This is a genomic window from Stenotrophomonas sp. STM01 (assembly GCF_014852135.1).
Lineage (GTDB): Bacteria > Pseudomonadota > Gammaproteobacteria > Xanthomonadales > Xanthomonadaceae > Stenotrophomonas > Stenotrophomonas capsici.
Window position 1 is genome coordinate 1989105 of record NZ_JACVBA010000001.1, and the last position, 57671, is coordinate 2046775.

Annotated in this window: 44 protein-coding genes (2 of these 44 cut by a window edge); 15 read left to right on the plus strand and 29 right to left on the minus strand. The window is 68.3% G+C overall.

The annotated features are described in order from the left end of the window. The 17 genes from IB227_RS09225 to IB227_RS09305 all read right to left on the minus strand — a co-directional run. A protein-coding gene (locus IB227_RS09225) for an AAA family ATPase (RefSeq protein ID WP_192287095.1) crosses the window boundary here: on the minus strand, positions 1-356 show its start. 1201 nt of this gene lie to the left of the window's left edge; the window shows 356 of its 1557 coding nt (coding positions 1-356); it begins with the start codon at positions 354-356; its stop codon lies off the left edge, out of view. Between the two features lie 2 nt (positions 357-358). After that, the gene (locus tag IB227_RS09230) at positions 359-892 is read right to left on the minus strand and encodes a hypothetical protein (RefSeq protein ID WP_192287096.1); all 534 of its coding nucleotides are present in this window, start codon (positions 890-892) and stop codon (positions 359-361) included. A 202-nt stretch (positions 893-1094) separates the two neighbouring features. Continuing rightward, complete coding sequence (locus IB227_RS09235; protein ID WP_192287097.1) at positions 1095-2804, minus strand: hypothetical protein; 1710 nt, start codon at positions 2802-2804, stop codon at positions 1095-1097. Next, entirely contained in the window at positions 2804-3289 is a 486-nt protein-coding gene (locus IB227_RS09240) for a hypothetical protein (RefSeq protein WP_192287098.1), read from the minus strand. Before IB227_RS09240 ends, IB227_RS09235 begins: the two co-directional genes overlap by 1 nt. Before the next feature lie 107 nt (positions 3290-3396). Then, entirely contained in the window at positions 3397-6567 is a 3171-nt protein-coding gene (locus IB227_RS09245) for a CusA/CzcA family heavy metal efflux RND transporter (RefSeq protein WP_192287099.1), read from the minus strand. 32 nt (positions 6568-6599) lie between these two features. After that, positions 6600-7574, minus strand: coding sequence for an efflux RND transporter periplasmic adaptor subunit (locus IB227_RS09250; protein ID WP_192287100.1), 975 nt, complete (start codon positions 7572-7574; stop codon positions 6600-6602). Further along, positions 7571-8851, minus strand: a complete 1281-nt coding sequence (locus tag IB227_RS09255; protein ID WP_192287101.1) for a TolC family protein — start codon at positions 8849-8851, stop codon at positions 7571-7573. Before IB227_RS09255 ends, IB227_RS09250 begins: the two co-directional genes overlap by 4 nt. A gap of 55 nt (positions 8852-8906) precedes the next feature. Next, positions 8907-9290 (minus strand): hypothetical protein, encoded by a 384-nt coding sequence (locus tag IB227_RS09260; protein WP_192287102.1) that lies wholly within the window; start codon positions 9288-9290, stop codon positions 8907-8909. A 141-nt stretch (positions 9291-9431) separates the two neighbouring features. Next, positions 9432-11216: a DUF885 family protein gene (locus IB227_RS09265; protein WP_192287103.1), complete on the minus strand. Its 1785-nt coding sequence runs from the start codon at positions 11214-11216 to the stop codon at positions 9432-9434. 106 nt (positions 11217-11322) lie between these two features. Continuing rightward, positions 11323-11664: a lipid-A-disaccharide synthase N-terminal domain-containing protein gene (locus tag IB227_RS09270; protein ID WP_132866104.1), complete on the minus strand. Its 342-nt coding sequence runs from the start codon at positions 11662-11664 to the stop codon at positions 11323-11325. Next, positions 11661-12383, minus strand: coding sequence for a glycosyltransferase family 2 protein (locus IB227_RS09275; protein WP_192287104.1), 723 nt, complete (start codon positions 12381-12383; stop codon positions 11661-11663). Before IB227_RS09275 ends, IB227_RS09270 begins: the two co-directional genes overlap by 4 nt. Before the next feature lie 73 nt (positions 12384-12456). Then, on the minus strand, positions 12457-13422 hold the full coding sequence (locus IB227_RS09280) for an NAD-dependent epimerase/dehydratase family protein (RefSeq protein WP_192287105.1): 966 nt from the start codon (positions 13420-13422) through the stop codon (positions 12457-12459). Positions 13423-13555: 133 nt separating this feature from the next. After that, the gene (locus tag IB227_RS09285) at positions 13556-13864 is read right to left on the minus strand and encodes a helix-hairpin-helix domain-containing protein (RefSeq protein ID WP_132863885.1); all 309 of its coding nucleotides are present in this window, start codon (positions 13862-13864) and stop codon (positions 13556-13558) included. Between the two features lie 37 nt (positions 13865-13901). Further along, positions 13902-14816 carry a ParB/RepB/Spo0J family partition protein gene (locus IB227_RS09290; protein WP_132863887.1) on the minus strand — a complete coding sequence of 305 codons (915 nt, stop codon included), beginning with the start codon at positions 14814-14816 and terminating at the stop codon, positions 13902-13904. Continuing rightward, on the minus strand, positions 14816-15613 hold the full coding sequence (locus IB227_RS09295; protein ID WP_132863889.1) for a ParA family protein: 798 nt from the start codon (positions 15611-15613) through the stop codon (positions 14816-14818). The genes IB227_RS09290 and IB227_RS09295 overlap by 1 nt, the downstream gene beginning before the upstream one ends. 196 nt (positions 15614-15809) lie before the next feature. Beyond that, the gene (gene rsmG / locus IB227_RS09300; RefSeq protein ID WP_192287106.1) at positions 15810-16448 is read right to left on the minus strand and encodes a 16S rRNA (guanine(527)-N(7))-methyltransferase RsmG; all 639 of its coding nucleotides are present in this window, start codon (positions 16446-16448) and stop codon (positions 15810-15812) included. 306 nt (positions 16449-16754) lie between these two features. After that, on the minus strand, positions 16755-17333 hold the full coding sequence (locus tag IB227_RS09305; protein ID WP_318639532.1) for a 4'-phosphopantetheinyl transferase superfamily protein: 579 nt from the start codon (positions 17331-17333) through the stop codon (positions 16755-16757). A gap of 114 nt (positions 17334-17447) precedes the next feature. On the opposite strand from IB227_RS09305, the gene IB227_RS09310 reads away from it, so the two are divergent. Further along, a complete protein-coding gene (locus IB227_RS09310) occupies positions 17448-17702 on the plus strand; it encodes a GlsB/YeaQ/YmgE family stress response membrane protein (protein ID WP_192287108.1) in 255 nt (84 codons plus the stop codon). Between the two features lie 57 nt (positions 17703-17759). On the opposite strand, the gene xth is transcribed toward IB227_RS09310, so the two are convergent. Then, the gene (xth, locus tag IB227_RS09315) at positions 17760-18533 is read right to left on the minus strand and encodes an exodeoxyribonuclease III (protein ID WP_192287109.1); all 774 of its coding nucleotides are present in this window, start codon (positions 18531-18533) and stop codon (positions 17760-17762) included. A gap of 386 nt (positions 18534-18919) precedes the next feature. Between xth and IB227_RS09320 the strand changes: the two genes are divergently transcribed. The 11 genes from IB227_RS09320 to IB227_RS09370 all read left to right on the plus strand — a co-directional run bounded on the left by IB227_RS09320 (position 18920) and on the right by IB227_RS09370 (position 37044). Beyond that, positions 18920-19771 carry a CoA ester lyase gene (locus tag IB227_RS09320; RefSeq protein WP_192287110.1) on the plus strand — a complete coding sequence of 284 codons (852 nt, stop codon included), beginning with the start codon at positions 18920-18922 and terminating at the stop codon, positions 19769-19771. Positions 19772-19831: 60 nt separating this feature from the next. Further along, complete coding sequence (locus IB227_RS09325) at positions 19832-22252, plus strand: sodium:solute symporter (protein ID WP_192287111.1); 2421 nt, start codon at positions 19832-19834, stop codon at positions 22250-22252. Between the two features lie 91 nt (positions 22253-22343). Then, entirely contained in the window at positions 22344-23216 is an 873-nt protein-coding gene (locus tag IB227_RS09330; protein WP_132863914.1) for a LysR family transcriptional regulator, read from the plus strand. 405 nt (positions 23217-23621) lie between these two features. Then, positions 23622-25811 carry a TonB-dependent receptor gene (locus IB227_RS09335; RefSeq protein ID WP_192287112.1) on the plus strand — a complete coding sequence of 730 codons (2190 nt, stop codon included), beginning with the start codon at positions 23622-23624 and terminating at the stop codon, positions 25809-25811. Positions 25812-26126: 315 nt separating this feature from the next. Then, positions 26127-28391, plus strand: coding sequence for a TonB-dependent receptor (locus IB227_RS09340; protein ID WP_192287113.1), 2265 nt, complete (start codon positions 26127-26129; stop codon positions 28389-28391). 20 nt (positions 28392-28411) lie between these two features. Next, positions 28412-29668: a serine hydrolase domain-containing protein gene (locus tag IB227_RS09345; protein WP_192287114.1), complete on the plus strand. Its 1257-nt coding sequence runs from the start codon at positions 28412-28414 to the stop codon at positions 29666-29668. Continuing rightward, positions 29665-30606 (plus strand): ribokinase, encoded by a 942-nt coding sequence (locus IB227_RS09350; RefSeq protein ID WP_192287115.1) that lies wholly within the window; start codon positions 29665-29667, stop codon positions 30604-30606. The genes IB227_RS09345 and IB227_RS09350 overlap by 4 nt, the downstream gene beginning before the upstream one ends. A 36-nt stretch (positions 30607-30642) precedes the next feature. Continuing rightward, on the plus strand, positions 30643-32832 hold the full coding sequence (locus tag IB227_RS09355) for a formylglycine-generating enzyme family protein (RefSeq protein ID WP_192287116.1): 2190 nt from the start codon (positions 30643-30645) through the stop codon (positions 32830-32832). Then, positions 32829-34685 carry a beta-L-arabinofuranosidase domain-containing protein gene (locus IB227_RS09360; protein WP_192287117.1) on the plus strand — a complete coding sequence of 619 codons (1857 nt, stop codon included), beginning with the start codon at positions 32829-32831 and terminating at the stop codon, positions 34683-34685. Before IB227_RS09355 ends, IB227_RS09360 begins: the two co-directional genes overlap by 4 nt. A gap of 188 nt (positions 34686-34873) precedes the next feature. Further along, entirely contained in the window at positions 34874-36067 is a 1194-nt protein-coding gene (locus IB227_RS09365) for a CoA transferase (RefSeq protein ID WP_192287118.1), read from the plus strand. A 14-nt stretch (positions 36068-36081) separates the two neighbouring features. Next, positions 36082-37044 carry a transaldolase gene (locus IB227_RS09370; protein ID WP_192287119.1) on the plus strand — a complete coding sequence of 321 codons (963 nt, stop codon included), beginning with the start codon at positions 36082-36084 and terminating at the stop codon, positions 37042-37044. A 600-nt stretch (positions 37045-37644) separates the two neighbouring features. On the opposite strand, the gene IB227_RS09375 is transcribed toward IB227_RS09370, so the two are convergent. Continuing rightward, positions 37645-39060 carry a coniferyl aldehyde dehydrogenase gene (locus IB227_RS09375; RefSeq protein WP_165931148.1) on the minus strand — a complete coding sequence of 472 codons (1416 nt, stop codon included), beginning with the start codon at positions 39058-39060 and terminating at the stop codon, positions 37645-37647. 185 nt (positions 39061-39245) lie between these two features. Here IB227_RS09375 and IB227_RS09380 point away from each other — a divergent pair, with 185 nt between their 5' ends. Beyond that, the gene (locus IB227_RS09380; RefSeq protein WP_192287120.1) at positions 39246-42029 is read left to right on the plus strand and encodes a TonB-dependent receptor; all 2784 of its coding nucleotides are present in this window, start codon (positions 39246-39248) and stop codon (positions 42027-42029) included. A 450-nt stretch (positions 42030-42479) separates the two neighbouring features. Here IB227_RS09380 and IB227_RS09385 read toward each other — a convergent pair whose 3' ends face one another. Genes IB227_RS09385 through IB227_RS09420 form a run of 8 tightly spaced genes read right to left on the minus strand, consistent with a single transcriptional unit; the run spans position 42480 to position 52142 of the window. After that, positions 42480-44819, minus strand: a complete 2340-nt coding sequence (locus tag IB227_RS09385; RefSeq protein WP_192287121.1) for a DPP IV N-terminal domain-containing protein — start codon at positions 44817-44819, stop codon at positions 42480-42482. A 25-nt stretch (positions 44820-44844) separates the two neighbouring features. Continuing rightward, positions 44845-46047 carry a Xaa-Pro peptidase family protein gene (locus tag IB227_RS09390; RefSeq protein ID WP_192287122.1) on the minus strand — a complete coding sequence of 401 codons (1203 nt, stop codon included), beginning with the start codon at positions 46045-46047 and terminating at the stop codon, positions 44845-44847. Continuing rightward, the gene (locus IB227_RS09395) at positions 46044-47636 is read right to left on the minus strand and encodes an aldehyde dehydrogenase family protein (protein WP_192287123.1); all 1593 of its coding nucleotides are present in this window, start codon (positions 47634-47636) and stop codon (positions 46044-46046) included. Before IB227_RS09395 ends, IB227_RS09390 begins: the two co-directional genes overlap by 4 nt. A 1-nt stretch (position 47637) precedes the next feature. Beyond that, positions 47638-48543 carry a dihydrodipicolinate synthase family protein gene (locus IB227_RS09400; RefSeq protein WP_192287124.1) on the minus strand — a complete coding sequence of 302 codons (906 nt, stop codon included), beginning with the start codon at positions 48541-48543 and terminating at the stop codon, positions 47638-47640. Next, positions 48543-49847, minus strand: a complete 1305-nt coding sequence (locus IB227_RS09405; protein ID WP_192287125.1) for an FAD/NAD(P)-binding oxidoreductase — start codon at positions 49845-49847, stop codon at positions 48543-48545. Before IB227_RS09405 ends, IB227_RS09400 begins: the two co-directional genes overlap by 1 nt. Continuing rightward, a complete protein-coding gene (locus IB227_RS09410) occupies positions 49844-50086 on the minus strand; it encodes a (2Fe-2S)-binding protein (RefSeq protein ID WP_132863943.1) in 243 nt (80 codons plus the stop codon). Before IB227_RS09410 ends, IB227_RS09405 begins: the two co-directional genes overlap by 4 nt. Continuing rightward, a complete protein-coding gene (locus IB227_RS09415) occupies positions 50083-51225 on the minus strand; it encodes an FAD-dependent oxidoreductase (protein WP_225591777.1) in 1143 nt (380 codons plus the stop codon). Before IB227_RS09415 ends, IB227_RS09410 begins: the two co-directional genes overlap by 4 nt. Further along, complete coding sequence (locus IB227_RS09420; RefSeq protein WP_192287127.1) at positions 51198-52142, minus strand: proline racemase family protein; 945 nt, start codon at positions 52140-52142, stop codon at positions 51198-51200. The genes IB227_RS09415 and IB227_RS09420 overlap by 28 nt, the downstream gene beginning before the upstream one ends. A 149-nt stretch (positions 52143-52291) precedes the next feature. Here IB227_RS09420 and IB227_RS09425 point away from each other — a divergent pair, with 149 nt between their 5' ends. Then, positions 52292-53059 (plus strand): AraC family transcriptional regulator, encoded by a 768-nt coding sequence (locus IB227_RS09425; protein WP_192287128.1) that lies wholly within the window; start codon positions 52292-52294, stop codon positions 53057-53059. A 235-nt stretch (positions 53060-53294) separates the two neighbouring features. Next, on the plus strand, positions 53295-54371 hold the full coding sequence (locus IB227_RS09430; protein ID WP_192287129.1) for a helix-turn-helix transcriptional regulator: 1077 nt from the start codon (positions 53295-53297) through the stop codon (positions 54369-54371). A gap of 13 nt (positions 54372-54384) precedes the next feature. Here the strand turns inward: IB227_RS09430 and bla are convergent, their stop codons facing one another. Together bla and IB227_RS09440 are read right to left on the minus strand one after the other, a co-directional pair. Further along, positions 54385-55413, minus strand: a complete 1029-nt coding sequence (gene bla, locus IB227_RS09435) for a class A beta-lactamase (RefSeq protein WP_192287130.1) — start codon at positions 55411-55413, stop codon at positions 54385-54387. A gap of 71 nt (positions 55414-55484) precedes the next feature. Further along, positions 55485-57671: the 3' portion of a TonB-dependent receptor gene (locus IB227_RS09440; RefSeq protein ID WP_192287131.1), read on the minus strand. Its footprint extends 534 nt past the window's final position; the window shows 2187 of its 2721 coding nt (coding positions 535-2721); the start codon falls outside the window, past its right edge; its stop codon occupies positions 55485-55487.

Here is a 57671-nt window from a genome sequence, read left to right on the forward strand (position 1 = left end):
CCGTGGTCGGCCGCCAACATCACCACGTCGATCAGCTGACGTGACGAAGCGGTGTCATCCTCAAGGTCCGAGACCTCGGTGAGCACGAAACTCAGGTTCTGCCGTTGGGTCATCTGCTGGCTGGCGAAGTCCACCGCGCCAATGACCGAACGATCCTCGTTCACCACGCGACCACTGGCCAACTCGCGCGTTCCCTGGGACAAGGTATGCACGAAGAACGGCGCATTGAGGCTACCGGCAACTTCGCGCAGGATGTCCAGAACACGGGCGCGCTCCGTGCTGCGGATCGATATGAACGGAACCCGGGCCTTGAGGTAGCGCGTCAGTGTTGCCTTGAATTCGCTTGCGTCGGTCATCGTCAAACCAGGAATGAGCGCCGTTTGGATGGCACTGATGAAGGAGGAGGTTCTCCGGCAGCGGGAACCGGCATGGGCATTGCAGCCTGGAAATGACGCAGGTCCTGCTGGCGCAGCGTTCGCAGCAGCGCATCCGAGCGTTGGCTGCGCGCACCATCCTCCAGGGACTGTTGCATTGCTTGCGCCGCTTTCTGCAGCAATGCCTGCAGATGACTGCGCAACACTTCCGGCAGCACCTCCAGGCTTGCCAGCCAGTGGAGCACGGTCAGTTGGCGCCGTGCATCCAGCAGCGCACGCACGACGTCAACCTCATCGCGACAGTACTTGAAACTGCGATCGAGGCGGGAGCCCAGCGCCTTCAGGCGCTGGTCGAATACCTCATTGATGCGCTCGCTGAACAACGTCGCCACACCCGGCGTCCAGTCCAATTGCCCCTGGCGCATGGCATGCAGCACCGACTCGTCGTCGCCGCCCTGGGCAAAGCGCTCCAGGGCGCTGCTCCAGTCTGCATAGACACGCGGGATAACCACGACCATGACTCAGCGTCGACGGCGGACGAAGCCATTGCCGGGAAGCAGGTCCCAACTTGGCAGAGCGCCGGCCAATGCTTCTGAAACCACTTGGGCAGATGCAACCTCGCCGCTTTCAGGTGACGACGGCGCTGCTGGCCCCACCGTCTGGACAGGCAACGGCGGTGGCATCGGCGAATCAATCAATTGACGTGTCATGCGTGCCTCCTCAGGCAGTTACCAGTACCCGACGGGCGGCATCGTGGCCGCCCAAAGCGAACTGGTCGGGGCTTGCCGACTCCAGCAAAGCAATCAGCGATTCGGACTGGGCGTCACGTCGGTCGAGCTCGCGCCGGACTTCCACCACCTCGGCCAGGCACGCCTTCAGCACCTGCAGCGACTGCACGCGTGCCTGGTCGAACTGGCTGCGCAGCTTGGCGCGCACGCCATCGAGGTTCTTGTAACTGACCCCGACCCACAGCAGCAGACCCGCACCCATTGCCATGGCGACCAGCGAACCGAATCCGGCCACGATCAGCAGGATCGCCAAAGCCAGGCCCAACCAATGCAACACGCCCAGCTTCACTTTCGCCAAGGCCGCCTGCAGTTGCGCTTCCAGATGCCCACCCAGCGATGCCTCCAGCTCACGCTGGTTCGCACCATCGCGGGTGATGCCGGTCCAGCCACTGATATTGATCGTGATATCGCCCGGCACATGCGCACGGATCTGCCCCGTCAGGTCCTGGTGCGCATCGAGGATCCAGCTACGCGACAATGCCGTGGCAAAACGCTGCGTGGCCCGCGATGCATGGCTCGTCTCCGGATGCATCGCCGAGTTGGTCAGCAGCTGGGTGAAGCTGACCTGCTCATCCAGCGTCTGCTGGAGGTCGTAGCGCTTCTGTGCGGCCGGGCGGTCACCACCTTCGGAGATGATCAACCGGCACATTTCCTCCTCGCGGCGCAGCGGGAGCTCCTCATCGTCGAAATGCGAAGTCAGCTTTTCGAGCAGGCGGTCCACATCCGCAGCCAGACTAGCCGTCGCCCTGGCTGGCCCCGCGAAAACACCCTCGAAGTGATCGGTGACCACCGCATGCAGCCCGCAGCCGTTGAGGGCATCCTGCAAGGCCGGCCACGTCGGGCTATGCCTGCCCAGGTTGGTGAAGCGCGCACTGTCGTCCCCGTTTGGCATCTTCGACCGCAACGCATCGACCCACTGCGCCCGCTGCTCCTCGACAAAACCCGCACGCTGGGATAACTCGTCGATCCAGCCAGCAGTGCGCTTGAGGCACCCTTGCGCCGTCTCCAGCCCGAACACGCCGCCGGCGATGGCATCGATCAACACGACGGTCTGGCGATCCAGGAGCATCGGATTCTGCTGCGCCATGTAGCGATCCATCCACTGCTGCGCAGCAGCAATACGGCCAGCGCGACGACACACCAGTGCAAACAGCAGGCTGGTCTTCTCGTCATCGCGGCGCAATGCTTCAGCCAGCCCGCGCTCTGCCAGGTCGCGGTTGTCGCTCAACCAGGCCGCCAATGCCACCAGCGCCGGCGCCAGCCAATAGCCCGGCGCAGCCAGCATCAACTGCTCGGTCGCGGCATTGATCGTGTCACGACGCACCAGCCGTACATCCGCGGCCTGCAGGATACCGGTCGTCTGGCGACGAACATCCGCATGATGACCGAACCGCGATTCCAGCTCCTGGCGCACCTTGACATGGCGGGTCTCGGCCAGGCCCAGCTCCTTGGCCCTGGTATCGGCGATGACAAAGGCATCAAACGCCTGTTGCAGCTTTTCCAGCTTTTCGCGGGTGTCCTCGACATTGGACTGCACATAGCCGACCTGATCGCTCAACGCGCCAAGATCGTTGTTGATCGCACGCAGGTTGCTGGTGATGGCGGACAGGTCCGCCAGGTGGATGATGCGCTCTCCGCTCATTACGCCCCCTCGATGATTGCCGTTTTGCCGGACCCAGTGACCGCCACCATGCGCGTGGCATATACCTCGATGCAGGCATAGGAGCGATGCAGTGCAAGCGCTCGCGCCCGCTCAAGCGTCAACGGCAGGGGCTGGCCGATCTTGTAGTGGTCAATGATCAACCCGTCCAGCGCCAGGGTATGGACCTCATAGGGTTGGCCCAGATAGCAACGCGAAACGATGCCGATCAATTGCTCGCCATCAACCAGCTCGCCCAGCTCGGCCTCAATCGCTGCCTTCAGGGCATCCAGTGCTTTCCGATCATGCACGTGAACACCGGCATCCAGCCCTGCCACGGCCTGCAGGTAAGTCGATGAGCGCGGCTGCCGGAGACGCTGCAACCGCGCTTCGGGCGATTGCAGCGTCGTGAGGGCGGCGCGGGAGCGGTCCACCACCGGGGTCACCGACACGGTGGTCTCCGTACCGGTCAAAAGCGTTCGAACCATCTCCCTGTCCTTGTCATGCCCCTACAAACCGTAGCCGCAACGGTACCAGCTCGGCCGACCTCGTCCAAGATCAACCCGGCGTGTAGGGATATTCCTTACATGCCTGTTCAAGCGGCAGTCCTGCGATGCAGCCAGCGGTACAGCACCGGCAGCAACAGCAGGGTCAGCAGCGTCGAGGAGACGATGCCACCGATCACCACCGTGGCCAGCGGGCGCTGCACTTCCGAGCCGGCGCCGACGTTGAACGCCATCGGCACGAAGCCCAGCGAGGCGACCAGCGCGGTCATCAGCACCGGACGCAGGCGGCCCAGCGCGCCTTCGCGCACCGCCACGTCCAGCGAACGGCCCTGTTCGCGCAGGTGGCGCACGAAGCTGATCATCACCAGTCCGTTAAGGACCGCCACGCCGGACAGGGCGATGAACCCGATGCCGGCCGAGATCGACAACGGAATGCCGCGCAGCGCCAGGGCCAGCACGCCGCCGGTCAGTGCCAACGGCACGCCGCTGAACACGATGGCCGCGTCCTTGCCCGAGCCGAATGCCCAGAACAGCAGCGCGAAGATCAGCACCAGCGTCACCGGCACCACCACCGCCAGGCGCTGGCTGGCCGAGATCAGCTGCTCGAAGCTGCCCCCGTATTCCACCCAGTAGCCGGCCGGCACCTTCACCTGCGCATCCACCGCCGCCTGCAGGTCGGCGACGAAGCTGCCCAGGTCACGGTCGCGCACGTTGGCGGTGACCACGATGCGGCGCTTGCCGTTGTCGCGATTGATCTGGTTCGGCCCCTCGCTGCTCTCGATGCGGGCCAGCTCACGCAACGGCACGGTGCGCGCGTCACCGCTGCGCCAGCCACCGGCGCGACTGGACTCATCGGCGCTGTCCTGCGCCAACGCCGGTTCCAGCGACACCGGCAGGTCGGCCAGCGCAGCCGGGTCCTGGCGCAGGGCCTCGGGCAAGCGCACGACGATGTCGAAGCGGCGGTCACCCTCGAACAACTGCCCCGCCACGCGCCCGCCCACCGCGGTGGACACGGTGGCCTGCAGTTGGCCCGGGTTGAGCCCGTAGCCAGCCAGCGCGCTGCGATCGGGCGTGACCGTCAGCAACGGCAGGCCACTGGTCTCCTCCAATCGCACGTCCGCTGCGCCCGGCACCTTCCCGGCGACCTCGGCGATGCGCTGGCCGACCTGCGCCAGGGTTTCCATGTCGTCACCGAACAGCATCACCGCCACGTCGGCACGCACGCCGGAGATCAGCTCGTTCATGCGCATCTGGATCGGCTGGGTGAACTCGTAGTTGTTGCCCGGCAGTTCCTCCACCGCGGCTTCGAGTTCGGCCAACAGCTGCACGCGCGGCTTGCGTGGGTCCGGCCACTGCTTGCGCGGCTTCATCATGATGAAGGTATCGGCTACCGACGGCGGCATCGGGTCGGAGGCCACCTCCGGCGTACCGATCTTGGAGAACACCTTGTCCACCTCGGTGAACTGCAGCAGGCGCATTTCCACCTGCTTCTGCATGTTCACCGACTGGGTCAGGCTGGTGCCGGGAATGCGCATGGCATGCATCGCCACGTCACCTTCGTCCAGGTTGGGCACGAACTCGCTGCCCAGCCGGGTGGCCAGCAGGCCGCACAGCACCACCAGCAACGCCGCACCACCGACGATCCAGCGCCCGCGCCGCAGCACCGCGTCCAGCAACGGCTCGTAACGGCGCCGCAGCCAGGCCATGAGGCGGTTTTCCTTCTCCTCCACGCGGCCGCCCAGAAACAGCGCGATCGCGGCGGGCACGAAGGTCAGGGCCAGCAGCATCGCGCCGGTCAGGGCCAGCACCACGGTGATCGCCATCGGGTGGAACATTTTCCCCTCCACGCCGGTGAGCGCGAAGATCGGCAGGTACACCGCGGTGATGATGCCCAGGCCGAACAGGCTGGGGCGGATCACCTCGGCGGTGGCGCTGGCGGTCTCGGCGAAGCGCTCCTCCAGCGTCATCGCCCGGCCCAGGGCATGCGCGCGTTCGCCGAAGCGACGCAGGCAGTTCTCGATGATGATCACCGCGCCGTCGACGATCAGGCCGAAGTCCAGCGCCCCCAGGCTCATCAGGTTGGCCGACACGCCGCCGCGCGCCATGCCGGTCAGCGTGAACAGCATCGACAGCGGGATCACCGCCGCGGTGATCAGCGCCGCGCGGAAGTTGCCGAGCAGCAGGAACAGCACCACGATCACCAGCAGCGCGCCTTCCAGCAGGTTCTTGGCCACGGTCTGGATGGTGCGGTCCACCAGCGCGGTGCGGTCATAGCTGGCGGTGACGGTGACGCCTTCGGGCAGGCTGCGTTGTGCCTGTTCCAGCTTGGCGGCGGCGGCCTGCGCCACCTCGCGGCTGTTGGCCCCGACCAGCATCACCACGGTGCCCATCACCACCTCGTGGCCGTTCTGGGTGGCCGCGCCGCTGCGCAGCTCCGGGCCCTCGGCGACCTCGGCCACGTCGTGCACGTGGATCGGCACGCCTTCGCGGCGGGCCAGCACGATGTTGCCGATCTCCTCCACGCCGCTCACCTGCCCGGGCACGCGTACCAGGAACTGCTGGCCGTTGCGCTCGATGTAGCCGGCGCCGACGTTCTGGTTGTTGCCCTCCACCGCTTCGGCGACGTCGTCGAGGGTGAAGCCCAACGCGCGCAGCTTGGCCGGGTCCGGAGTGATGTGGATCTGCCGCTGGTAGCCACCGATGGTGTTGACCTCGGTGACGCCCGGCACATTGCGCAGCTGTGGGCGCACCACCCAGTCCTGCAGCGTGCGCAGGTCGGTGGCGGTGTACGCGGTGCCGTCCGGCTTGCGCGCCTCGGGATCGGCGTCGATGGTGTACATGAAGATCTCGCCCAGGCCGGTGGCGATCGGCCCCAGCTGCGGATCCAGCCCTTCAGGCAGCTGTGATTTCACCTGCTGCAGGCGTTCGGCCACCTGCTGACGGGCGAAGTACAGGTCGGTGCCATCCTTGAACACCACCGTCACCTGCGACAGGCCGTAACGCGACAGTGAACGCACCTGCTCGAGTTTCGGCAGGCCGGCCATCACCGTTTCCACCGGATAGGTGATGCGCTGTTCGGCCTCCAGCGGTGAGTAGCCTTCGGCTGCGGTGTTGATCTGCACCTGGACGTTGGTGATGTCGGGCGTGGCGTCGATCGGCAGGCGGGTGAAGCTCCAGCTGCCGATGGCGATCAGGGCCAGGGTCAGCAACATCATCAACCAGCGGTGCGCGATGGCCGCGCGAATGATGCGCTCAAGCATGGCGCGGCCCTCCGTGGATGCGTTGGCGGCAATCAATGTTCATGCGACGCCCCCGCCTTGCCGATATCGGCCTTGACCACGTAACTCTGCTCGACCACGACCTGCTCGCCGGCGCGCAGGCCATCCTTGACCTCGACCTTGGCGGCATCCCGCGCGCCCAGCGTCACCTCGCGCGCGGTGTAGGTCTCGCCCTCGCGCACGAACACCACGTCGTGCCCATCCATGCTCTGCAGCGCCGACAGCGGCACCACGACGGCGGCCGGCTGCATCGCCACCACGATGCGTGCCTTCACCGCCGCGCCCGGGCGCCACAAGCCGTCCTCGTTGCGCACGATCGCGCGTGCCACCGTACTCTGGCTGGCGGTGGCGGTGCCCGGCAGCACGCGTTCGAGCGTGGTGGCCTGGCTGACGCCATCGGTCATGCGGGTGACGGTGACCGGCACGCCGGCGGTGATGTGCTGGGTGTCGGCACCGAAGATGTGCAGGTCCACCCACAACTCGGACAGGTCGCCGATCTCGAACAGCGGCGTGCCCTCGCCCGCCACCGCGCCGACCTGCGCCTGCCGCGACAGCACCACGCCGCTGATCGGCGCACTGACGCCGTAGGTGGTCAGGCTCAGGTTGCTGTCGATGCTGGCCAGCGCCTGGCCGGCGCTGACGCGGTCACCCACGTTGGCCCGCAGCGCGCGGATCGGGCCGGGAAAGCGCGCCATCACCTGCGCCACGCGGCCATCGACCGGCGTGAGCAGGCCCTGCACCTCATGCTCGTCGGCGATGGTGCCGGACTGCGCCGGTGCGCTGACGATGCCGGCCTGCTGTGCCATCGCCGCCTTGATGGTGGTGCGTTCGGCTTCTTCCTCGCCTTCCTCATGGGCGTGGCCGGCTTCGTCGTGGCCGGCCTCTTGCGCGGTGGCGGACGCCGCTGCCTCGGGCTTGCCGCCGCAGGCACTCAACGACAGCACCAACAGCACCAGTGCGGCGGTGGAAATCAACGGGGTGCGGCTCATCGTGCGTTCTCCGGGGCAACGGTGGCGTCATCGGCGAGCATCGACTGGCCGGTGAGACGCTGGATTTCAATCAGGGCAGTCTGTGCGGCGATGGCCGAATCGAGCTGGCGCTGGCGCGCCTCGATGCGCATGGCCTGCAACTGCGCCCATTCCATGTAGCTGGCCGCGCCGGCACGCCAGGCCTGTTCGGCGGCACGTTCGGCCTTCTGCAGCTGCGGCAGCACGTCGCGCTGCAGGCGTTCCACCTCCAGCCGTGCACCGGCATAACGGCCATGTGCTTCGGCCAGCGTGGCGTACAGCTGTTGCAGGCGCGCTTTGCGCTCATAAGGCAGCAGCGCGAGGTTGGCCTCGGCTTCGCGGATTTCCGGCGCGGCGCGGCGGGCGCTGCCGAGCGGGATGCTGAAACCCCCGACCAGCGACGTGGCGCTGTCGGCGCGGCTGTTGCGCACCCCGACCTGCCAGTTCCAGTCCGGGCGCGCGGCAGTGCGTGCCAGCTGCAGCTGGGCATCGCGGACGCGCTCCTCGCCCAGCAATTCGGCCAGCTCCGGTGCACGCTGCAGTTCATCGGCCAGCAGGTCGAAGTCACGTGCCGCCGGCAGGCGCAGGGCATTGCCACTGACCGACGCGAAACCCGCCTGGCGTGCGCCCCACAAGGCGGCCAGGGCCAGGCGCGCCGAGGCGGCCTCCTGGGTGGCGCGGTCGCGGTCCAGCTCGGCCTGCGCCAGCATCGCCTGCGCGGTGAACAGCACCGATTCCGGTGATGCACCGGCCTGCAGCCGCACGCGCGCGGCATTCACCGCACGACGGCGCTGCTCGATGTCGGTCAGGGCGATGTCCAGCGCGGACTGCGCGCGCGCCACGTCGAGGTAGCGACGGGCGGTTTCTGCCAGCAGATCCAGCCGCGCGGTGGCACGCTGCGGGGCCAGGGCGTCGAGGTTGGACTGCGCCAGCAGGCGGCGCGCGTCGAGCTTGCCGCCGCGCTCCAGCACGCCGGACAGGCTGACGGTGGTTTCCAGCCCCTTCAGGCCGCGGTTGTCGCCGCTGCCGAGCAGGTTCTCGACATCGACGCCGAACTGCAGCGGCGGGCGCAGCGAAGCGGCGTCCCGGCGTGCTTCCAGCACGGGACGTTGTGCATCGACCAGTTGCAGGTCGGGGTGGTCAACGGCGACGCGGGCGATGGCCGCGTCCAGGCTCAACGGAACAGCAGACGCCGGTGCCTGCGCGTACACGCGCGGCACCAGCGCAAAGGCGGCTATCGCCGCCAGGCGCATCCACATGGGGAATCTCCAGATAGCAGTTGCAGACGTGGGAGCCGGCCAATGGGCCGGGACGTCAGGCGGCTATCGGGGGACGGAACAGGCTCTCGGTCGGCTGCGAGGCGCACTGCGGCACCTGCGCCAGCGGTGCGGACTGCACCGGCGGGAACGACAGCGACCACGCCGGCGCGAGGGTCGGCAGCACGCCGCCATGGCCGTGGCAGTCCACGCAGTGCACCAGGGCATGCAACAGCGCGTTGGCGGCATCCTCGGCATCGGGCGCCTTGGCCAGCGCCGCGTCGTCGTGTTCATGCACGTCGGCGCCGATATCGGCATGCGACAGCATGTGGATGTCGGTCAATGCCGAGGCCAGCGAGGTACCGAACACGCCAAAACCCACCAGCGCCAGCATCAGCAGGCGCAGCAGGAACAGGCGGCGGTGGCGCAGGGACTGCAGCATCGGCGCAGCCTACCGGTGGTGGGGGCCGTTACACAATCGCAGGGGGCAAAAGCTGCCCTCATCCGGCGCTGCGCGCCACCTTCTCCCGCTTGCGGGAGAAGGTGGCGCGCAGCGCCGGATGAGGGCGCCTTTGCTTCGGCCTTACTTGGCGTTCTTGCGTTGCTCAATATAGGCACGCACCTGCTGCTCCAGCACCGGCAGCGGCACCGAACCCAGGCGCAGGATGGTGTCGTGGAAGCCCTTGACGTCGAAGCGGCTGCCCAGCGCCTGCTCGGCCTCGGCACGCAGACGCACGATGGTGATCTCGCCCAGCTTGTAGCTCAATGCCTGCGCCGGCCAGGAGATGTAGCGGTCGACCTCGGTGGTCACCTCATGCTCGCTCAGCGCGGTGTGGTCACGCAGGTAGGCGATGGCGTGCTCGCGGGTCCAGCCGTAGTGATGCACGCCGGTGTCGATCACCAGCCGGCAGGCACGCCACATCTCGTAGGTAAGCCGACCGAAGTCCTCGTACGGGGTCTGGTAGATGCCCATCTCCACGCCGAGCTTCTCGGTATACAGGCCCCAGCCCTCGCCGTAGGCGGAGATGTAGTTGTTGCGACGGAACTCCGGCAGGTCGGTCTGCTCGGCGGCCAATGCGCCCTGCAGCGCGTGGCCCGGGTCGGACTCATGCAGGGTCAACGCCGGCAGGTTGTACAGCGGGCGTGCCGGCAGGTTGTAGGTGTTGAGCCAGTAGGTGCCCATGCCGCCGCGGCCGGCGGTCCAGAACGGGGCGATGTCCGGCGGCACCGGCACGATGGTGAAGCGCGCGCGCGGCAGCGTCATGTAGCGGCCGATCACGCCGTCCACGCGCTTGGAGATCCACGCCGCGCGCCACAGCAGTTCGTCCGGGGTCTTGGCGTAGAACTGCGGGTCGGTACGCAGGAACTGGAGGAAATCGGCGAAGCGGGTGTCCGGGCTTTTGCCGGTGAAGCCGACCTTGTCGATGATGGCGTTCATCTCGCCCTGGATGCGCTTCACCTCGGCCAGGCCCTGCGCATGGATCTCCTGCGGGCTCATGTCCAGCGTGGTGTACTCGCGGATCTGCTGGCGGTAGAACTCCTTGCCGCCGGGCATCTTCTCGGCGGCAAGGGTGGTGCGCGACTGCGGCACGTACTCTTCGCGGAAGAAGGTCAACAGCTTGCCGAACGCCGGTACCACGCTGCCGCTGATGGCCTGCCGGGCATCGGCCTGCAGGCTGGCCTGCTCGGCGGCGGGGATGCTGGACGGCATCTTCTGCAACGGTTCGTACAGCGGCGACTGGGTCGGGTCCTTCAGCCCGGCCACGGTCGAGATCGACACGTCGCGGCCTTCAAGCACCGCGCGCGGCACGCTGAAGCCGCGCGCCAGGCCGGCGCGCATGTTGACCATCTGCTGGTCGAAGTAGCGCGGCACGTCGTTCAGGCGCGCGATGTAGGCGCGGTACTCGGCGGCGGTCTTCATCTCGCGCCGGGCCATGAAGCTCAGGTTCGACCAGAACGAGGAGTCCGAGTTGAACGGCATCTCGTAGGTGCCCTGGCGCACTTCGTCGGCCAGGTTCTCCACCTGGTACCTGTAGATGGCGTAGTTGACCTGGTTCTCGGCCGAGAGCGTGGCCGGGTCGATGCCCTCCAGCTGCTTGAGCACCTCGTCCCACACCTTGAGCCGGGCCTGCTGGGCCTGCGCGCCGACATCGGGCAGGGTGGTGGCGTCGGCCGGGGCGTCACCGTCCTCGCTGGCCTCGCCGCCGCCGGTCTGCCGCCAGGCCCATTCCTTCTCGTAGATCGCCTGGAACCGGGCATCGGCCGCCTGCGTCGCCAGCGTGGACGGCGCGGCAGGCTGGGCGGCAAGGGCAGGCACGGCGCTCAGGCCGAGGGCAAGCAGGAGGGCGGCGGTCAGCGGTGATTTCACGATCAGGATTCCCCGGATGAAGACAGTTCACCCCCGATCATCGCATTGAAGCCGCCGCCCGACCTAGACCGATTCAGGCGGCAAAAGCGCCGGAATCGCGCCGCCGTCAGTGCCCTGCCTTGTCCCGTTTCCAGCCGCGGTGCTTGATGTCCAGGCGCAGGCTGTACAGCGCGGTGAAGGCCGGGAACAGGTTCTGGATGACGCCGACCGCGTCCTGCTTGGCCGAGAACACGAAGTAGCTCAGCGTCATCAGGCTGCCCAGCACGCTCATGTACCAGAACAGGCGCGGGATCACCGGCTTGCCGGCGCGCCGCGAGGCGACGAACTGCACCAGCCAGCGTCCGCCGAACATCAACGCGCCGGTCAGGCCGATGAGCTTCCACGGCGACATGTGCACGCCGGTCCACTCCAGCCAGACCAGCGGCTGGTTCATGAAATCCATGCTCAGAGCTCCTCCACCGCCGTGCGTTTGGAGCGGGTGATCAGCCATGCCACGCCGCGCAGGTCACGGATGCCGACCATGGCACGGCCGAAGTTGTTGTACTTGGACACGCCCGCGGTGCGATGGCGGTGGTTGACCGGCACGCTCACGGTCTTCCAGCCGGCGCGCTGCATCAGCGCCGGCAGGTAGCGGTGCATGTGGTCGAAGTACGGCAGGTCGAGGAAGGCATCGCGGTCGAACAGCTTGATGCCGCAGCCGGTGTCGGGGGTGTCGTCGCGCAGCATGCGCGCGCGGATGGCATTGGCCCACTTGCTGGCCCAGCGCTTGGAGCCGCTGTCCTGGCGGTTGACCCGCCAGCCGGCGAACAGCTTGACCCCGCCCTCGGCGGTATCGCGCGCGGCCAGCAGCCTGGGGATGTCGGCCGGGTCGTTCTGGCCGTCGCCGTCGAGGGTGGCGATCCACGGCGCGCGCGCCGCCTTGACCCCGGTCCGCACCGCGGTGCTCTGGCCGCTCTGCTGCACGTGGTGCAGCACCCGCAGCTCGGGGTTGGCGGCCTTCAGCGCCTGCAGCACCTGCAGGCTGTCGTCCCTGGAGTTGTCGTCTACGTAGACGATCTCGAAGGGCACCTTGCCGCGCAGCGCAGCGGTGATTTCGTTGACCAGCGGGGCGACGTTGTCGCGCTCGTTGAAGACGGGGACGACCACCGAGAGGGCAGGCTGGTTCATGACGCGATCCGTTGGCAATGCGTATTCAGGAAGACCGCGCATTTTCCCGCTTCCGTATTAGCGGGAGATGAAATCAGGCGCGCGGTCCGAAGTAGGTGCGGCACCACTCCACCACCGGTGGCAGGCCCACTTCAATCGGGGTGGCCGGCTCGTAGCCGAAGGCCGCCCTGGCCCGCGCGGTATCGGCCATGGTCTGGACCATGTCGCCGGGCTGCATGGGCTTGTAGACCTTGTTGGCCGGCCGGCCGGCGGCCGAGGCGATCACGTCGATGAAGTGCTCCAGCTCCACCGGTGTGTGGTTGCCGAGGTTGAACACCTGATGCGGCGTGGCCTCGGCACTGGGATGCGACAGCGCCCCGAGGATACCGGTGACGATGTCGGAAACATGTGTGAAGTCGCGGCGCATGTGGCCATCATTGAACACCTCGATGCTGCGCCCGGCCAGCACCGCGCGCGAGAACAGCAGCGGCGCCATGTCCGGCCGGCCCCACGGGCCATACACGGTGAAGAAGCGCAGCCCGGTGGCGCGCAGGCCATACAGCTGGGCGTAGGTGTAGGCCATCAGCTCGTTGGCGGCCTTGGTGGCGGCGTACAGCGAGCGCGGCTGGTCCACGCGCTGGTCCTCGGAGAACGGCGGCGTGGCCGAATTGCCGTAGACCGAGCTGCTGGAGGCGTACACCAGGTGCTGCACGCCGCGGTGGCGGCACAGCTCCAGCAGGTTGACGAAGCCGACCAGGTTGCTCTGCACGTAGGCGTGCGGGTTTTCCAGCGAATACCGCACGCCGGCCTGCGCGGCCAGGTGGATCACCCGGGTCGGCTGCACTTCATCGAACAATGCGGCCAGGCCGTCACGGTCGGTGATGTCCAGCGCGCGGAGGTCCACCTGCGGGCACAGCGCGGCCACCCGGTCGCGCTTGATCTGCGGGTCGTAGTAGTCGTTGTAGTTGTCCAGCCCCACCACCCGCTCGCCACGGACGGACAGCGCCTGGCAGGTGTAGGCACCAATGAAGCCGGCCGCGCCGGTCACGAGAAGGGTCATCAGAACTATCCAGACGTAATGACGGCATTTTCGCCGCCAACGATACAGATTTCACCGGTCTGTCCTGTCCGGGGAGCATCACGCCGTGCCGCGCTGTCATCGGCCCGGTCCCACGCGGGGGCCGGTGGCCACCTCACCACAGGGTCAGCGGTGCTTCCCTGGCCAGGGTTTCCTTGCGTTCCTTGCTGTAGGCCCACCAGGGCTGCGGGGAATCCCCCGCCATGAAGCGCACGATGGACAGGAACACATCGATCACGCAGGGGTCGTGCACCACGCCGGTCTTCAGGCACAGCTGGGCATACATGTCGTAGGGATCACGCCCGCGCAGGTGCGCCGGGACACGGATTCCAATCAGACGGAGATCTTTCTCACAGGCCGGCCCGACATTCGGCAGGTCGGTCAGACGCAACAGATGATTGCGGTCGACCTTGGTGGGGTTCATTGCCTTGCGTTCACCTCAGGGGGATGAAGGGTGGCCGTCAGCCCTGCTGACGGCGACGCAACCGCTCGAGCACGCCTTCCAGCGTGTCCAGGTCGGTGTAATGGATGACCAGCTTGCCCTTGCCACCACGGCCGTGGGCGATCGCCACCTTGGTGCCCAGCGATTCGGACAGCTCGGTTTCCAGCGAGGCGATGTCGGCCTGCGGCGCGGTCGGCGACGGCTTGGCCTTGCGTGCGCCCGGCACCTTGCCGGCGGCGAACTGCTGGGCGCGGTGCTCGACCTCGCGCACCGACCAGCCCTGCTCGGCAGCTTCCTCGGCCAGCTTGGTGGCCAGTTCCGGCGCCAGCGTGAGCAGCGCGCGGGCATGGCCCATTTCCAGGCGACGGGTTTCCAGCAGCACGCGCACGCCGATGGGCAGGTCGATCAGGCGCAGCAGGTTGGACACCGAGGCGCGTGAGCGGCCGACGGCCTGCGCGGCTTCGGCGTGGGTCAGCGAGAATTCGCTGACCAACCGGGCCAGCGCCTCGGCCTCTTCCAGCGGGTTGAGGTCTTCGCGCTGGATGTTCTCGATCAGCGCCATCGCGATGACGGTGCGGTCTTCCAGCTCGCGCACCACCACCGGCACATCGTCCAGCCCGGCCAGGCGCGAGGCACGCCAACGGCGTTCACCGGCGATGATTTCGTACTTGCCGCCCTCGATCTGGCGCACCAGGATCGGCTGGATGATGCCCTGCGCCTTGATCGACTCGGACAGCTCGGCCAGCTTGCCTTCGTCCATGTCACGGCGCGGCTGGTACTTGCCCGGCTGCAGCTGGTCGATGGGCAGCTTGCGCAGCACCTCGCCCGGTTGCGGTTCGGCCACCGCGGCCACGGTCACCGGGGTGACGGCGCCCTTCGGGCCCAGCAGGGCATCCAGTCCACGGCCGAGGCCACGTTTCTTGGCACCGGCCATCAGACGGTCTCCACGGCCGGGGCGGCCTGCTTGCGTTCGTTGTTGCGGCGGATGATCTCACCGGCCAGGCCCAGGTAGGCCACGCCGCCACGCGAGCTGCGGTCATAACCGACGATGCTCTGGCCATGGCTGGGCGCCTCGGCCAGGCGCACGTTGCGCGGCACGATGGTGCGAAACACGCGGTCGCCGAAGTACTCGGTGAGCTGCGCGGACACCGCGTTGGCCAGGTTGTTGCGCACGTCGAACATGGTGCGCAACACGCCCTCGATTTCCAGTGCCGGGTTCAGGTTGACCTTGAGCGCATCGATGGTCTGCACCAGCGCGCTGAGGCCTTCCAGGGCGTAGTACTCGCACTGCATCGGCACGATCACCGAGTCGGCGGCGGCCAAGGCGTTGAGGGTCAGCAGCGACAGCGCCGGCGGGCAATCGATCAGGATGAAGTCGTATTCATCGCGGATCGGCGCCAGCGCGCGCTTGAGCCGCTGCTCGCGCTCGCCCTGCTCCATCAGCTGGATCTCGGCGGCGGTCAGGTCGATGTTGCCGGGCAGCAGGTCATAGCCCTCGGCGGTCTGCACGCGCACTTCGACGGCGCTGTTCTCGCCGAGCAGGAGGTCGCAGGTGGAAGCTGCGACTTCACGCTTGTCCACGCCACTGCCCATGGTCGCGTTGCCCTGCGAATCCAGGTCGACCAGCAACACACGCTTGGGTGCGGCGGCAAGGGAAGCAGCCAGATTGACGGCCGTGGTGGTCTTGCCGACGCCGCCTTTCTGGTTGGCGATGGCGATGATGCGAGCCATGCAGGAGAGCCTCGTGGGCGGGGTTGGACTGGTCATTATGGGGGTAGCGGCGCGCAGGCGGAAATCGGCGTGCCTTTCGGGGGCAATGGCTGCCCCTCCCCGGCCTCCCCTTGCCGGCGGCAACGGGAGGGGGAGCGTTGTCGGAATGATCCCGGGGCGGCCCGCCGGCGTGGGGCCGGCTGGAGCGGGTCCGGGCTTACCTGCGTTCGGCCACGACCAGGTGGCGGTCACCGACCAGGCCGGGGACCTGCAGCGGACGCACTTCCAGTACCTGCCAGTCGGCCGGCAGCTGGGCGATCTCCTCGTGCGGGTAGACGCCCTTCATGGCCAGCAGCTGGCCGCCGGGGCGCAACAGGTGACCGCCGACCTCGACGATGCCGGCCAGGGTGTCCATGGCGCGGGCGGTGAGGTTGTCGTAGGCACCGGGCTCATCCAGCGCCTCGGCCCGCGACTCGGCGACGCGGGCGTTCTTCAGGCCCAGCTGGCGCACGGCCTCGCGCAGGAAGCGGGCCTTCTTGCCATTGCTCTCGACCAGGGTGACCTGCAGCTGCGGGTGGGTGATGGCCAGCGGGATGCCAGGCAGCCCGGGGCCGGTGCCGAGGTCGGCCAGGGTGCCGGCGGTGACGTGGCTGGCCATGGCCAGCGAGTCGAGCAGGTGACGGGTGACCATTTCGCGCGGATCGCGGATGGCGGTGAGGTTGTAGGTACGGTTCCAGCGCACCAGCAGGGCTAGGTAAGCCAGCAGCGGGGGGGCGAGCGCGGCGTCCAGGCCCATGGCCTGCAGGCCCTGCTGCAGGTCGGTGCTGACGTCGGGCGGGAGGGAGGTGTCGTTCATGGCGGGGATTATCGCAGGAGCGGGGGAAGGCTTTGGCTTTGGCTTTGGCTTTAGCTTTAGCGCTGCTTCTGCCCCCTCCCTTGCGCCGAAGGCGTAGGGGAGGGTTGGGGAGGGGTCGCTCTGGCTCTGGCTTTGCCTACTGAAAGGACCGGGACGGTATCGGTCGGGGCAAATGCAACAGCAACAGCTACCCTCCCCTCCCCTACGCCTTTGGCGCAAGGGAGGGGGCTTGGAGCAGAAGCATAAAAAAGGCCGCTTTCGCGGCCTTTCTTCGTTTCGCTCATCACAGTGGATACCACCCACCCATCACAGCGGATACCACGCCAGCGCCGCGCGGAAATCGGCCGTGGCCTGCCACTCGTGCAAGTGCCAGCGGCCAGCCTCGCCCAGTCCCGGGTCGCACCACACCAATTGCAGCGCCCCCGCCGCGTCCGGCGCGAACTGCAGCTTCTCCAGCCCGAACGAGATGCCGTGCCCGTGCGCCTTCAACAGGGCTTCCTTGGCGCACCACACCCGGAAGAACCACTGCTGGCATGCCGCGTCGTCCAGCCCGTCCAGCCACTGGATCTCCTGCGGGTGGAAGAAACGCCGGATCACCTCGCGCATCTGCCGGCGCGGCCGCTGCTGTTCCAGGTCCACCCCCAGGCGTGCGCCCTGCCCCAGCGCCACCAGCAGATGCGGGCCGCTGTGGCTCCAGCCGGTGCCGTAGTGGGCCAGCTCCCCGATCAACCACGGGCGATTGCGCTCATCCCGCGTCAACGGCAGGTCCTGCGGGGTGCTGCCCAGCACATCGGCCAGCAGCACGCGTGCCTGCGGCTCGCCGCGCGTGCCCGGGACATGCGGCAGCAGCCAGACCCGCACCGGGTCGAAATCCCAACGTTCCACGTAACCCCTCATGCTGAACAAACCACCGCCGCTTCAACAGGACGTTCACCGCGGTGCGCGTTGACTGTCCGCACCGCACCGTCCCCGGGTGCATTCACGCTGGGAGATACACGCATGGGCATCATCGTCTGGCTGGTCATCGGTGGCATCGTCGGCTGGCTTGCCAGCCTCATCATGCGCCGTGATGCACAGCAGGGCATCATCCTGAACATCGTGGTCGGCATCATCGGCGCCATGATCGCCGGCTTCCTGTTTGGCGGTGGCAGCATCAATGCCGCCATCACCCTGCGCTCGTTCGTGCTGTCGCTGCTGGGCGCGGTGATCCTGCTGGCCATCGTCAACCTGTTCACGCGCAAGAGCATCCGCTGAAACGCAGCATGGCGCCATTCGACCGGGCCCGGCCAGCAATGGCCGGGCCTTGCCGTTTCAGCCCTGCGCCAACTGTACCCAGGCCGGGGCATGGTCGCTGGGGCGGTCCCAGGTGCGGGGCTCGCGGTCGATGCCCGAGGCCTGCGCGCGCGGCTTGAGCGCGTCGGACACCAGGGTCAGGTCGATGCGCAGGCCCAGGTTGCGGCGGAACCCGGCGGCGCGGTAATCCCACCAGCTGAAGATGCCGCCTTCGTCGCTGTGCAGGCGGAAGCCGTCGTGCAGGCCCAGCTCCAGGATCTTGCGCAGGCCCGCACGCTCGGCGGTGGAGGTCAGGATGTGGTTCTCGTTCCACACCATCGGGTCGGGCACGTCGCGCTCGTCCGGGGCGATGTTGAAATCGCCCAGCACCACCAATTGCGGGTGCTTGTGCAGCTCGTCGGCGATCCAGCCACGCACCGCCTCCAGCCAGCGCAGCTTGTACTCATATTTGTCCGTGCCCACGTCCTGGCCGTTGACCACGTACAGGTTGATGATGCGCACGCCGTTGACGGTGCCGGCGATCACCCGCTTCTGCTCGTCCTCGAAGCCGGGGATGCCGATCTGCACGTCCTCGATCGGGTGCCGCGACAGCAGCGCCACGCCGTTATAGGTCTTCTGCCCGGCAAACACGTTGCGGTAGCCCAGTTCGAGCAGCCGCGTGTCCGGGAACTTGTGGTCCTCCAGCTTGGTTTCCTGGATGCCGACCACGTCGGGGGCAAAGTCGGCCAGCCACTGTTCCAGGTGCGGCAGGCGGACGTTGAGGGAGTTGACGTTCCACGAAGCGATTTTCATGGGGGGATTCTAGCCGGGGTGGGGAAACATGGCCCCCTTGGGCCGAGCGCCGCGATGTGGCGCACGTGCCGGATCAGAAGCACCCCATCCACCCTTCGGGCACCTTCCCCCGCTTGCGGGGAAAGGAAGGGGTCCGGGGTTGCGGGCGATGTTGGCCAGGCTCGCCGTCACGGCAGCGAAACTGAATGGGATTCGCCGTGCCATGTCCGGGACGAGGGACTCTCGGTAGAACGCCCGCCGCGCGTGGCTCGGCACCACCCGGGGCGGCAGGTTGCGGGCGGCCTGATCCGGCAAAGCGCAACAAACGCTATTGCATGAATGTTCGGGAATACACTTTTTCCCGGTTCCGATTTGCGCAGACTGCCCTCAAGGTTAGAGGGAACCCCATGCGTAGCAAGCTGTTTGTGCCCGGCGCACGTCCGGAGCTGTTCGACAAGGCCATGGCCGGACCGGCCGATGCCCTGTCTTTCGATCTGGAAGATTCCGTGCCGGAAGCCGGCAAGACGGCTGCACGGGCGGCCGTGGCTGCGTTCCTGGCGCGCCCGGAGGTGGTGGCCGGCGGCAAGCTGCTGATCGTGCGCACCAATGCCACCGACAGCCCGCACTTCGCCGCCGACCTCCAGGCCGTGGCCGTGCCCGGCGTGTGGCTGCTCAACATTCCCAAGATCGAATCGGCCGCGCAGGTGCGCCAGGTCGCCACGGCGCTGGAACAGGCCGAGGCCGCCAACGGCGTGGCCCAGCCGATCGGGCTGCTGATCAACATCGAGACCCCGCGCGGGCTGCGCCATGCCGCCGAACTGGCCGCCGCGCATCCGCGCGTGGCCGGGCTGCAGTTGGGCCTGGGCGACCTGTTCGCGCCCAACGGCATCGCGCGTGACCCGGCCAACGTGCAGGCCACGTTGTTCGCGGTGAAGATGGCCGCCGCCGAAGCCGGGGTGTTCGCCTGCGACGGCGCATGGCCGGACGTGGCCGACGCTGAGGGCTTCACGGTCGAGGCAACCATGGCGCAGAAGCTGGGCTTCATCGGCAAGAGCTGCATCCACCCGCGCCAGGTGGCGCTGGCCAACACCCTCTTCAGCGTGCCCGAGGCACTGGTCGCCGAGGCACGGCGTATCCTCGCCGCCGCCAAGCAGGCCGATGCGCAGGGCCGCGGCGCGTTCCTGTTCGAGGGACGCATGGTCGACCTGCCGTTCCTGCGCCGTGCCGAAGCCATCGTCGCCGGGGCTCGCCACGCCTGATCCTTCCTCAAGGTGACGGCCTGGGCCGGCACCTCCGCTTTACTTTCCGGGGTCCATCCCATGTCCAAGCACGCGGCCAATGCACCGGCCTTCCTGAAGCGCCCCCTCTCCCTCGGCCTGCGCCTGCTGCTGGCGCTCACCCTGCTGGTGACCGGTGGCATCGCCTCGGCCGGGGAAAGCCTCAATGCCGTGGCCACCGGCCTGCTGCCGACGCTGCCCGATGGCCGTGCGCCGCAGCAGATGCTGGCCCTGCAGGACCAGCTGCTGGCCCTGGAAGGCGAGCGCGCCTGGTACCTGGGCAAGGGCGAGCAGGCCTGGAAGCCGCTGCAGCTGGGCAAGACCCCCGCCAATGCGCTCCACGGCCTGGTCCGTTACGGCGATGCCAGCTGGCTGCTGGTCGGCGAGGGCGCCGGCCAGGCCAACCGCCTGGACCAGGTCACCCGCAAGGGTGATGCGCTGGTGGCCGGGCAATCGCTGCCCCTGCCCTCGCCGCTGGCACAGGCGGTGGCCACCACGCTGGACGGTGACCTGTACGTGGCCGGCGTCGATGGTGCCGGCAAGCGCCAGCTGCTGCGCCGGCCCGCCGGCAACGGCACCTGGGTTTCTGCCCCGATGTGGCCCGGCGATGCCGCCGCGGCGGCGATGCAGGCCCAGAAGGGCGCGTTGTACGTGGTCGATGCACCGGTTGCCGGCAACGCACAGCAGCTGTGGCGCTGGACCACCGACAAGGGCTGGGTGTCGCTGCCTGGCATGGACGGCACGCTGGTCCCCGGCTCGCTGCGCGCGCTCGGCCAGGCCCACCTGCTGATGCAGGTGCGTGACCGCAAGGGCGCGGTCAACGCGCGCACCTTCCACACCATCACCAGCGCCTGGGCGACCGTGGCCGGCAGCGGCGCCGACGCCCCGACCGCCACCGCCAGCTGGGGCAACGGCCTGGCCTGGGCCAGCGCCGACGGCAGCCTGCACACCTTCGAGATGCAGACCGGCAAGCACCTGCTGGGCTGGATGGACTGGACGGTGATCATCGTCTACCTGGCCGCGATGCTGGGCATGGGCGCCTGGTTCTACTTCCGCGAGAAGCGCGGCAATACCGCCGACTTCTTCGTCGGTGGCCGCAGCATCCCGTTCTGGGCGGCCGGCGTGAGCCTGTATGCCACCAACACCAGTTCGATCAGCTTCATCGCCATCCCGGCCAAGGCGTTCGAGACCAACTGGCAGTACCTGACCAACAACCTGATCGCGGTGCTGGGCCTGATGTTCGTGGCGGTGTGGATCGTGCCGCTGCTGCGCCGGCTGGACCTGATGAGCGTGTTCTCCTACCTGGAAACCCGCTTCCACCCAGCCATCCGCATGCTCGCCAGCGCGCTGTGCATCGTCATGCAGATCGGCGCGCGCATGAGCGTGGTGCTGTTCCTGCCGGCGCTGGCGATTGCCACCATCACCGGCATCAGCGTGGTGTGGAGCATCATGATGATGGGCGTGTTCACCATCATCTACACCGCGATGGGTGGCATGAAGGCGGTGATCTGGACCGACTTCGTGCAGGTCATCGTCAAGATGGGCGGCGCGATCTTCGCCATCGGTTTCATCGTGTGGACGCTGAAGGGCGGCTTCGGCGAATTCGTCGCCACCGCGGCGATGGAAGACAAGACCAAGCTGTTCGATTTCAGCTTCGACCTGACCAAGGCCACCGTGTGGGGCTTCATCTTCCTGGTGGTGTTCGACGTGGTGCTGACCTTCCCGAAGGACCAGGTGCTGATGCAGCGCACCCTGGCCACCAAGTCGGACAAGGAGGCGGGCCGCTCGATCTGGGCGTTCGCCGCGATCATGATCCCGGGCGGCTTCATCTTCTACGGCATCGGCACCGCGTTGTGGGTGTTCTACAAGAACAACCCGCAGCGCCTGGACCCGCTGCTGCCGATCGATGCCACCTTCCCGCTGTTCATCGCCGCCGAACTGCCGCCGGGCGTCACCGGCCTGATCATCGCCGGCGTGTTCGCCGCGGCGATGGCGACGCTGTCGAGCATCATGAACAGCGTGGCCACGCTGATCTCGGTGGACTTCTACGAGCGCCTGGCCAAGAACCCGAACCCGCGCAAGAGCGTGCTGTTCGCCGAGATCTCCACCGTCATGGTGGGCCTGGTGGCGATCGGCCTGGCGCTGATCATGTCGCGCTACGACATCCACTCGCTGTTCGACGTGTCCATCGAACTGGCCGGCCTGCTCGGCGGTGGTTTCGCCGGTGCCTACACGCTGGGCATGTTCACCCGCCGCGCGAACTCGCAGGGCGTGGCGATCGGCGTGGCCGCCTCGATCGTGCTGACCTTCGTGGCCTGGTGGTTCAAGCTGGTGCACCCGTACTTCTACCTGGCCATCTCGATCATGCTGTGCATCGTGATCGGCTACCTGGCCAGCCTGTGCTTCCCCGCCCCGACCCGCTCGCTCAAGGGCCTGACGATCTACAAGCAGGATGCGGTGTGAAGGCCGGCCACGACGCCAGGACCATGACGTTGGTCGCATCGCCAGCGCCGGCCTGCTGGTGTAGCGTTGCGGCCAGCTGAGAGGTCATACCGTGGAAACCCAGTTCCTCAATACCTTCGTCACCGTCGTGGACCGTGGCTCGATGGCCGCGGCCGCGCGCCTGCTGCACATCACCCCGGCGGCGGTGGCCCAACAGATCCGCACCCTGGAGCGTGAGCTCGGGGCGCCGCTGATCGCCCGCGCCGGGCGCACCGTCAGCGTCACCGAGGAAGGCGCGCGCATCCTGCAGCGGGCGCGCGACCTGCTGCGTGACGTGGCCGACCTGCGCAGCGTGGCCAACGAAAGCGGCATGGCCGGCGAGCTGCGCCTGGGCGCCTGCCCGACCGCGCTGGGCGGGCTGGTGCCGGACATGCTGGCGCGGATGGTGGCCAAGTTCCCGGAGATCAACGTCTTCATCAAGCCGGGCTATTCGGCCGACCTGTACGGTGCGGTGGAATCGGGCGATCTGGACGCGGCGATGGTGCTGCAGGCACCGTTCCCGCTGCCCAAGACCTGCGACTGGCAGCTGCTGCGCGAGGAGCCGCTGGTGGTGCTGGCCCCGGCGCGGCTGGCCGGCTGCGACCCGCACCAGCTGCTGCGCGAGGAGCCGCTGATCCGCTACGACCGGCACGAATGGGGTGGCCGCCAGGCCGACGAATACCTGCGCAAGGTGGGCATCGTGCCGCGTGAGCGGTTCGAGCTGAATGCGCTCAACGCGATCGCCGTGATGGTGGACCGCGGCCTGGGCGTCTCGCTGGTGCCGGACTGGGCCAAGCCCTGGCCCGAAGGCATTTCGGTGGTCAGCCTGCCGCTGCCGCAACCAAGCGAACCGCGCCGGATCGGGCTGGTCTGGTCGCGCGCCTCGGTGCGCCTGCGCCAGGTCAACGCCCTGCTGGAAGAAGCCCGCGCCGCGTTGATCCGGTAATGCCAAGGATGCCCGGCATGGGCATCCCCCGGGAAACCCCCGCCGAACATGGCTGCGCCCCACCGCGATGCGGTGCGGGGTTGGCGCAGTGCCGGGCCATGCCCGGCAGCTGGCCTTGCCGGGAACGCCCCGGCCGAGCACGGCGCCGCGCCCCCGTCTCGGGGCGGTTCCAGCGCCGTCCAATCGCAACAAACACTAGGCAATGAACATACCCAGTCGCGCTTCCTTCGCCAGAAAGCCGCCCCTAGTCTCTGCCCATCGTCGAAGGTGCGCCTGACGTTCCCATGCGGGCACCGGTGCATCAAACGGCAGCATGAAAGGGGCACAAGTCCCCGTCTCGATTACCGGTGCAGGCCGCCCCCCAGCTGTCTGTACACCGTTTCCACATCAGGGGGAGAGGAAGCAATGATCAAGCCACTTACTGCTGCCATCAGCACTGTTCTGCTTGCCAGCGCCATTGCGCCGGCGATGGCGCAGGATGCAAGCAAAGCCCATGACGATGCGGTCAGCCTGGACCAGGTCATCGTCACCGGTACCCGTACCCCGGTCGCGATCGAGAAGGTCCCCGGCGCGGTCACCCTGGTGACCCCGGAGCAGGTGCAGCGCACCTTGAACCTGACCGAAGACGCCACCGCCGTGCTCGCACGCATGGTGCCGGGCTACTCCGAATCCTCGCAGGCGATGAGCAACTCCGGTGAGACCCTGCGCGGCCGCATCGCGCTGCGCCTGTTCGACGGCGTGCCGCAGGGTTCGCCGCTGCGCGAAGGCAACCGCAACGGCACCTTCACCGACATGGGCGTGATCGGCCGCATCGAGGTCATCAACGGCCCGTCCGCCGCCGAAGGCATCGGCGGCGCCGGTGGCGTGATCAACTACCTGTCCAAGAACCCGGAAGTGGATGGCCACCAGACCACCATCTCCACCCGCTACGGCACCCAGTTCAAGGGCGACAGCGACCAGACCAAGATCGGCGTGATGCACACCTACAAGGATGATGCGGCCGACTTCCTGATCAGCGGCGCCTACATCGACCGTGGCATCGCCTATGACGGCGACGGCCGCCGCGTCGGCCTGAACACCTCCGGCTCGCTGTCGGACTCGTACAGCAAGAACCTGTTCGTGAAGGGCGGCTACAACTTCGGCGAAGGCCAGATGCAGCGCATCCAGGCCAGCTACAGCAACTTCCACATCGGCGGCAAGCACAACTACATCCCGGTGGAAGGCTGCCGCGCCGGTGACGATGGCTGCACCAAGCCCACCACCAACACCGCCGAGAAGGGCTCCATCGCCGGCTCGCTGGCCGAGTTCAACGACTTCGAGCAGTTCGCGGTGAAGTACACCAACGCCGACTTCTTCGGCGGCGACCTGAGCATCGATGCGTACTGGGCCGAACAGGCCATGCGCTACGTGCCGGAGAACGGCGACGACCGCCAGCTGACCAAGCCGGCACCGCCGGAAGACCAGCGCATCTGGGACCAGTCGGAGATCAATAGCGAGAAGAAGGGCCTGCGCTTCGGTTATGCCTACGGTGACCTGTTCACGGTCGAAGGCCTGCGCCTGCGCGCCGGCCTGGACATGGTGGAAGACACCGCCGAGCAGCGCCTGGCCCTGACCAACCGCCTGTGGGTGCCGCCGATGAAGTACACCAGCGTTGCGCCGTACGCGCAGCTGAGCTGGGACATCGGCCCGGTCACGCTGGATGCCGGCGTCCGCCGCGAGGACGGCGAGCTGGAGATCGACAGCTACACCACCGTTGCCTTCCGCGACCACACCCCGGTGCAGGGCGGCAAGCTGGACTACAAGGCCACCATGCCGAACTTCGGCGCGATCTGGCGCATCAACGATGCGTGGTCGGTGTTCGGCTCGTACTCCGAAGGCTTCGGCATCGCCAACGTCGGCATCCCGCTGCGCAACATCCAGGCCAGCAGCCCGTGCAAGGCCGTGGCCTGCATCACCGACCTGCAGCCGCTGATCACCAAGAACAAGGAAGTCGGCTTCAACTGGCGCGGCGCCAAGGGCCAGGTGGGTGCGTCGGTGTACCGCTCGACCTCGGACTTCGGCTCGACCCTGACCATCGACAAGGCCACCGACGACTTCATCCTGACCCGCGCACCGGTCGAGATCGAAGGCTTCGAACTCAACAGCGCCTGGACCTTCAACGAGCACTGGAAGGCCACCTTCCTGTACTCGCGCATCCGTGGCCAGACCCAGTACTACCCGGGTTCGGGCCTGAAGAAGGAAATGGGCATCCTGGACATCTCGCCGGACAAGGTGAATGCCTCGCTGACCTGGACGCCGAACGACAACCTCAACGCCACCCTGGGCGTGAGCAAGACCTTCGACCGCGACCTGCGCGAGACCTTCACCAACCCGGCCAACGGCGACGTCTACGCCAACGAAGAGAACACCTATGGCTACGCGCTGTGGGACCTGAGCGTGAACTACGACACCGGCCGCTTCGGCCAGCTGTCGCTGGGCATCGAGAACCTGTTCGACAAGCAGTACGTGTTGACCTGGTCGCAGCTGCCGGGCTGGCAGAACTACTTCTCCGGCCGCGGCCGGATGGTGTCGCTGTCGCACACCATCAAGTTCTGATAACGGGCTGATGGACAACGGCGCCACGGTTGCCCGTGGCGCCGTTTTCTTTGCCTGCCGGATGCGTCACAAGCGGATGTTTCTTGTTGCATCGCAAGAAAAAACATCGCCTTTCTTCAACCAACAAAAGCTCACGTCTGAAGCTAGCCGCCCGTCCTTCTTCCCTGCCCCTGCGCACGCCTAGGCTGCATCCACGGGGGCACGGCGCGTCGGGAGGGACGTGGCCAGCGATCATTACCTGCAGCAGTCGCCGCACGCATGCGGCAAAGCAGTTCAAGCGCGTCTTCTCATACATCCATCGAGATAAGAACGAACATGAAGAACTTGCCTGTGACGTTGGGGGTTTTCCTGCTGGCCGCTGCGGTCAGCGACAGTGTGCGCGCACAACAGGTGGACGCGGCGCAGGCGCGCGAGGACGAACGCGCCGCCAGCAGCAGCGGCAGGAAGCCTGCCCAGGCCACCGACCTGGACCGGGTGATCGTCACCGGCGTGCGCGCGCCCAAGGCCGTGGACAAGATCCCCGGCGCGATCTCGATCATCACCCCGGAAGAGATCCGGCAGTCGCTGGTCATCACCGAGGACAACACCGCGGTGCTGGCACGCACCATCCCCGGCTACGCCGAATCCTCGCAGGCGATGACCAACTCCGGCGAGTCGCTGCGCGGACGCATCCCGCTGCGCCTGTTCGACAGCATCCCGCAGGGCTCGCCGCTGCGCGAAGGCACCCGCAACGGCACCTTCACCGACATGGGCGTGATCGGCCGCATCGAGGTCATCAATGGTCCCTCGGCGGCCGAGGGCATCGGTGCCACCGGCGGGGTGATCAACTACATCTCCAAGGTGCCCGAGCACGACGGCAGCGAGACCACGATCAGCGCGCGCTACCAGACCCAGTTCCACGATGACAGCGTGGGCTGGAAGCTGGGCCTGAGCCACGCGATCAAGCAGGACAACTACGACTTCCTGGCCAGCGTCTCGCAGCTGGAGCGCGGCATGGCCTACGACGCGAAGGGCCGCAGCATCGGCATGAATTCCAGCGGCTCGCTGGCCGACTCGCAGTCGCGCAACCTGTACATGAAGGGCGGCTTCAACTTCGGCCAGGACGGCGAGCAGCGCCTGCAGGCCACCTACAGCAACTTCAACATCGGCGGCAACGGCGACTACATCCAGGTGGTCGGCTGCAAGGGCCCGCATGACTGGCCGCCGTGCGACACGCCGTACCCGAACACCTCGGTGAAGGGCCACATCGACGGCCAGCGCGATGCGCTCAACAAGTTCATCCAGTACAGCCTGCAGTACACCCACAACGACTTCTTCGGCGGCACGCTGGACCTGGTCGGCTACCAGGCCGACCAGGGCATGCGTTTCCTGCCGGAGAACGGCGCCGACCGCCAGCTGGTCAAGCCGGCGCCGGCCGACGACGCCGACCGCATCTTCGACCAGTCCGAGATCCAATCGGAGAAGAAGGGCCTGCGCACCTCGTGGACGCGCCCGACGCTGTTCGGCGTGGATGGCCTGGAGCTGCACACCGGCGTGGACTTCGTGCAGGACGTGGCGCAGCAGCGGCTGGTGATGACCGACCGCGTGTGGGTGCCGCCGATGGACTACAAGAGCGTGGCCCCCTACGCGCAGCTGAGCTGGGACATCGGCCCGGTGACGGTCAGTGGCGGCCTGCGCCGCGAGAACGGCGAGCTGGACGTGGACAGCTATACCACCGTGGCCTACCGCAACAGCGTGTTCGTCGAAGGCGGCACCCTGGACTACACCGCCAACCTGCCCAACATCGGCGCGATCTGGCGCGTGACCGACCAGTTCTCGCTGTTCAGCGCCTACAGCAAGGGCTTCACCCTGCCGGACATCGGCATCCCGCTGCGCAACGTGAACTACACCGGGCAGTCGGTGAAGGGCATCCTCGACCTGCAGGCGATCATCGTCGACAACATCGACATCGGCTTCAACTGGCGCGGTTCGCGGGGCGCGCTCAGTGGCAGCTGGTACCACTCCACCTCCGACTTCGGCGCGTCGCTGGAAGTGGACCCGCTGACCAGCGACTTCATCATGACCCGCGCGCCCACCGACATCAAAGGCATCGAGTTCACCGGTGAGTTCCGCTTCACCGACACGTTCAAGATCACCGGCCTGTACACGCACCTGCGTGGCTGGACCTCGTTCTGGGGCCCGGATCCGCAGGGCCGCTACGACGCCGGCCCGTTGAAGAAGCCGCTGGGCATCTTCGACGCCACCCCGGACAAGATCAACGTCGCGCTGGTATGGAAGGCGTTGCCCAACCTGGACGCCACGCTGGGGGCGAGCATGCTGCGCGACCGCCACCTGACCAGCTCGGCGGTGCGCGAGTACGACGGGGAGACCTTCGACTACGACGAGAAGATCAACGGCTACACGCTGTGGGATCTGGGCGTGAACTACGATAGTGGCCGCTTCGGGACGTTCTCGCTGGGCGTGGACAACCTGTTCAACAAGTACTACATCCTCAGCGGCTCGCAGGGCGATGGCTGGCAGAACTACTGGGCCGGTCGTGGCCGGGTGGTCTCGTTGAGCTATTCGTACACGTTCCGCTGATGAGCGCAGGAGTGCACGCCATGCATCAAACCATCGCAACACCGCGCAGCCGTCGCTGGCTGCGCCGTGGCGCCGCACTCCTGTTGTGCCTGCCCGCGCCGCTGCTGCACGCTGGAGACCGCTGGCAGCGGCTGGATGGTTTCCTTCAGGCCAGCACCGCACCGGGCCAGTTCCCGGGCGCGGTGGCGCTGGTCGAGCACGATGGCCGCATCGTGTTCCAGCAGCACTACGGCCACGCCGACAGCGCTGGCCACCGGCCACTGCAGTCCGACAGCATCTTCCGCATCTATTCGATGACCAAGCCGGTGACCTCGGTCGCCGTGCTGATGCTGCTGGAAGAAGGCAAGCTGTCGTTGGACGATCCGCTGGCGCGCTACCTTCCCGAGTTCGCCGACCGCACCGTGGTGACCGGTGGCGACCTGCAACATCCGCAGACCGAAGATGCACCGCGCGCGATTACCCTGCGCCATCTGCTCACCCATACCAGCGGCTTCGCGGCGGCGTCGGATACGCACCGGGTGGCGACCAAGCTGTTGACCGCGGCCGACGTCGACAGCGCGACCTCGCTGCAGGACGTTGCACGCCGCTTGTCCACGCTGCCGTTGGCCGATGCGCCCGGCACACACTTCCATTACGAGGGAAGCAATACCGAACTGCTGGCGCGCGTGGTCGAGGTGGTCAGCGGGCAACCGTTCGCGCAGTTCCTGCACCAACGCATCTTCAGCCCGCTGGCGATGCACGACACCGGTTTTGAAGTGCCGCTGGCGCAGCGTGGTCGCGTGGTCGAACTGCCCACCAGCAACGACGATGGCAGCCTGCGCGTGGCCGACACGCTCAGCGCGCGCAATCCGGGCGTGCGCCTGAAAGGCTATGACAGCGGCGCCGGCGGCCTGTACTCCACCGCTGCCGACTACCTGAAGTTTGCCCACATGCTGCTCGACGATGGCCGCAGCGGGACACAACAGCTGCTCTCGCGCAAGACCGTCGAGCTGATGATGAGCGACCAGCTCGCTGGCTTCGAGCCGGCCATCAGCAGCTACGGCGCGGGCGAGGGCTTCGGCCTGGGCGGCTATGTCATCACCAACCCGGCTTACCGCGGCAAGCTCGGCAGCGTCGGCCAGTTTGGCTGGTCGGGCGCGGCGTCCACCTATTTCACCATCGACCGCAAGGAAAAGCTGGTGGCCATCCTGCTGATGCAATACCTGCCCAGCGGTGACAAGGCGCTCGCCTCACCTTCCACCCGTTTCTACAACCTCGTTTACCAGGCCATTCCATGAGTTCCACCGTACTTGTCGCCGGCTCGGCCAACCTCGACTTCGTGGTCCGCGCCGCGCACGTGCCGGCGCCCGGCGAAACCGTGCTGGGCCGCGAGTTCCGCACCTTCCCCGGTGGCAAGGGTGCCAACCAGGCCGTGGCCTGTGCGCGTGCGGGCGGCGCCCGCACCCGGATGCTGCTCGCATTGGGCCAGGATGATTTCGCCACGCCGATCGAAACCTCGCTGCGCGACGCCGGCGTGCAGCTGCACGCGGTGCGCGATGCGCAGCTGCCGACCGGCACCGCCTTCATCTGCCTGTCCGACGATGCCGAGAACGCCATCACCGTTGCGCCGGGCGCCAACATGGCATTGCGGCCCGAACACCTGCCTGCGCTGGACGGGGTGCAATGGCTGCTGCTGCAGCTGGAAACCCCACTCGACGCCGTGCTGGCCTATGCCCGCGCTGCACGCGCGGTCGGGGTCAAGATCGCGCTCAACGCCGCGCCGGCGCAGGTGCTGCCGGCCGAGCTGCTGGCACAACTGGACATGCTGATCGTCAACGAGGGCGAACTGGACGTGGTCGCCGGCAACCCGCCAGACCTGGCCAGCGGGCTGGCGCGGCTGGACGTGCCCTGCGTGATCGTCACCCTCGGTGCGCGCGGCTGCCTGGCGCGGCACGAAGGCCGTACCCTGCTGCAGCCGGCGTTCGCCATTTCGCCGGTGGATACCACCGCCGCCGGCGATACCTTCTGCGGCACGCTGGTAGCGGCCTTGGCGCGTGGCGATGGGCTGCAGCAGGCGCTGCTCGCCGCCAGCGCGGCCTCTGCCCTGGCCTGCACACGACTGGGCGCACAATCCAGCATCCCCGACCATGCCGAAGTCACCGCGCTGCTGGCCGATGCCCGCCGTGTCCCCGGCACCGACGCCCATGCCGCGCTCGCGGCCTGGTGCGCGCTTTGACCGCTTGCTCCCCCTGTTTTTCGTTGGATGAATGCCATGACCACGCCGTACCCCACGCCTGACTACGACAACGACAGCCCCGACCACGGGCGCGAGGCGATCACCACCGAGTACAAGTTCTCGCACGTCACCACCGGCCGCTACCTGCCCACCCCGGGCAAGGCACCGGCCTGGCCGTTCGCCGACATCGGCAGCTGGATGATCGATGCCAACGCCAGTGCCGGCGACTGGCTGACCGAGCTGAAGGACTGGCGCCGCGAGCACCTGGTGCGGATCGGCTACACCGACGTGAACTACCGCCGCCCCGAGCTGCAGTGGGCGCAGCGCAACTTCGTGCACGCGCAGATGATGGTCGAGGACCGCTACTTCTTCGACGTGGACACCGCGCAGTACACCGTGGACAAATACCTGGACGACCTGGTCGCGCGCTTCGGCGGGCTGGACTCGGTGCTGATCTGGTACATCTACCCGAACATCGGCATCGACGACCGCAACCAGTTCGACCTGGCGCACACGCTGCCCGGCGGCCTGGAAGGGCTGACCGCTGCCGTGAAGGCCTTCCAGAAGCGCGGCGTGCGCGTGTTCCTGCCGGCCAAGCCGTGGGACCACGGTACCCGCGACCCGGGCGTGACCCATTGGGACGGCATGGCCGAGATCATCAAGGCCACCGGCGCCGATGGCATCAACGGCGATACCTTCAACGGCGTGCCGCGCGCGTTCTTCGATGCCTGCGACGCCAACGGCAACCCGGTGGTGGTGCAGCCCGAGTCCACCATCAGCTCCGAGGAGCAGTTGATCTGGAACGTGCAGAGCTGGGGCAAGAAGGCCCCGGACGGCCCGGTGCCACCAGTGTCCAAGTGGAAGTGGCTGGAGCCGCGCCACATGGTCAACTACGAGAACCGTTGGGGCCGCAACCGCAACCACGACCTGCAGTATTGCTTCTTCAACGGCATCGGCTACAACGCCTGGGAGAATATCTGGGGCATCTGGAACCAGTTCACAGCGCGCGATGGCGAAACCCTGCGCCGCATCGCCGCGATCTACCGCCAGTTCCCGCAGCTGGTGGTATCGATGGACTGGGAGCCGTACCAGGTCTGCTACCAGGGCGGCATCTTCGCCAGCAAGTTCCCGGTCGATGGGCTGAGCCTGCATACCTTCATCAACCGCAACGAATACGCGGTCAACGGCGAGCAGATCGGCCTGTCGCACGTGGACGGCACGCGCTATTACGACGTGTGGCACGGCGTGGAACTGTCGCCGTCGATCCGCGATGGCGTGGCGGTGATCGAACTGCCGATGGAAGCACGCGGCTTCGGCGCGGTGCTGAGCGTGCAGCCGGGCGTGGTACTGGACGGCTTCGACGCCTTCATGGCCGACGCCGCCACGCGTGCCGCGCAGCCGCTCAACAGCCATTCCGGCACATGGAAGGCGCTGGGCCAGCAGCTGCGCGAGATCCCGGCCACCCCGCCGCAGGCCAGTGCACCGGAAGGTATGGTCACCGTCCCCGCCGGTGAGTTCGTGTTCGCCGTCGGCGGCGTCGAGATCGAAGGCTTCAACTGGGCCGGACAGGACGTGCAGTTCCCGTGGGAAGACTGCCCGCGCCGCCACCATCGCAAACACATGCAGATGGCGTCCTTCCACATCGACCGCTTCCCGGTCACCAATGCGCAGTTCAAGGCGTTCATCGATGCCACCGGCTACCACCCGGCCGATGACATCAACTTCCTCGCCCATTGGGTGGACGGCGCGCCGCGCGCCGGCTGGGACAACAAGCCGGTGATCTGGGTCTCGCTGGAAGACGCGCGTGCCTACGCCACGTGGGCCGGCAAGCGCCTGCCGCACGAATGGGAATGGCAGTACGCCGCGCAGGGCAGTGATGGCCGCGCCTATCCGTGGGGCAACGACTGGGACGCCGCGCGCGTGCCGCGCGTGAACCGCGGCCGCCGCGTGCTGGCCCCGGCCGATGTCGACGCACACCCGCAGGGCGCCAGCCCGTTCGGCGTGCAGGACCTGGTCGGCAACGTGTGGCAATGGACCGACGAGTTCGTCGACGAGCACACCCGCGCGGCGATCCTGCGTGGTGGCTCCAGCTACCAGCCGCAGACCTCGCACTGGTACTTCCCGCAGGCCTACCGCCTGGACCAGCATGGCAAGTACCTGCTGATGGCACCGGCCAAGGACCGCAGCGGCATGCTCGGCTTCCGTTGCGTGGTGGACGCGGCATGAGTGCGGCCATCCACAACGGCCAGCAGTTGGTGACACCGGCGGCGGTGCAGCTCGATGGCCTGTTCGGGCAGATGCTGGCCGCCAACCGTAGCGGCCGGCTGAGCCACTTCATCGTCGACGAGGACAGCCCGTCGATCAGCATCTTCGGCCAGGCCCACAAGCAGCAGAACCAGGAAGGCGACTGGTACGGCGAGCATGCCGGCAAGTGGCTCTCGGCCACCGCCCGCGCGGTGGCGCAGGGCGGCCAACCGCAGCTGGAAGCGAACCTGCGCCGCGTCGCCGACTGGTTGATCAGCCAGCAGGACGAAGATGGCTATCTGGGCAACTATGCCGCCGACCGCCGCTTCACCGTGCCGCAGCCGCCCAAGCCGGAAAGCTGGAACGGCGAGCCGGCGCTGCGCACCTGGGACATCTGGACCCACAGCTACCTGATCCTGGGTTTCCTGGAGACCTGGCGTGCGCTGGGTGATGACAGCTACCTGCAGGCCGCGCGGCGCATTGCCGACCTGTGCTGGCAAGCGCTGGAGTCGGGCATCGACATCACCACGCTGGGCAACCACCACGGCATGTCGGCCACGGTGCTGCTGGACCCGGCCGCCGACCTGTACCTGGTCACCGGTGAACCGCGCTACCTCGCGCTGGCCGAGAGGATCCTGCAGCAGGCCAATGCCAACCCGCGCCTGGCCCTGCTCGACAAGGGCATCGCCGGCGAGGACGCGGCGTTCATCGCCACTGGCAAGGCCTACCAGCTGTCCTGGAACCTGGTCGGCCTGGCCAAGCTGTACAAGGCCACCGGCAAGCACGACTACCGCCTCGCCATCGACAACCTGTGGCACAACATCCGCGCGCAGCACCTCACCCTCGGCGGTGGCCCGTGGGGGGGCGTGGCGCACCGCTCGCGCGAAGTGTTCAATGCGCCGCGCACGTTCTTCCCGCAGGCCTACGTGGAAACCTGCTCGGTGCTGGCCTGGATGCAGCTCAACCGCGAGCTGCTGGCCATCACCGGCCATGCGCGCTACGCCGAGGAACTGGAGCGTACCGCCTACAACGACCTGCTCGCGGCGATGGCGCCCAACGGCGAGGACTGGTGCTACTACACCTTCCCCAACGGCAAGCGCGTGCACACCACGTATTGGCGCTGCTGCAAGTCCTCCGGCGCGATGGCGGTGGAGGAACTGCCGCAGGTGGCCTATGGCGTCGCCGCCGATGGCGGCCTGCGGGTGAACCTGTACGGACCCGGCCAGGCCACGCTGCCGCAGGCCGAGGCCGGCGCGGTGACGCTGCAGCAGCAGACCCGCTACCCGTTCGACGGCCAGGTCACGCTGCGCGTCTCGCCCGAGCGCAACGCCACCTTCAGCGTCGGCCTGCGCATCCCGGCCTGGGCCGAGGACGCACGCATCCAGGTCAACGGCATCACCGTGCCGGTGCAGCCCGGCGATGACGGCTTCGTGCAGATCCTGCGCGAATGGAAGGCCGGTGACCTGGTCAACCTGCGCCTGCCGATGCAGCCGCAGCTGCAGCGCGCGGCCAACATCAACGTGCAGGAATCGCGCGCACCCGACGGCTCGCCGGTGGCGCAGGAAGTGCTGCGCTGGGAGTACGTCGGCCTGACCTATGGCCCACTGGTCTATGCCACCGGGCTGATCGACGGCTTCAAGACCGACGAGACGGTGCGGCTGCCGCACGGCGACCCGTCGAAGTGGCTGCAGGTCGGTGAGGACAGGGGCGAAGGCGCCACGGTGACGATGCAGCTGGACTGCCGCGCGCCGCTGGTGTTCGAGCCCTACTACCGCTGCGGTGGCCGTGAGCACGGTGCATGGCGCCTGAGCTGGCTGTCGCTGGCGCCTTCGTGATCCACCCGCCGGTGCCGGCCACGCCAGGTGCGTTGCCGGCATCGGCAGGACGATGCGTCCCGTTCCATCACGGTGTCAGGGGCGCTCGATGGGCTGTGGAAGGTTTTTGTCCTCGCTGAAAATACCCGCACGATCTGTTTCTTCCGGTGGCACGGGAGGAAACTGCAAGCAAGGAATCGAGTAACCCCATGTCTGCAAGCCACACCCCTTCTCCCTTTGATGTCGCCACGCGCGAAGGTGCCACCGGTCCGCTCAGCGGCATCCGCGTGCTCGACCTGAGCGCCTACATCGCCGGCCCCTACGGCTGCACGCTGCTGGCCGACCAGGGCGCGGAAGTGATCAAGGTTGAACCGCCGGTGGGCGACAACCTGCGCAAGTACCCCTCCACGCTGGAAGCGGAAAGCCGGGCGTTCCTTGGCGTGAACCGCTCCAAGCGCGGCGTGGTGCTGGACCTGAAGGAACCGGACCAGCGCGCGGTGCTGATGCGGCTGGTGCGCGAGGCCGACGTGCTGGTGCACAACTTCCGCCCGAGCGTGCCGGCGCGGCTGGGCATCGACTTCGAGAGCCTGAACCGGATCAACCCGCGCCTGGTGTACTGCGCGGTCACCGGGTACGGCGAAGGCGGCCCGCTGAAGGACAAGGCCGGCTACGACCAGGTGCTGCAGACCATGACCGGCATGTGCGCGATGCAGGGCAAGCCCGGCGGTGCGCCGGAGATCCTGTACGGCTCGGTGGTGGACTACTACGCCGCCGCGCTGGTCGCCGCCGGCGTGTCCTCGGCGCTGTACGAGCGCGAGCGCAGTGGTGAAGGCCAGTACGTGGGCGTGTCGCTGCTGCGCAGCGCGCTGACCATGCAGTCGGCACGGATGATCTGGGCCGAAGGTGAGCCCGAGGGCGTGGGCCGTGACATGCGTTCGGGTGGCGTCACCGGCATCCATCCCACCGCGCACGGCCACCTGTACATCTCGGCCAACACGCCGCGCTTCTGGCAGGCCTTGTGCGAGAAGACCGGCCTGCCGGAACTGGCCACCGACCCGCGCTACGACAGTGTGCGCAAGCGCGCCGAGCATTCCGATGAACTGCTGGCCAAGCTGCATGCCGCGCTGGCCACGCGCAGTGCACTGGAGTGGGAAGCCCTGTTCGGCGAGGAAGTACCGTGCGCGGCCGCGCGCAAGGTCGAGGACATGTTCGAGCACCCGCAGGTGCTGGCCGAGGAAATGATCACCACCCTGCCGCACCCGCTGCTGGGTAGCTACCGTGGCATCACCCGTCCCATCGTGTTCGGGCGCACCCCGGGCCCGCAGCCGTTTGCCGCGCCGGTGTTCGACCAGGACACCGCGGCTGTCATCGCGCGCATCGATGATGACGGCGCCACCGACTGACCTGGAGTACCCGCATGACCGCTGCATCCAAGCTCGTCCAGCTGCGTGAACTGTCCGTCGTCGTCGCCGATACCGGTGACTACGAGGCCATCAAGCGCCTGCGTCCGGTGGACTGCACCACCAACCCGACCCTGGTGAAGAAAGCCCTCGACCTGCCGGTCTATGCCGCGTTGATCGAGCGCGAGCTGCGGTGGGGCCGCAACCAGCCCGGCGACGTGCAGGACGTGGCCAAGGCCGTGGTCGACCGCCTGACCGTGGGCGTGGGCACGATGCTGGCCGAGCTGGTGCCCGGCCGCGTGTCCACCGAAGTGGACGCCGACCAGGCGCATGACACCGCCGCCACCATCGCCAAGGCGCGCGAATTCATCGCCATGTACGAAGCGGCCGGCGTGCCGCGCAGCAAGGTGCTGATCAAGATCGCCGCCACCTGGGCCGGCGTGGAGGCGGCGCGCGTGCTGCAGGCCGAAGGCATCGACTGCAACCTGACCCTGATCTTCAACCCGACCCAGGCGCTGGCCTGCTCGGAAGCCGGTGCGTTCCTGATCTCGCCGTTCGTCGGCCGCATCCTGGACTGGTACGTGGCCAACGGCCAGGCGCCGGCCAGCATCGACGAAGACCCGGGCGTGCAGTTCGTGCGCGGCGTGTACGCCGAGTTCAAGCGCCGCGGCTCGCCGACGGTGGTGATGGGTGCCTCGTTCCGCTCGACCGCGCAGATCGAAGCGCTGGCCGGCTGCGACCGCCTGACCATCTCGCCGGACCTGCTGGAGAAGCTGGACGCCGACTTCGGCGAGCTGCCGCGCAAGCTGGTGGCCGGTACGGCCGAAGCTGTCAACGTGGCCGCCATCGATGAAGCCAAGTTCGACGCCGACCTGGCCGCCGACCCGATGGCCACCGAGAAGCTGGCCACCGGCATCGACGCGTTCGCCAAGGACCTGCAGACGCTGCGCCAGCGCATTGCCGACGCGCTGGCCAAGTAAGCCAACCCACACGTATTACCTGGAAACCTCCCTTCTCCCGCCTGCGGGAGAAGGTGCCCCGAAGGGGCGGATGAGGGCGTTCTTGCGTTGCCGTAGCGTTTACGTGCTTCCAAAGCACCCTCACCCCAACCCCTCTCCCGTTCACGGGAGAGGGGCTTGAGCGGAAAGCCAGGGCACGCAATGCCCCAGAACCTTCCTTCCCCCACCTTGCGGGACAGGGGCTTTGGACACCACTTTTCGACACCGGCTCCCTCTCCCTTTGTGCCGGGTCATCCGTAACCGGCCGGTCCCCGGTCCGGTTACGGCTTTTCCTTTTCAGCAGCAGCGGGAATGCAGCCAAGCCCCGTCCGGGCACGCAATGCCGCAGCTCCTCCCTTCTCCCATGCAATGGGAGAAGGTGCCCCGAAGGGGCGGATGAGGGCGTTTTTGCGTTGCCGTAACGCTGGCGTGCTTTCAAAGCGCCCTCACCCCAACCCCTCTCCCGTCCACGGGAGAGGGGCCTGAGCGGAAAGCCAGGGCACGCAATGCCGCAGGCCCTCCCTTCTCCCATGCAATGGGAGAAGGTGCCCCGGAGGGGCGGATGAGGGCGCTTGGGCAGCGTCAGCGCGAAATGAAGTCGATGAACTTCGCGACCTTGCTGTAGGGCGGTCGCAGCAGGTCACTGCCCGCACGCTTGGTCTGCCACAGCACCGGCAAACGCTTGCTCATCGCATCGAACCCGGCACGGCCGTGATACGCACCCATGCCACTGGCACCGATGCCGCCGAATGGCAGGCCGTTGATCGCGAAGTGCAGCAGCGTGTCGTTGACGGTGACGCCGCCGGACACGGTACGGCCCAGGATCTTCTCCACCGTCGCCGCATCGTGGCTGAAGGGGTACAGCGCCAACGGCCGGTCGCGCCCGTTGATGGTGGCGATGGCGTCGTCCAGCGTGCGGTAGCCGCGAACCGGCAGGATCGGGCCGAAGATCTCCTCCTGCATCACCGTGGCGTCGTCGCCGGGCTGCAGGATCACCGTCGGCGGGAACAGGCGCTCGCGGCGCTGGCGCTCGGCATCGATCTGCGCCAGCTCGACCACCTGCAGGCCGCGCGCGCGCGCATCGCTCACGTAGCCCTTCAGGCGCGCGAACTGTGCGTCGTTGATGATGCGGCTGTAGTCGCTGGCATCGTCGAAGTTGCCATAGCGTGCGCCCACCTGTTCGCGCAGGGCCTGCACCAGGGCATCCACGCGGCCGGCGTCGACCAGCACGTAGTCCGGGGCGATGCAGGTCTGCCCGGCGTTGAACCACTTGCCCGTCGCCAGTCGCGCGGCGGCGGCCTCCAGCGGGTAGTCGGTGGCCACCACCGCCGGCGACTTGCCGCCCAGCTCCAGCGTCAGCGGCGTCAGGTGCTGCGCGGCCGCGGCCATCACCTTGCGGCCCACGGTGGTGGAGCCGGTGAACACCAGGTGGTCCAGCGGCAACGCGGAGAATGCCGCCGCCACGCCGGCATCGCCCTGTACCACGCTCACGCGCTCGGGCGGGAACACCTCGGCCAGCAATGACTGCAGGAAGGCAGATGTCTGCGGCGTGTGTTCGGAAGGCTTGAGCAGCACGTGGTTGCCGGCCGCGATCGCGGTGGCCAGCGGCACCAGCGCGAGGTTGACCGGGTAGTTCCACGGCGAGATCACGCCGACCACGCCCACCGGCACCGCGCGCACCTGTGCCCGCGCCGGCCAGAACCGCCAGCCCACGCCCACGCGCTCGGGTTTCATCCAGCCGCGCAGGTGCGCGAGCAGGTGGTCGATCTCGCCGGTGACGGTCATGCCATCGGCGATCACCGATTCATGCCGGGAGCGATGGCCGAAGTCGGCGGCGATGGCATCGCTCATCTGGCCGATGCGCGCCTTGAACGCGGCGCGCAGGCGCTGCAGGTCGTCACGGCGCTGGGCATGGTCCGGGCGCTTGTCCATCCACGCCTGGCGCAGCCGCGCCAGCGTCACCTGCAGGTCCTGATCCGGCGACCCCACTGCATTCATCGGCATCTCTCCCTTGGGACGGGAGGGGCCAGTGCGCGTTCCGGGCTGTGCGGAGTTCCGCATCGGTCACCGGCGTTTCGTGCTATCGGCCCTGCCCCGCCATCAACACCATGAAAAAAGGCGCATTGCGCGCCACCGCACGGCGGCATCAGACCGCCAACCAGACACCACGCTCGGGAGGGAGTATGAGGGGTTTGCCAAAACGCTGCACCATCGCCACGGCCATCGGTCTGGCATTGTTACCCGGACTGTCGCTGGCCCAGCAGGCCACGAACGAGGCCGGGGCCAGGACCCTGGACAAGGTGGAAGTGACCGGGTCGCGGATCAAGCGCACCGAGATCGAGGGGATCGATCCGGTGCAGATGATCACTGCCGAGGACCTGGAGCACCAGGGCTTCGCCAACGTCTATGACGCACTGTCCAACATCACCGCCAACACCGGTGTGTTCGTCGGCGAGGAGAACACCAACAACTTCAACGCCAACGCGCAGGCACTGAACCTGCGCGGCTTCGGCCCCGGCTACACGCTGGTGCTGCTCAATGGCCGCCGCATCCCGATGCTGCCCAAGCCGGCCGGCACGGTCAGCGGCAACGTCACCAACCTGGCGATGATCCCGACCTCGGCGGTGGACCGGGTCGAGATCCTGACCAGCGGTGCCTCGGCGATCTATGGTTCCGATGCGGTGGCCGGCGTGGTCAACGTGATCCTGAAGGACAAGGTCGAGGGCACCACGCTGTCCTACCGCCACGGCGACACCGTGCACGGCGGCGGCCGGTCCGAGCGGGTGTCGGTGACCACCGGCTTCGAGTTCGGCGACACCCAGGTGACCGCCGGCCTGGAATGGGACCGGCGCTGGCCGATCCAGGGCAACCAGCGCCGCTGGTTCGCCTCGCCGGACCGCTCGCCCGACCCGGACTACCGCGACCCCACCCAGGTCATGTCGTTCTGGGACCGCGAGAGCGGCTGGGACCTGCTGGACATCAGTGGCCGCTGCGACCCCCTCGGCTACGTGCCGGCCAAGCCCGGCAGCGCCACCGGCACGGAGCGCTACTGCGGTGACAACGATTTCGACAGCTACACCGTGCGCAACGGCCGCAAGCGCCTGTTCGGCTTCCTCAACGCCACCCATGCGCTGGGCGAGCACGAGCTGTACGCCACCGCGCTGAGCACGCGCTCGCGCGCCGATGCCGGCATGTACCGCTACGGCTACGCGGTCGACTACGAGGTGGTGGACGACATGCAGGCCGCGCAGCCCAACGCGGTGGCCTGGCGCCACGCCTACCGCACCTTCCGCAACAACGAGTTCCCGGGCAGCAACCAGAAGTTCAAGGAGAACAACGACGTCATCATCGCCGGCATCCGCGGTGCGGTGGGCCGCTTCGACTACAGCCTGAACTACAACTACGGCCGCTATCGCTACCGCGACACGGTCGAGCGCTTCAACGACAAGGCGATGATGGGCCTGCTGTTCGGCGAGGAAGGCCGCGACTGGTCGCTGCCGTGGGCCGGCAGCCGTTGGGTGCGCGTGGGCGCCGGCAGCCTGGACGCCAACCTGATGCCCAACGGCAACATCGACTTCTTCGGCCAGCTGTCGCCGGAAGTGTTCCGCGACGTCATGCACACCTCGGTGGGCGACGGGCGCTCCACCTCGCAGTCGTTCACCGCCGACCTGTCCGGCAACCTGTTCGACCTGCCGGCCGGGCCGCTGGCGTTCGCCGCGGTGGCCGAAGCCACCCGCGACAGCTACCGCTTCATCACCGACCAGCCCACCGTCGATGGCGACATCTACGGCTGGAGCGGCATCCGTGGCAGCGGCAAGCGCAACCACTACGCGGTGGGCACGGAGTTCTCGGTGCCGCTGCTGGCGGCCGGCTCGGGCTTTGGCCAGTGGGATGCCAAGCTGGCCGCACGCTACGACCACTACGACGACGCCTCTGACGTCGGCGGCGCCTTCACCTGGCAGGCCGGGCTGAGCTGGCGCCCCAGCGACTGGCTGCTGCTGCGTGCCTCGCACGCGACGTCGTTCCGCGCGCCGGACATGCACGTGATGTTCGCCGAACGCAGCTCGGCCTATACCAGCGGCGTCGACTACCTGAGCTGCGTGCAGCAGGAAGGCCTGCAGCGCGGCCAGAGCTGGCAGGGCTGCGGTGACGACTACGGCACCGGCTCGATCCGCCAGTACTCCGAGGGTGACCCGGGGCTGCACGAGGAAAAGGGCAGCAGCGACACCCTCGGCATGGTCGCGCAGATCGGCCAGAACCACTCCTTCACCCTGGACTGGTACCGCATCAAGCTGGAGGAGCAGGTCGGCCTGATCGGCGCCGACGCGGTGCTGCGCTATGCCGCCGAATGCGCGCTGGGCTTCGATGCACAGGGCCTGGACGTGGACCCGAACTCGCCCAAGTGCCAGACCATGCTGGCGCGCGTGCAGCGCGGTGGCCGCAACGACAGCGTGCTGTCGGTGATCACCAGCCCGTTCAACACCGGCATGTACCAGCAGAACGGCATCGACGCGAGCTGGAGTTCCACCCTGCCCACCGACCATTGGGGCCGTTTCTCCGCACGCATCAGCTATACGCACATCCTCAAGACGCTCAGCCGCTACCTGCCCGAGGACGCCGTGGAGAACATCCGCGACCGGCAGTGGAACAGCGAGTTCCGCACCCGCTCGAACATGACCCTGGGCTGGGACTACAAGCGCTTCTCCAGCTACCTGCACTTCAACCGCCTGGGTTCCTCGCCGGTGCGCTGGGCCGACAGCTACGAGCGCTTCAGGCCGTGGATGACGGTGAACCTGTCGCTGGCCTACCGCGCCACCGAGCAGCTGTCCTTCAACCTGGCGGTGGTCAACCTGTTCGACAAGACACCGTACCGGCATGCCTCGGAAAAGTGGTGGCCGTATGCGGACATCACCAAGTACAACCCGGTGGGGACGGAGTACTTCATGACCGTGGAATACAAGCTGTAACAAGCGGTCCGCGTTTCCCTTCCGCCACCGCGGTGCGTTCTCGCCGCGGTGGTTTTTTTTGCACGTGGAACGCCCCAGATAGGACGCGGACATGTCTGGCACGCCGCCGCAGCAGCAACACGGCCTGCAGGACAACCGGTCTTCTGCGCCGGCGTGCAGGGCCGGCCGGTACGATGCATGAGGCCGCCAGCCGGCGTTGCGGGCATATCGGCGGTGTTTCCCGTGAGGTGCATGGCGTGGCGTGCAGGCAACCGACCTGCGCCATCCTCCACTGCCGCGTGTGCCGGCTCGGCAGCGACCGCCGCGCGGTCGATCGCCGCGCAGCGGCGGGCACACTGGCAAGCCTGCAATCCGGTGCTTCAATGCAGATCGCCGCCGGACTGCACCCAGGGCAGCCGGCGGCGATGTGTCGGGACAGGCGATCGCGACCGCGCGGTCGCGAGGGGCGCGTCAGCGCGTGCCCTGCTGGTTCCAGTCCGGCGTGGACAACCCGCGCAGGTGGCGCACGAAGAAATCGAACTTGCGGCGCTGGATGTAGTCCACCGGCTCCTGCGAACGGCCCACGCCATGCCCGGTGCCCGGCACCGTGAGCAGGTCGAAGTCCTTGCCGGCACGGATCAGCGCATCGGCCACCTGGTAGGTCGAGGCCGGGTCCACGTTCTCGTCCTGTTCGCCCACGATCAGCAGCAGCTTGCCCTGCATCCGATGCGCGTTGTCCACGCCCGAGGCGCGGCTGTAACTTGCATCCACCGGCCAGCCCAGCCATTGCTCGTTCCAGCTGAGCTTGTCCATGCGGTTGTCGTAACAGCCGTTGTAGGCCACCGCCACGGTGTAGAACTCCGGGTGGAACTGCAGCGCGTTGAGCGCGTTCTGGCCACCGGCCGATGCGCCGTAGATGCCGACGCCGCCACTGATGTCGTAGGAAGGGTCACGCGCGGCCATGGCCTTGTGCCAGGCGATGCGGTCCGGGAAGCCGGCATCACCCAGGTTCTTCCAGGCCACGTCGTGGAAGGCCTTGGAACGGTTCATGGTGCCCATGCCGTCGATCTCGACCACGATGAAGCCCAGGTCGGCCAACGCCTGCAGGCCGATCAACCGCTCGTTGCTGGACTGCGAATCGAACGGCCAGAACTTCTTCTGCACCGAGGAATCGTGCGGGCCGGCATAGATGCTCTCGATCACCGGGTAACGCCGCGTCGGGTCATGCCGGGTGGGCCGCACCACCAGCCCGAAGATCGGTGTGCTGCCATCGCGGCCGGGCGCGGAGAAGGTTTCCGGCGCGCGGTAACCGGCGGCGAACAGCGCGCTGGCGTCGCCGCGCTCCACGGTGTCCAGCAGGTGCCCGTCACGTGCGTCGCGCAGCTCGGTGATATTGGGCTGGTCCAGCCGTGACCAGGTGTCCACGTAATGGTTCATGTCCGGCGACAGGCTGATCTCGTGCCAGCCGTCGCCGGGCGTCATGTGCTGCAGGTTGCGGCCGTCGAAATCGACGCGGTAGAAGTGCTGCAGGTAGGGGTCGCCCGGCTCGCGGCCGTTGGCGGCGAACCAGACCTGGCGGCGCGCCTCGTCGACCTTGACGATCTGCCGCACCACCCACGGGCCACGGGTCAGCTGCTGCAGCCGGCCAGTGCGACCGTCGACCATGTACAGGTGGTTCCAGCCATCGCGCTCGGACATCCACACGATCTGCTCGCCGCGATTGCCCACGTCGTGGAACTCGGCGCGGTACCACCAGCTGTTGACGAAGGTCTTGCTGGCTTCCTCGACCACGCTGCGCGCCGCGCCGCTTTGCGCGTCCACCTCGACCAGGCGCACGCGTTGGTGGCCACGCGCGGTGTAGCGGAATGCCAGGGTGCGGCCGTCGGCGCGGAACTGCGGCGGGGTGATCTCGTAGGCGTTGTCGAACAGTGCGGTCGGCACGTCGATGCGACGGCCACCGGCCACCTCGAAGATCACCGGGCGATCGATGTCCACCGGGTCGCCGGGCTTGGGGTAGAGCTGGGTGCGCACCCGCGGCTGCACCTGGTCGCGCGGTGCGGTTTCCACCCGCGTCACCTGGCGTGCGAAGCCGGGCACCACGCGCAGTACCACGAAGCGCGAGGAGTCCGGCGACCAGACGATGCTCTCCGGGTCGTAGAAATCGGTGGCCGCGCCGTCGCGCGCCAACACCCGGGTCTGGCCATCGGCGAGCTGGCGCAGCACCACGCTGCCCTCGCGCACCTGCGCCTCGTAGCGCCCGTCGGGCGAGCGCTGCGGCGTGTCGTCGGCGGGCATCGACAGGTCACGCACCACGCCCCAGCCACGCGGGCGCGGTTCCCGCTCCGGCGCGCTCCAGCGCGCGCAGCGGTAGGCATCGCCCAGCTCGCACCGCATCCAGCCACCGTCGACCCAGGCACGCAGGGCACGCCCGTCCGCTTCCAGCGTGTAGTCGGAGAACGGCAGGCGCAGGGCCTGGACGCTGCGGCCCAGCAGCGGCGACAGCGCCGTCGCCAGCCGTGCCTGGTCGAATGCCGGCACCGCGCCGGCCTGGCCCACGCTGCGGCTGACGAACTCGAAGCCGCCCGGCGCGGTGCGCCGGTAGCGGTACTGTCGTGCGTCGGTCCAGGTCGCCGGCCCGGCCAGGCCCTGGGTCAGGTACATCCACTGTTCGCGCAGCTGCAGCGAGCGGTTGAACGCCGCCGCATCCGGTGCCGGCGGCGCATCGGCCCGGGCCAGCAGCGGTGCACCGGCGCAGGCCAGGCCCAACGCCAGGCTGCGGGCGTAATGGTGGATTCCCCTGGATCGAAGCATGCAGCGTGTCTCCTTGCGTATCAGGTCAGGCAAAAGGCCGGTCGATGGCCGGCGATGGCGGCGTGAACCATTGCGCGCCGTCGGCGGTGACATGGAAGTGGTCCTCCAGGCGCACGCCGAAGCGGCCCGGCACCACGATCATCGGTTCGTTGCTGCAGCACATGCCCGGTGCCAGCGGCAGGGTATTGCCACGCACCAGGTACGGCGCCTCATGGATGGCCAGGCCGCAGCCGTGGCCGGTGCGGTGCGGCAGGCCCGGCAAGCGGTAGTCCGGACCCAGCCCGGCCGCTTCGAGCACGTCGCGCGCGGCCTGGTCGACCACCTCGCACGGCACGCCGGGGCGCACCGCGTCGAAGGCGGCCTGCTGCGCGGCGCGCTCCAGTTCCCAGATGCGGCGCTGCTCGGCATCCGGCTCGCCGAAGATCCAGGTGCGGGTGATGTCCGAGTTGTAGCCCTGCACGGCGCAGCCGGTGTCGATCAGCACCAGTTCGCCGCGGCGCAGGTGCTGCACCCCGGGAATGCCGTGCGGGAAGGCGGTGGCATGCCCGAACTGCACGATGCAGAAGGTCGAGCCGCCGTCGGCGCCCAGCGCACGGTGTGCCTCGTCGATGAAACGCACCAGCGTGTCGGTGCCGATGCCCTCGTGGGCGATGCCGGCGGCCAGCTGCTGCACGAACAGCGTCATGTCGCAGGCCTGCTGCATCAGCGCCAGTTCGGCCGGCGACTTGCACATCCGGCAGCCATCGATGAGGGAGGCCGCCGACTGGATCGCATCGGCGCCCAGGTGCGCGGCCAGGCCGACCTGCACGCGGAACGGTGCCTCCGGGTCCAGCGCCAGCGTGCGCGCGCCGCGTTCGGCCATGGCCTCGGCCACCCGCGCGTACGGGTCCTGGTGTTCTTCCCACAGGCGCTTGCCGGCCGGGATGCGCAGCACCGCGTCGAGCGAGCCTTCCTCGAACACCGGGCACACCAGCAGCGGCTCCCCTTCCAGGGTCAGCAGCATCGCCACCAGCCGTTCGCTGCCACCCCACGGCACGCCGCAGAACCAGCGCAGCGAGGTGCCGGCGGTGACCAGCAATGCGTCCACGCCCTGCGCCCGCATCAGCGCACGGGCCCGCTGCAGGCGTTGCGCATGCTCCTCGGCGCTGATGGCCGGTGCGCGCTGTGGCCACGGTGCCAGGCGTGCGCGTGCCTGTTCCAGGGTGAGGTGTCCGATCTGTGCATTCATGGCTGTGCTCCGATGTCATCGGTGGTCCAACGCTGGTCGATCCAGCGCAGCAATCCACCCGGGTTGCGGTCGCGCAGCTCCGGCGGGAGCAGCGCATCGGGCACATTGTCGTATGCCTGCAGCGCACTGAAGCGCAGGATCGCGGCCGGCAGGCCGACGGCGGTGAATCCCGGCTGCGTCGAGGCCGGGTATGGCCCGCCATGTTGCTGCGCCGGGCTGACCGCCACGCCGGTGGGCATGCGGTCGCAGATCAGCCGCCCCACGCGCGGCCGCAGCACGCTGGCCACGGCCTGCCACGCGGCATCGTCGCTGCCGTCGCCGGCGCGGTACAGCGTGCCGGTGAGCTGGCCCTCGAGCGTGGCCGCCACGGCCTGCATCTGGGCGACATCGCTGACCCGCAGCAGCAGGCTGCTCGGGCCGAACGCCTCGCCCTGGAACCGCGCGGGCGCGGCGAGGAACGCCTCGGCATCCACCTCGAACAGGGTCGGGGCATGGGTGATGCCCACGCTGCCCGGCGTCCCGCCACACAGCAGGCGCGCACCGGCCTGGCGCAACGCTCCGATCGCGTGCTGCAGCGTGGCCAGCACCGCCGGCGACAGCAGCAACTGCGGCGCGGTGTCGGCGAAACGGCCGGCCACCGCCGCGACGAACGCATCGCCAGCGGAATCGCGCGGCACCAGTACCAGCCCCGGGTTGGTGCAGAACTGGCCACTGCCGAGCAGGCACGACGCGCTGAACGCCTCGGCCAGCGCTTCCCCGCGTTCGGCCAGCGCACCGGGCAGCAGAAACACCGGGTTCAGGCTGGACAGCTCGCCGAAGAACGGGATGCCCGCGGCATCGGCCGCCTGCTTCAAGGCCAACCCGGCGCCGCGGCTGCCGGTGAAGGCGATCGCGCCCAAACGCATATCGCCGGCCAGCACCCGCCCCAGTGGCGCGGGCATGTCGTACAGCAGCTGCACCGTGCCGGCGGGCAGGCCGGCTGCGTCCGCGGCGCGTTGCGCGTGTTCGGCCAGGCGCTGGCTGGTGCCCGGGTGCCCCGGGTGCGCCTTGGCGATCACCGGGTTGCGTGCGGCGATGGCGGCGGCGAAGTCGCCGCCGGACACCGCGTTGAACGCGAACGGGAAATTATTGGGGCCGAACACCAGGACCGGCTTGCCCAATGGCGCGTGGCACGAACGCAGGCCGGTGCCGGTGTCGATCACCGGCCGGGTCCAGCTGGCGCTGCGTGCGGCGCTGGCGGCCTGGCGCAACTGGTTGCAGGTGCGCGGCAGTTCATTGCCGCGCAGGCGGGTGGCGGCCGGCAACCCGGTCTCGGCATGCGCCAGCGCCACCAGCGCTTCGGCATCGGCTTCCAATGCATCGGCGTAGCCTTCCAGGAACGCGGCGATGCGTTCCGGGGTGAGCGCCGCCAACATCGGCGCGGCGGCGCTTGCCGCCGCCAGCGCCTGTTCCACCTCGGCCGCACCGCTGCGCGGGAACGCATCCCCGATGGCCTGCGCGGTGGACGGGTCCACCGCGCGGAAGCTGTCCGTGCCTTCCGCTGCCGGACGCCAGTGGCCGGCAATCAACAACGGCGCGACCGTGGCCATCTCAGCGCTTCCCGCGGGTGGCGATGGCGTGGTCGATCACCTGCAGCGCCTGCGCGCGTTCGCCGCCTTCCACCACCAGCCGCGGCGCGCGCACGCGCTCGCTGCCCAGGCCCACGCGCTCCTGCATCAGCTTGATCAGCTGCACGAACTTGGGAACGGTGTCCATGCGCAGCAGCGGCAACGACCACTCGTACAACTCGCGGGCCGCCGCGTAACCACCGCGCCGTGCCTGCTCGAACAACTGCACCGCTTCTTCCGGGAACGCGTTGACGGTACCGGCGATCCAGCCTTCGGCGCCCATCGCGATGCCTTCCACGATCAGGTCGTCCACGCCGACCAGCAGCACCAGGCGATCGCCGAGCAGGGCCTTGATCGCGGCCAGGCGGCGGATGTCGCCGGAGGACTCCTTGATCGCCTGCACGTGCGGGAACTCGGCGGCGAACGCGGCCACCTGTTCCGGGCTGAAGTCGGTCTTGTAGGCGATCGGGTTGTTGTACAGCAGCACCGGCAGATCGGTGGAGGCGATGACTGCGCGGATGTACGCATCCATCTCGTGGCGGTCGCTGGAGTACACGTACGGCGGCAGCACCATCAGGCCACCGGCGCCGGCCTGCTTCACCGCCGCGGCCAGCGCGATGCCTTCCTGCGTCGACAGCGCGGCAATGCCGGCCACGATCGGCACGCGGGCACCCACCGCATCGACCAGGGTGCGCACGATGGCCACTTTTTCCTCGAAGCTCAGGGTGGCGCTTTCGCCCAGCGAGCCCAGCGGCACCAGGCCGCTGCAGCCGGCATCGACCAGGCGGCGTGCGTGCTCGGCCAGGAAGGCATGGTCCACCGTGCCGTTGGCGGTGAAGGGAGTGGTGATGGCCGGCAGTACGCCGCGCCAGAAGTCTGCATTGCTCATCAAGGCTTACCTGGTTCGTATGGGTCGAAGGATGCATCTGCCAATGCAGCCAGGCTGACCGGGGTCAGTGGCGGCCGCACGGCCGTGGGGGAGGTGGAAGGGGAGGTCAATCGCAGTTCGCGCAGCGCGGCGCCGCAGATGCGGCCCTGGCAGGCACCCATGCCGCAACGGGTGACCAGCCGCAGCTGGCGCGGGTCCGGATGCGCGTGCACGTCGGCCATCGGCACGTCTTCGCAGCGGCAGACCAGAGTGTCGGGGTCGGCCAGCGTGCGGGCCTGTTCGCCGGGCTGGAAGGTCCGTGCCAGCAGCGCGGCATAGGCACGCTCATGTTCGCGCCGGTGGCGCAGTGCCTCGCCGCCGCGCACGTCGCCCAGGGCGAAGCACGCCGCCATCGCGCCTTCGATGCGGGCGCAGTCGCGGCCGCCGATGCCGAGGCTTTCGCCGGCCACGTGGATGTCGGGATGGCTGCTGCGCAGTTGCAGGTCCACGCGCACCACCGGGTGCGTGCAGGAGGTGTCCAGTTCACAGCCCAGCAGCCGCGCCAGCTCCACGTTCGGCACCAGGCCCCAGCCGACCGCCAGCAGGTCGCAGGCCACGCGCGTGCGCGGGCCACCGGCAGTGGAGATGTCCACGCCCTGCAGGCGCTGGTCGCCATGCGCGGCCACGACCGTGCTTTGCCGGTGCCATGGCACCGGCGCCAGGCCGGCGCGCAGTGCCACCGCCTGCGCCAGCTTGCCCGGCCAACGCCACAGCTGGCGGGCGAAGCCATGCAGCTGCGCGGTGCTGGCCTGTTCGTGGATGCCGACCAGCGTCGCGCCGTGGCGCTTGAGCGTGGCGGCCGCCGCCAGCAGCAGTGGGCCGGTACCGGCCACCACCACCCGCTTGCCGGCCACCGGCAGGCCCTGCTTGGCCAGCGCCTGCAGGCCACCGGCGCCGGTGACGCCGGGCAAGGTCCAGCCCGGGAAGGGCAGCAGCAGCTCGCGTGCGCCCGTGGCGATCACCAGCTTGCGCCAGTGCAGCGCCACTGCGCCGTGCGCATGGACGGCGAGCAGCCGGTGCGGGTCGGCCAGGGTCACTTCGTGCCCGGCCAGCAGCGCGATGCCCGCGGCCTCCAGGCCTTCGATCTGCGCCCGCGCCATCGCCGGCACGCCGAAACGCAGGTCATGCCGCCATACCTGGCCGCCGGCGCGCGGCTGTGCATCGACCAACCCCACCCGCGCGCCACGGCGGGCACCGGCATGGGCCGCGGCCAGGCCCGCAGGGCCGGCCCCGACCACCAGCAGGTCGTAATGATGCTGTTTCATCGCTGTGTCTCCACCCGCATGCCCGGGCGTGCCACCACCATGCAGGCGCGCAGCTGCTCGATCGCATCGATGCGGACCCGGCATTCGAAGCACAGGCCCATGCCGCACAGCGGCGCGCGTGGCTCACCGCCGGGCGAACGCCGGAAGCTGCTGCGCACCTGCGCGATGGCGGCGGCGACGGTGGCGCCCTCCTCCACTTCCACGCGCAGGCCGTCCACACTCAATACGACGCGGCTCATGCTACCTCCTGCTGCAGCCGATCCGGCCGATAGGGGTCCAGCGCAAGCGCCGGACTGCGGCCGAGGAAGGCATCGACCAGCAGCCGCGCACTGCCCGGTGCGGCGGTGATGCCCAGCCCTTCATGGCCGGCCGCCACCCATACCCGGTGACGGCCCGGCACCGCGCCCAGGTACGGCAGCCCGTCCGGCGTGGCCGGGCGGAAACCGCACCAGCTGCGCAGCGCACGCAACTCCTGCAGCACCGGGACGAAGTCGAACGCGCGGCGCAGCATGCGTTGCAGCAGCGCCATCGAGATGCCGTTGTCCGTGGCGTCGTATTCGCGCGAGGACCCGATCAGCAGTTGGCCGTTCGGCCGCGGCTGCACGTTGAATGACACGCTGGCGGCATCGGCGCCATGCGCGGCGGCGGCATAGCCCATCTCGATCAACTGGTGGCGCAGCAACGGCCGGTGCCGGTCGGTGATGACCAGCTGCCCCTTGCGCGCACGCATCGGCAGTTCCGGCAGCAACTCCGGCAATGCGCTGCCGGTGGCCACCAGCACCGGCCCACGCAGCACGCGGCCATCGGCCAGCAGCACGCCGTCCTCGACCAGTTGCGTGGCACGGGCGCCGGCAAACAACTGCATGCCCTGCCGGCAGGCATCTTCGATCAGCCGCCAGGCCACCCGCGGCGGGTAGACCACCGCGTCGCCCGGTACGTGCATGCCACCGCACAGGCCCGCGGCAAGCTGCGGTTCGCGCTGGTACAGCCCCGCCGCATCCACCGCCACGGCCTGCACGCCGACCGCCGCCAACGCATCCACGCGGGCGGCCACGGTGTCCAGTTCGTCGCCGTTGCGTGCCACCCACAGGGTGCCGCAGCGTTGGTATTCGGCCTGTGGCCAATCGGCCCAACGCTGCCACAGCCGCAGCGAATAGCTGCATAACGCCAGCTCATGCGCATCGCCATCCATCGCCACCAGGTGGCCCATCGCGGCCGCGCTCGCGCCGCCGCCCACCGCGCCGCATTCCACCACCGCCACGCGCAGGCCGGCGGCCACCGCGGCTTCGGCGCAGGCGGCGCCGACGATGCCGGCGCCGATGATGATCAGCTCGAACGTACCGCCTGCACTCACGGCCGCGGACCGCCAATGCCCCAGGCGAACGGGTCGGCCGGGGCGATCAGCACGGTGGCACGCGCGGTGATCCACGCCTGGCCGATGATACGCGGCAGGATGCCGCGCGTACCGGGCTGGTAGGACGCTTCGAACGCGGTACCCAGCACGCCCTGCTGCGTCCAGTGCTCACCCGCACCGAGCTTGCCGTCGGCGGCCAGGCAGGCCAGTTTGGCGCTGGTGCCGGTGCCACACGGCGAACGGTCGTAGGCCAGCCCCGGGCACAGCACGAAATTGCGCATCTGCCCGCTGCCGTCCGGTGCGGTGGCGTTGACTTCGATGTGGTCGATCTCGCCGTCCTGGCCGCGGATGCCGGCCTGTTCCAGCGCCACGCGGATGGCCTCGGTATAGGCGGTAAGCGTGCGCTGGTTGGCCAGCTCCACCGTGCACGGTGCCTGCGCGGTGATGAAGAACCAGTTGCCGCCCCAGGCGACGTCGCCGCGCACCGGGCCATGCCCGGCCACCTCGACCACGACATCGGCCTGGTACCGCCAGCTCTCGACGTTGTCGACCGCGACCCGGCCATCGGCGAACAGTTCCACGCCCACCGTGCCCACCGGCGTCTCGATGCGATGCCGGCCCACGCCGATGCGGCCCAGCTCGGCCAGCGTGCGGACCACACCGATGGTGCCGTGGCCACACATGCCCAGGTAGCCGACGTTGTTGAAGAAGATCACCCCGGTGCACGCGGCCGGATCCTGCGCCGGCAGCAGCAGTGCGCCGACCATCGTGTCCGAGCCACGCGGCTCGCACGCCAGCGCCGCGCGCCAATGGTCGAACTGCCCGGCAAAACGCTCGCGGCGCTGCTGCAGGCTGCCTTGGCCAAGATCGGGAAATCCGCCAAGCACGACCCGGGTGGGCTCGCCTGCGGTATGCGAATCGATGATGTCTATCCGGTGCATGCGGCCATGCTCCCATTCGCCGCGCAGGCCCGAATAGCAGGCGATTGGGCGTGCTCATGCGGAATTCGGCACAGCCACCTGAACACGCGCAAACGCCTTCCGGCATGCGCTAGGATCGGCCGCACGCCACCCTGAAGGCCGCCACCGTGATGACGACGCCCCTGGATGCACGCCACTCCTCAAGCGATGTGCAGGACCTGTTCGATGCACTTCCCGATACCGTGTTCTTCATCAAGGACCGGCAGGGGCGCTATACGCACTGCAACCTCACCCTGGTGCAGCGGCTGGGCAGGAAGAAGCGTGGCGAAGTGATCGGGCGCTCGCCGCTGGAGGTGTTCCCCGCGCCGCTGGGCAACCGTTACCTGCTGCAGGACCAGCAGGTCCTCGGCGGCGACCCGATCGCCGACCGCCTGGAAGTGCACCTGTACCCGAACCGGCGCCCGGGCTGGTGCCTCACCCTGAAACGGCCGATGTACACCGATGGCGCCATCACCGGGTTGATGGGCGTCTCGCGCGATCTCGGCCGCCCCAACAGCCGCCACTCGGCGTTCGCCCAGCTCGACAAGGTGGTGGCGCACATGCAGCTGCATTTCGAGACCAACCTGCGCACGCCGCAGCTGGCCGAACGCGCGGGCATGTCGCTGGCGCAGCTGGAGCGCCACTTCCGCCACGTGTTCCAGCTCACCCCGCAGCAGTACATGATCAAGCTGCGCATCGAGATGGCGATGCGGCTGCTGCGCGGGGAGGGCAGCATCGCCGGCATCGGCCAGCGTTGCGGCTTCAGTGACCAGAGCGCGTTCGCGCGGCAGTTCAAGGCCACCGTCGGCATGACGCCCAGCGAGTACCGGGCACTGGACGAACGCTTCGGCATGACCGAACCGGCACCGGACAGCCGCATGGCCGAGCTCACCGGCTGAGGCGCGCCCACCGGCCCGGCAGCTGCACGCACGAGCGCATCGCGCTGCCCCACCCTGCCGTCCCCGCCCCCAGCGTCGCCACGCCCACCCGGGCGAGGCTTGCCTGCCCGCGCGACGGGGTGCTAGAAGGGTCCATGCCGGCCCCTGTCCGGGCCGGGCATCTGGCGCGGCACGACGTACGGGGATCACAGCGGTCACGGCCGCTGCGTTTTATGGCTCGGGGACATGCAACACCATGGTCGGACGTGAACATGACATCGCGGTGAATCCCGATGCCTGCCCGGTACAAGCCAAGCAGGACATGCTCCGGGCGCTGGACATGCATGCCCTGTGGCGCGCCTGCGTGGACCTGGTCAGCCAACGCCTGCCCTGCCATTCGTGCACGCTGATGTACGACATCACCTGCGGCTACCAGCCGCAGCGCAGCCTGCACTTCCTCGGCGAGACGCCTTCCGGCCTGCCACCGCCCCTGCGCAGCCTGGACGTGGCCGCGCCCTACCTGCAGCAGCATCCGCGCATCCATTGGTACACGCTGTCGCAGATCGCCTCCGGCGATGCACAGGCGCGGCAACGGCTGCGCGCGCAGAACCCGGCGCCGGGCTGGCACGAGTTCATCCACATGGCGTTCTGGGGCGAGGACGGCCTGGAAGCGGTGCTAAGCATCCGCATGCGCGAAGGCCACGAACAGATCACCGACGGCCACCAGCAGTTCCTGGACGAGCTGCACCCGCTGATGGCCGCCGGACTGCAGCGCCTGCGCTCACTGCGCGACGAACGCCGCAGCGTCTACCAGGCACTGCTCGACCGGCAGAGCCTGCCGGAGCTGATCCTCGACCACGAGCTGCACCCGATCAGCCTGTCCCCCGCGGCGCAGCGGTTGTGCGCCGACTGGCTGGAACCGGACCGGTCCGGACTGCCGGATGTCATCGCCGCGGAACTGCGCCGCTGGCTCGGCCACCCCGGCGCGGTCGCCCCCGGCAGCAGCACGACGGTCAGCCACCCGCGATGTCCGGGCAAGGCGCTGCACATCCGCCTGGAAGCACAGCTGCCGGCCCATCCACTGCAACCGCTGTACCTGCTGTGCCTGGCCACGGCCGCGCCGGCGGGCAGCCAGCGGCCGGTATGGTCCAAGCTCTCGCCCACCGAACAACGCGTGGCCGAACTGGTCGTCGATGGCCTGCGCAACGACGAGATCGCCCATCACCTGAGCCGCTCGCGCAAGACCATCGAAAGCCAGATCAGCGCGATCTACCGCAAGCTCGACGTCGGCCACCGGGCCCAGCTGGTGCGCCTGCTCAGCACCGCCTGCTGAGCACCGCGCGCGCTCAGGGCACGAACAGGAAGTAATCATGCGCCGCCCGCGCCAGCTGGGCGATGGCCGCGTCGCGCTCCTGGCTGCTGGCGCGCGACTGCACGAACACGCTGATCACCGCATGGCCGCGTCCGCCCGGCAGGGTGATCACGCCGACATCGTTGATCACGTCGCCCACCGTGCCGGTCTTGTGCGCCACCGGCGTGTCGCGCGGCAGCATGCCGGGCAGGCGCGCGGTGCCGGTGCGGGTATCGCGCATGATCGCCTGCAGCACCTCCAGGCCGGCCGGGCTCAGCACCTGCCCCTTCCATGTCTTTTCCAGCAGCAACGTCATCGCGCGCGCGGTACTGGTATCGCGCGGGTCGGCGTTCCAGGCGTTGGTGTGGCTGCGCCGCTGCTCCTCGCTGCGTTCGCCGCGCGAGAGTTCGGCGTAGGCGGCCGGGCCCATCGGCTGGGCCTGCGAGACAGCGTTGCCGCGGTAGTTGGCCAGCAGTTCCCAGATGTAGCGGTCCACGCGCAGGCCGTCGATGCCCATCGCGCGCATGCGTGCGTCCACCGCGGCAGTGCCGCCGCCGAGCCGGATCAGGATGTCGGTGGCGTTGTTGTCGCTGACGGTGATCATCATGTGCAGCAGGTCGCGCACGGTGATCGCCGAACCGGCGCTCAGGTGCAGGTCCATCGGCCCGCCCATCTCCGGATAGATGTCATCGGCCTTCAGCGTGACCTGCTGCTGCAGCGACAGCGTGCCTTCATCGACCAACGCGAGGATATGCACCGCCACCGGCACCTTCATCGTGCTGGCCATCGGGAACGGCCGATCACCGTTGATGTAGACGCTGCGCCCGCTTTCCAGGTGCACGATGGCCGCACCCAGCTCGCCCCCGGGCAGCAGGCTGGCCAGGCGTTGCGCCTCGGCCTGCAGCGGCGCGGCCGGTGCGCTGCGCGCCAGCAGCGTGCCGGGCAGCCACAGGCTGGCCAGCAACGCGGCGGCCAGCAGCGGACGGCGCGGATGCCGGCGGCGAGGGGAAGCGGAACGGGTCATGTTCAAGGGGGTTTCCTCCAGGGACGGGAAGCGCCGCGGCGGGACTGACGATCATCCCGCCGCGACCAGGCTCAGAAACGCATGCGGGCGCCCAGCGTGTAGTAGCGGCCGACCACGTCGTAGTACGGCGAGCCTACCGCGCCCAGCGGCGATTTCCTGTCGAACAGGTTACTGATGTCGGCGTAGATCTCGAACTCGCGGTCCGCGGACATCGGCAGGCGCATGCGTCCGCCCACGTCCCAGTACACGTAGGAACCGATGTCGCCGTTGGTCAGCTGCAACTGGTTGTTGTAGACGCCGGCGGACAGGTAACGGGCGCGCGCCTGCGCCGAATAGCGGTCGCCGCGCCAGCCGAAGGTGGCGTTGCCGCGCCAGCGCGGCACGCCCGAGCCGCCGGTCAGGCCCTGCGAGGTGACGTACTCGAAGCTGTTCTTGCCGTCGTAGGTGGTCAGGCTGTCCACCCAGGTGGCCAGCACGCGGGCGTGGAACTGGCCCGGCATCGCGGCGAACAGCGTGGCCGCCGGCAGGCTGTACATCAGGTCCACGTCCACGCCGTTGGTGCGGTACTCGGCCAGGTTGACGTAGTTGGAGTTGATCCGCTCGATCTCGCCGTTGCCGTCGCGCACCACGCGGCCACACATGGCCTGGTTGCCGGCGATGCAGCGCAGCACGGTTTCCTGCGCCGACACCTGGGTGATCACGTCCTTGATCTCGATGTCGAAGTAGTCCACCGACATGATCAGGCCCGGGGCGCGGGCCGGCGCCCAGGTGAAGCCGACGGTCAGCGTATCGGCCTTCTCCGGGTCCAGGCGCGGGTTGCCACCGCCGATCACCAGTGCGCTGAGCGAGGTGCCGGTGAGCGGGTCGCTGATGGTCGACCAGCCGGTGGTGCTGGTGGTGTACATCTCCGACAGGTTGGCCGAACGGATGTCGCGCGAGCGGGTGAAGCGGCCGCGGAAGCCATCGAAGAATTCATTGGTCATGCCGTACTTCCACGACCAGATCGCACCGGAGCTGTTGTAGTCGCTGAAGCGCGCGGCGGCATTGACCTGCAGGTCGCGCAGCGCCGGCACGTCGCGCAGCAGCGGCGCGGCCACCTCGGCGAAGGCCTCGCGCACGGTGAAGCTGCCAGCCATCGGCGAGGAGCTCCAGGTGCTGAACGCCTTGGCCAGGTCCTGCGCGCCCACCTTCTGATCGATCTGCTCCTTGCGCGCCTCCAGGCCCACCGCCACCGATACCTCGCCGGCCGGCAGCGAGAACGGCTCGCCGCGCAGGTCCAGGCCGGCGGTGTCCAGCCGGGTGTTGGTCATGCGCCGCGGCGTGCCGGTCACGTAGGCGGCCGCTTCGGCCGAGGGCGCGCCGTGGCCGAACAGGTTGATCGGCACGCAGCCGGAGCCGGGGTTGGTCAAGGTCACCCGGCAGACCACCTTGCCGCTGACCGGATCGATCACCGCGTCCACCGCGTCGCGGTAGTTGCTGGTCAGCAGGAAGCCCGGCGCGGCCAGGTCGGATTGGTTGTCGCCGTGGCTGTAGTAGCCGCCCCAGCGCCAGTTGTCGCCCACCACGCCATCCAGCGCGACGGTGAACTGGGTGGTGCGACGGTCATAGTCGATGTCGGGGAAGGCGAAGTCGCTGTTGAAGCGGCCCAGGGTGAAACTGGTCTCTCCGGCCGCTTCCATCGCATCACGCACCGCCGCCGGCAGGAACGCGTTGTCCACGCCGAGGCGCAGCCCGGTGCCGCGGTTGTGGTCGCCGAACCACGGGAAGCGGTTCCAGCTGCGCGAATGGCGCACGTCCACGGTCAGGCCGACGTTGTCGGTGAGGTTCCATGACAGCCGCCCCAGCACGTTGTAGCGCCGCTGCGGCGTCATCAGCGAGCTGATGTCATCGTTGCTCGGGCTCTCGCCACCCTGGATCAGCGATGCGCCGGTATAGCCGGGGAAGGGACGCAGGCTGCCGTCCGGGTTGAAGGCCATGCCGGCCAGCACGCCGCTGGTGATCAGGCCACCGATGGCAGCGTTGCCGTAGCCCACGTCGCCGACCATCGTGTAGGTACCGTCGCCATTGGACAGCTGTGCGGTGCGGCCCAGCCAGCGGCGCGAGGTCTTGGGAATCACGCCGTCGTTGTTGAGCGCCTCCGCGCCGATCACCACATGGCCACGGCCCTGGGCGACCTCGAAGCCGGTGGCCGCCGAGACGTACTGCTTCTGGTTGTCCGAACGCGAGGACACCCCGCCCTGCACGTCGACCTTGGTCCC

Coding starts and splice junctions, on each gene's coding strand:
- IB227_RS09395 (WP_192287123.1), bottom strand. CDS start 47,636: ATGGCCACGGTCGCGCCGTTGTTGATTGCCGGCCACTGGCGTCCGGCA.
- IB227_RS09235 (WP_192287097.1), bottom strand. CDS start 2,804: ATGAGCGGAGAGCGCATCATCCACCTGGCGGACCTGTCCGCCATCACC.
- IB227_RS09340 (WP_192287113.1), top strand. CDS start 26,127: ATGAAGAACTTGCCTGTGACGTTGGGGGTTTTCCTGCTGGCCGCTGCG.
- IB227_RS09325 (WP_192287111.1), top strand. CDS start 19,832: ATGTCCAAGCACGCGGCCAATGCACCGGCCTTCCTGAAGCGCCCCCTC.
- IB227_RS09425 (WP_192287128.1), top strand. CDS start 52,292: ATGACGACGCCCCTGGATGCACGCCACTCCTCAAGCGATGTGCAGGAC.
- IB227_RS09390 (WP_192287122.1), bottom strand. CDS start 46,047: ATGAATGCACAGATCGGACACCTCACCCTGGAACAGGCACGCGCACGC.
- IB227_RS09280 (WP_192287105.1), bottom strand. CDS start 13,422: ATGACCCTTCTCGTGACCGGCGCGGCCGGCTTCATTGGTGCCTACACC.
- xth (WP_192287109.1), bottom strand. CDS start 18,533: ATGAAAATCGCTTCGTGGAACGTCAACTCCCTCAACGTCCGCCTGCCG.
- IB227_RS09320 (WP_192287110.1), top strand. CDS start 18,920: ATGCGTAGCAAGCTGTTTGTGCCCGGCGCACGTCCGGAGCTGTTCGAC.
- IB227_RS09275 (WP_192287104.1), bottom strand. CDS start 12,383: ATGAACCAGCCTGCCCTCTCGGTGGTCGTCCCCGTCTTCAACGAGCGC.
- IB227_RS09385 (WP_192287121.1), bottom strand. CDS start 44,819: ATGCTTCGATCCAGGGGAATCCACCATTACGCCCGCAGCCTGGCGTTG.
- IB227_RS09245 (WP_192287099.1), bottom strand. CDS start 6,567: ATGCTTGAGCGCATCATTCGCGCGGCCATCGCGCACCGCTGGTTGATG.
- rsmG (WP_192287106.1), bottom strand. CDS start 16,448: ATGAACGACACCTCCCTCCCGCCCGACGTCAGCACCGACCTGCAGCAG.
- IB227_RS09360 (WP_192287117.1), top strand. CDS start 32,829: ATGAGTGCGGCCATCCACAACGGCCAGCAGTTGGTGACACCGGCGGCG.
- IB227_RS09400 (WP_192287124.1), bottom strand. CDS start 48,543: ATGAGCAATGCAGACTTCTGGCGCGGCGTACTGCCGGCCATCACCACT.
- IB227_RS09350 (WP_192287115.1), top strand. CDS start 29,665: ATGAGTTCCACCGTACTTGTCGCCGGCTCGGCCAACCTCGACTTCGTG.
- IB227_RS09420 (WP_192287127.1), bottom strand. CDS start 52,142: ATGCACCGGATAGACATCATCGATTCGCATACCGCAGGCGAGCCCACC.
- IB227_RS09250 (WP_192287100.1), bottom strand. CDS start 7,574: ATGAGCCGCACCCCGTTGATTTCCACCGCCGCACTGGTGCTGTTGGTG.
- IB227_RS09355 (WP_192287116.1), top strand. CDS start 30,643: ATGACCACGCCGTACCCCACGCCTGACTACGACAACGACAGCCCCGAC.
- IB227_RS09310 (WP_192287108.1), top strand. CDS start 17,448: ATGGGCATCATCGTCTGGCTGGTCATCGGTGGCATCGTCGGCTGGCTT.
- IB227_RS09335 (WP_192287112.1), top strand. CDS start 23,622: ATGATCAAGCCACTTACTGCTGCCATCAGCACTGTTCTGCTTGCCAGC.
- IB227_RS09285 (WP_132863885.1), bottom strand. CDS start 13,864: ATGAACCCCACCAAGGTCGACCGCAATCATCTGTTGCGTCTGACCGAC.
- IB227_RS09380 (WP_192287120.1), top strand. CDS start 39,246: ATGAGGGGTTTGCCAAAACGCTGCACCATCGCCACGGCCATCGGTCTG.
- IB227_RS09345 (WP_192287114.1), top strand. CDS start 28,412: ATGCATCAAACCATCGCAACACCGCGCAGCCGTCGCTGGCTGCGCCGT.
- IB227_RS09230 (WP_192287096.1), bottom strand. CDS start 892: ATGGTCGTGGTTATCCCGCGTGTCTATGCAGACTGGAGCAGCGCCCTG.
- IB227_RS09260 (WP_192287102.1), bottom strand. CDS start 9,290: ATGCTGCAGTCCCTGCGCCACCGCCGCCTGTTCCTGCTGCGCCTGCTG.
- bla (WP_192287130.1), bottom strand. CDS start 55,413: ATGACCCGTTCCGCTTCCCCTCGCCGCCGGCATCCGCGCCGTCCGCTG.
- IB227_RS09370 (WP_192287119.1), top strand. CDS start 36,082: ATGACCGCTGCATCCAAGCTCGTCCAGCTGCGTGAACTGTCCGTCGTC.
- IB227_RS09295 (WP_132863889.1), bottom strand. CDS start 15,613: ATGGCTCGCATCATCGCCATCGCCAACCAGAAAGGCGGCGTCGGCAAG.
- IB227_RS09365 (WP_192287118.1), top strand. CDS start 34,874: ATGTCTGCAAGCCACACCCCTTCTCCCTTTGATGTCGCCACGCGCGAA.
- IB227_RS09410 (WP_132863943.1), bottom strand. CDS start 50,086: ATGAGCCGCGTCGTATTGAGTGTGGACGGCCTGCGCGTGGAAGTGGAG.
- IB227_RS09240 (WP_192287098.1), bottom strand. CDS start 3,289: ATGGTTCGAACGCTTTTGACCGGTACGGAGACCACCGTGTCGGTGACC.
- IB227_RS09430 (WP_192287129.1), top strand. CDS start 53,295: ATGGTCGGACGTGAACATGACATCGCGGTGAATCCCGATGCCTGCCCG.
- IB227_RS09375 (WP_165931148.1), bottom strand. CDS start 39,060: ATGAATGCAGTGGGGTCGCCGGATCAGGACCTGCAGGTGACGCTGGCG.
- IB227_RS09290 (WP_132863887.1), bottom strand. CDS start 14,816: ATGGCCGGTGCCAAGAAACGTGGCCTCGGCCGTGGACTGGATGCCCTG.
- IB227_RS09405 (WP_192287125.1), bottom strand. CDS start 49,847: ATGAAACAGCATCATTACGACCTGCTGGTGGTCGGGGCCGGCCCTGCG.
- IB227_RS09255 (WP_192287101.1), bottom strand. CDS start 8,851: ATGTGGATGCGCCTGGCGGCGATAGCCGCCTTTGCGCTGGTGCCGCGC.